The sequence below is a fragment of the Streptomyces sp. NPDC002446 genome (assembly GCF_053595675.1).
On record NZ_JBSFYC010000010.1, the window covers coordinates 55804 to 113474 of the forward strand.

Annotated in this window: 47 protein-coding genes and 1 tRNA gene (2 of these 48 only partly in view); 22 read left to right on the top strand and 26 right to left on the bottom strand. The window is 72.8% G+C overall.

Going from position 1 to position 57671, the window contains the following annotated elements:
- The 3 genes from lysA to ACWD6P_RS08470 all read right to left on the bottom strand — a co-directional run.
- Positions 1-899: the 5' portion of a diaminopimelate decarboxylase gene (gene lysA / locus ACWD6P_RS08460; RefSeq protein WP_451443263.1), read on the bottom strand. Its footprint begins 493 nt before the window's first position; the window shows 899 of its 1392 coding nt (coding positions 1-899); its start codon is at positions 897-899; its stop codon lies off the left edge, out of view.
- A 29-nt stretch (positions 900-928) separates the two neighbouring features.
- The gene (gene nrtL, locus ACWD6P_RS08465) at positions 929-1948 is read right to left on the bottom strand and encodes an ArgS-related anticodon-binding protein NrtL (RefSeq protein WP_451443264.1); all 1020 of its coding nucleotides are present in this window, start codon (positions 1946-1948) and stop codon (positions 929-931) included.
- Positions 1949-2087: 139 nt separating this feature from the next.
- The gene (locus tag ACWD6P_RS08470) at positions 2088-2603 is read right to left on the bottom strand and encodes a response regulator (protein ID WP_451443265.1); all 516 of its coding nucleotides are present in this window, start codon (positions 2601-2603) and stop codon (positions 2088-2090) included.
- A gap of 232 nt (positions 2604-2835) precedes the next feature.
- Here ACWD6P_RS08470 and ACWD6P_RS08475 point away from each other — a divergent pair.
- Positions 2836-2907, top strand: a tRNA-Arg gene (locus ACWD6P_RS08475).
- Positions 2908-3081: 174 nt separating this feature from the next.
- Here the strand turns inward: ACWD6P_RS08475 and ACWD6P_RS08480 are convergent.
- Complete coding sequence (locus ACWD6P_RS08480) at positions 3082-4368, bottom strand: cytochrome P450 (protein WP_451443266.1); 1287 nt, start codon at positions 4366-4368, stop codon at positions 3082-3084.
- A 592-nt stretch (positions 4369-4960) separates the two neighbouring features.
- Here ACWD6P_RS08480 and ACWD6P_RS08485 point away from each other — a divergent pair.
- The 4 genes from ACWD6P_RS08485 to ACWD6P_RS08500 all read left to right on the top strand — a co-directional run bounded on the left by ACWD6P_RS08485 (position 4961) and on the right by ACWD6P_RS08500 (position 8888).
- A complete protein-coding gene (locus ACWD6P_RS08485) occupies positions 4961-5341 on the top strand; it encodes an SH3 domain-containing protein (RefSeq protein WP_451443267.1) in 381 nt (126 codons plus the stop codon).
- Between the two features lie 83 nt (positions 5342-5424).
- Positions 5425-6828, top strand: coding sequence for an FtsW/RodA/SpoVE family cell cycle protein (locus ACWD6P_RS08490; RefSeq protein ID WP_451443268.1), 1404 nt, complete (start codon positions 5425-5427; stop codon positions 6826-6828).
- Positions 6825-8276 carry a penicillin-binding transpeptidase domain-containing protein gene (locus ACWD6P_RS08495; RefSeq protein ID WP_451443269.1) on the top strand — a complete coding sequence of 484 codons (1452 nt, stop codon included), beginning with the start codon at positions 6825-6827 and terminating at the stop codon, positions 8274-8276. The genes ACWD6P_RS08490 and ACWD6P_RS08495 overlap by 4 nt, the downstream gene beginning before the upstream one ends.
- 123 nt (positions 8277-8399) lie before the next feature.
- Positions 8400-8888 carry an HD domain-containing protein gene (locus ACWD6P_RS08500; protein ID WP_451443270.1) on the top strand — a complete coding sequence of 163 codons (489 nt, stop codon included), beginning with the start codon at positions 8400-8402 and terminating at the stop codon, positions 8886-8888.
- Between the two features lie 16 nt (positions 8889-8904).
- Here the strand turns inward: ACWD6P_RS08500 and ACWD6P_RS08505 are convergent, their stop codons facing one another.
- Both ACWD6P_RS08505 and ACWD6P_RS08510 read right to left on the bottom strand, forming a co-directional pair.
- Positions 8905-9789 carry an ADP-ribosylglycohydrolase family protein gene (locus tag ACWD6P_RS08505; protein WP_451443271.1) on the bottom strand — a complete coding sequence of 295 codons (885 nt, stop codon included), beginning with the start codon at positions 9787-9789 and terminating at the stop codon, positions 8905-8907.
- A 79-nt stretch (positions 9790-9868) separates the two neighbouring features.
- On the bottom strand, positions 9869-10978 hold the full coding sequence (locus ACWD6P_RS08510) for a ferritin-like domain-containing protein (protein WP_451443272.1): 1110 nt from the start codon (positions 10976-10978) through the stop codon (positions 9869-9871).
- Positions 10979-11182: 204 nt separating this feature from the next.
- On the opposite strand from ACWD6P_RS08510, the gene ACWD6P_RS08515 reads away from it, so the two are divergent.
- The 3 genes from ACWD6P_RS08515 (at position 11183) to ACWD6P_RS08525 (ending at position 13240) form a co-directional block, all read left to right on the top strand.
- Positions 11183-12130, top strand: a complete 948-nt coding sequence (locus tag ACWD6P_RS08515; protein ID WP_451443273.1) for an AurF N-oxygenase family protein — start codon at positions 11183-11185, stop codon at positions 12128-12130.
- Between the two features lie 72 nt (positions 12131-12202).
- Positions 12203-12943 (top strand): TetR/AcrR family transcriptional regulator, encoded by a 741-nt coding sequence (locus tag ACWD6P_RS08520; protein WP_451443274.1) that lies wholly within the window; start codon positions 12203-12205, stop codon positions 12941-12943.
- A 36-nt stretch (positions 12944-12979) separates the two neighbouring features.
- A complete protein-coding gene (locus ACWD6P_RS08525; RefSeq protein ID WP_451443275.1) occupies positions 12980-13240 on the top strand; it encodes a hypothetical protein in 261 nt (86 codons plus the stop codon).
- Positions 13241-13297: 57 nt separating this feature from the next.
- Here ACWD6P_RS08525 and ACWD6P_RS08530 read toward each other — a convergent pair whose 3' ends face one another.
- The 5 genes from ACWD6P_RS08530 to ACWD6P_RS08550 form a co-directional block, all read right to left on the bottom strand.
- Positions 13298-14548, bottom strand: a complete 1251-nt coding sequence (locus ACWD6P_RS08530) for a styrene monooxygenase/indole monooxygenase family protein (RefSeq protein WP_451443276.1) — start codon at positions 14546-14548, stop codon at positions 13298-13300.
- Between the two features lie 162 nt (positions 14549-14710).
- Positions 14711-15328 carry a GTP-binding protein gene (locus ACWD6P_RS08535; protein ID WP_451443277.1) on the bottom strand — a complete coding sequence of 206 codons (618 nt, stop codon included), beginning with the start codon at positions 15326-15328 and terminating at the stop codon, positions 14711-14713.
- Positions 15329-15365: 37 nt separating this feature from the next.
- Positions 15366-15773: a DUF742 domain-containing protein gene (locus ACWD6P_RS08540; RefSeq protein WP_451443278.1), complete on the bottom strand. Its 408-nt coding sequence runs from the start codon at positions 15771-15773 to the stop codon at positions 15366-15368.
- Positions 15770-16264 carry a roadblock/LC7 domain-containing protein gene (locus tag ACWD6P_RS08545; protein ID WP_451443279.1) on the bottom strand — a complete coding sequence of 165 codons (495 nt, stop codon included), beginning with the start codon at positions 16262-16264 and terminating at the stop codon, positions 15770-15772. Before ACWD6P_RS08545 ends, ACWD6P_RS08540 begins: the two co-directional genes overlap by 4 nt.
- The gene (locus ACWD6P_RS08550; protein WP_451443346.1) at positions 16261-19206 is read right to left on the bottom strand and encodes a sensor histidine kinase; all 2946 of its coding nucleotides are present in this window, start codon (positions 19204-19206) and stop codon (positions 16261-16263) included. Before ACWD6P_RS08550 ends, ACWD6P_RS08545 begins: the two co-directional genes overlap by 4 nt.
- 608 nt (positions 19207-19814) lie before the next feature.
- Here ACWD6P_RS08550 and ACWD6P_RS08555 point away from each other — a divergent pair.
- On the top strand, positions 19815-20660 hold the full coding sequence (locus ACWD6P_RS08555; protein WP_451443280.1) for a hypothetical protein: 846 nt from the start codon (positions 19815-19817) through the stop codon (positions 20658-20660).
- A gap of 377 nt (positions 20661-21037) precedes the next feature.
- Here the strand turns inward: ACWD6P_RS08555 and ACWD6P_RS08560 are convergent, their stop codons facing one another.
- On the bottom strand, positions 21038-21541 hold the full coding sequence (locus tag ACWD6P_RS08560; protein WP_451443281.1) for a MarR family winged helix-turn-helix transcriptional regulator: 504 nt from the start codon (positions 21539-21541) through the stop codon (positions 21038-21040).
- A gap of 277 nt (positions 21542-21818) precedes the next feature.
- Between ACWD6P_RS08560 and ACWD6P_RS08565 the strand changes: the two genes are divergently transcribed.
- Positions 21819-22679: a lysozyme gene (locus ACWD6P_RS08565; protein WP_451443282.1), complete on the top strand. Its 861-nt coding sequence runs from the start codon at positions 21819-21821 to the stop codon at positions 22677-22679.
- 158 nt (positions 22680-22837) lie between these two features.
- Here the strand turns inward: ACWD6P_RS08565 and lon are convergent, their stop codons facing one another.
- Both lon and ACWD6P_RS08575 read right to left on the bottom strand, forming a co-directional pair.
- On the bottom strand, positions 22838-25270 hold the full coding sequence (gene lon / locus ACWD6P_RS08570) for an endopeptidase La (RefSeq protein ID WP_451443283.1): 2433 nt from the start codon (positions 25268-25270) through the stop codon (positions 22838-22840).
- 120 nt (positions 25271-25390) lie between these two features.
- A complete protein-coding gene (locus ACWD6P_RS08575) occupies positions 25391-26236 on the bottom strand; it encodes a pentapeptide repeat-containing protein (protein WP_451443284.1) in 846 nt (281 codons plus the stop codon).
- Positions 26237-26551: 315 nt separating this feature from the next.
- Between ACWD6P_RS08575 and ACWD6P_RS08580 the strand changes: the two genes are divergently transcribed.
- Complete coding sequence (locus tag ACWD6P_RS08580; protein ID WP_451443285.1) at positions 26552-27055, top strand: YfbM family protein; 504 nt, start codon at positions 26552-26554, stop codon at positions 27053-27055.
- On the opposite strand, the gene ACWD6P_RS08585 is transcribed toward ACWD6P_RS08580, so the two are convergent.
- Entirely contained in the window at positions 27052-27861 is an 810-nt protein-coding gene (locus ACWD6P_RS08585) for a rhomboid-like protein (RefSeq protein WP_451443347.1), read from the bottom strand. The genes ACWD6P_RS08580 and ACWD6P_RS08585 overlap by 4 nt on opposite strands.
- Before the next feature lie 265 nt (positions 27862-28126).
- Here ACWD6P_RS08585 and ACWD6P_RS08590 point away from each other — a divergent pair, with 265 nt between their 5' ends.
- The 4 genes from ACWD6P_RS08590 to ACWD6P_RS08605 all read left to right on the top strand — a co-directional run bounded on the left by ACWD6P_RS08590 (position 28127) and on the right by ACWD6P_RS08605 (position 34847).
- Positions 28127-28879 (top strand): spermidine synthase, encoded by a 753-nt coding sequence (locus tag ACWD6P_RS08590; protein WP_451443348.1) that lies wholly within the window; start codon positions 28127-28129, stop codon positions 28877-28879.
- Positions 28880-28952: 73 nt separating this feature from the next.
- Complete coding sequence (locus tag ACWD6P_RS08595) at positions 28953-29693, top strand: response regulator transcription factor (protein WP_451443286.1); 741 nt, start codon at positions 28953-28955, stop codon at positions 29691-29693.
- Positions 29690-30805 (top strand): ATP-binding protein, encoded by a 1116-nt coding sequence (locus tag ACWD6P_RS08600; RefSeq protein WP_451443287.1) that lies wholly within the window; start codon positions 29690-29692, stop codon positions 30803-30805. Before ACWD6P_RS08595 ends, ACWD6P_RS08600 begins: the two co-directional genes overlap by 4 nt.
- Positions 30806-31055: 250 nt before the next feature.
- Positions 31056-34847, top strand: a complete 3792-nt coding sequence (locus ACWD6P_RS08605) for a multifunctional oxoglutarate decarboxylase/oxoglutarate dehydrogenase thiamine pyrophosphate-binding subunit/dihydrolipoyllysine-residue succinyltransferase subunit (protein ID WP_451443288.1) — start codon at positions 31056-31058, stop codon at positions 34845-34847.
- Between the two features lie 69 nt (positions 34848-34916).
- On the opposite strand, the gene fxsT is transcribed toward ACWD6P_RS08605, so the two are convergent.
- The 7 genes from fxsT to ACWD6P_RS08640 form a co-directional block, all read right to left on the bottom strand.
- Positions 34917-37976, bottom strand: a complete 3060-nt coding sequence (fxsT, locus tag ACWD6P_RS08610; protein ID WP_451443289.1) for an FxSxx-COOH system tetratricopeptide repeat protein — start codon at positions 37974-37976, stop codon at positions 34917-34919.
- Between the two features lie 133 nt (positions 37977-38109).
- Positions 38110-39279: an FxsB family cyclophane-forming radical SAM/SPASM peptide maturase gene (locus tag ACWD6P_RS08615; RefSeq protein ID WP_451443290.1), complete on the bottom strand. Its 1170-nt coding sequence runs from the start codon at positions 39277-39279 to the stop codon at positions 38110-38112.
- 199 nt (positions 39280-39478) lie between these two features.
- Complete coding sequence (locus tag ACWD6P_RS08620) at positions 39479-39697, bottom strand: YxD-tail cyclophane-containing RiPP peptide (protein ID WP_451443291.1); 219 nt, start codon at positions 39695-39697, stop codon at positions 39479-39481.
- A 114-nt stretch (positions 39698-39811) separates the two neighbouring features.
- Complete coding sequence (locus ACWD6P_RS08625; protein ID WP_451443292.1) at positions 39812-43183, bottom strand: SAV_2336 N-terminal domain-related protein; 3372 nt, start codon at positions 43181-43183, stop codon at positions 39812-39814.
- A 5-nt stretch (positions 43184-43188) separates the two neighbouring features.
- The gene (locus tag ACWD6P_RS08630; protein ID WP_451443293.1) at positions 43189-44244 is read right to left on the bottom strand and encodes an AAA family ATPase; all 1056 of its coding nucleotides are present in this window, start codon (positions 44242-44244) and stop codon (positions 43189-43191) included.
- A 384-nt stretch (positions 44245-44628) separates the two neighbouring features.
- Positions 44629-46788 carry a VMAP-C domain-containing protein gene (locus ACWD6P_RS08635; protein ID WP_451443294.1) on the bottom strand — a complete coding sequence of 720 codons (2160 nt, stop codon included), beginning with the start codon at positions 46786-46788 and terminating at the stop codon, positions 44629-44631.
- Positions 46788-47219, bottom strand: a complete 432-nt coding sequence (locus tag ACWD6P_RS08640; RefSeq protein ID WP_451443295.1) for a CU044_2847 family protein — start codon at positions 47217-47219, stop codon at positions 46788-46790. The genes ACWD6P_RS08635 and ACWD6P_RS08640 overlap by 1 nt, the downstream gene beginning before the upstream one ends.
- A 153-nt stretch (positions 47220-47372) precedes the next feature.
- Here ACWD6P_RS08640 and ACWD6P_RS08645 point away from each other — a divergent pair, with 153 nt between their 5' ends.
- The 4 genes from ACWD6P_RS08645 to ACWD6P_RS08660 all read left to right on the top strand — a co-directional run bounded on the left by ACWD6P_RS08645 (position 47373) and on the right by ACWD6P_RS08660 (position 50950).
- A complete protein-coding gene (locus tag ACWD6P_RS08645) occupies positions 47373-47552 on the top strand; it encodes a DUF6104 family protein (protein ID WP_451443296.1) in 180 nt (59 codons plus the stop codon).
- 187 nt (positions 47553-47739) lie between these two features.
- Positions 47740-48612: a DUF4097 family beta strand repeat-containing protein gene (locus tag ACWD6P_RS08650; protein WP_451443297.1), complete on the top strand. Its 873-nt coding sequence runs from the start codon at positions 47740-47742 to the stop codon at positions 48610-48612.
- A gap of 1 nt (position 48613) precedes the next feature.
- Positions 48614-49768, top strand: coding sequence for a helix-turn-helix transcriptional regulator (locus tag ACWD6P_RS08655; RefSeq protein ID WP_451443298.1), 1155 nt, complete (start codon positions 48614-48616; stop codon positions 49766-49768).
- Between the two features lie 300 nt (positions 49769-50068).
- Positions 50069-50950, top strand: a complete 882-nt coding sequence (locus ACWD6P_RS08660; protein ID WP_451443299.1) for an SCO6745 family protein — start codon at positions 50069-50071, stop codon at positions 50948-50950.
- A gap of 38 nt (positions 50951-50988) precedes the next feature.
- Here the strand turns inward: ACWD6P_RS08660 and ACWD6P_RS08665 are convergent, their stop codons facing one another.
- From ACWD6P_RS08665 to ACWD6P_RS08675, 3 genes are all read right to left on the bottom strand, one after another.
- Positions 50989-51576, bottom strand: a complete 588-nt coding sequence (locus tag ACWD6P_RS08665) for a HutD/Ves family protein (RefSeq protein WP_451443300.1) — start codon at positions 51574-51576, stop codon at positions 50989-50991.
- 64 nt (positions 51577-51640) lie between these two features.
- Positions 51641-52603 carry a zinc-binding dehydrogenase gene (locus tag ACWD6P_RS08670; RefSeq protein WP_451443301.1) on the bottom strand — a complete coding sequence of 321 codons (963 nt, stop codon included), beginning with the start codon at positions 52601-52603 and terminating at the stop codon, positions 51641-51643.
- 174 nt (positions 52604-52777) lie between these two features.
- Entirely contained in the window at positions 52778-54007 is a 1230-nt protein-coding gene (locus ACWD6P_RS08675) for an NAD(P)-dependent malic enzyme (RefSeq protein ID WP_451443302.1), read from the bottom strand.
- Positions 54008-54548: 541 nt separating this feature from the next.
- On the opposite strand from ACWD6P_RS08675, the gene ACWD6P_RS08680 reads away from it, so the two are divergent.
- From ACWD6P_RS08680 to ACWD6P_RS08690, 3 genes are read left to right on the top strand one after another with little or no spacing between them, the layout of a single operon-like run.
- A complete protein-coding gene (locus tag ACWD6P_RS08680; protein ID WP_451443303.1) occupies positions 54549-55523 on the top strand; it encodes an ABC transporter substrate-binding protein in 975 nt (324 codons plus the stop codon).
- Positions 55524-55583: 60 nt separating this feature from the next.
- On the top strand, positions 55584-56528 hold the full coding sequence (locus tag ACWD6P_RS08685) for an amino acid ABC transporter permease (protein ID WP_451443304.1): 945 nt from the start codon (positions 55584-55586) through the stop codon (positions 56526-56528).
- Between the two features lie 47 nt (positions 56529-56575).
- On the top strand, positions 56576-57328 hold the full coding sequence (locus ACWD6P_RS08690; protein ID WP_451443349.1) for an amino acid ABC transporter ATP-binding protein: 753 nt from the start codon (positions 56576-56578) through the stop codon (positions 57326-57328).
- Positions 57329-57404: 76 nt separating this feature from the next.
- On the opposite strand, the gene ACWD6P_RS08695 is transcribed toward ACWD6P_RS08690, so the two are convergent.
- Positions 57405-57671, bottom strand: partial view of a class I SAM-dependent methyltransferase gene (locus ACWD6P_RS08695; protein ID WP_451443305.1) — the 3' end only. The gene runs 495 nt beyond the window's last position; only the last 267 of its 762 coding nucleotides appear in the window; the start codon falls outside the window, past its right edge; it ends in the stop codon at positions 57405-57407.

Here is a 57671-nt window from a genome sequence, read left to right on the forward strand (position 1 = left end):
CGCAGCGCCCTGGCGATCTCCTGCGGCTCACGCGGATCGTCGTCCGAGGTGTAGGCGATGCCGAGGCCGCCGCCGAGGTCGATCTCGGGCAGTTCGACGCCGTGCTCGTCGCGTACGTCGGTCAGCAGCTGCACCACGCGACGGGCGGACACCTCGAAGCCCGCCATGTCGAAGATCTGCGACCCGATGTGGCTGTGGATGCCGATGAGTTCCAGGCCGTCCAGCTTGAGGGCGCGGCGCACGGCCTCGGCGGCCTGTCCGCCGGCCAGCGCGATGCCGAACTTCTGGTCCTCGTGGGCGGTCGCGATGAACTCGTGCGTGTGCGCCTCGACACCGACCGTGACCCGGATCTGCACGCGCTGGCGCTTGCCGAGCTTCTCGGCGATGTGCGCGACCCGCACGATCTCCTGGAAGGAGTCGAGCACGATCCGCCCGACGCCGGCCTCGACGGCCCGGGTGATCTCCTCGGTGCTCTTGTTGTTGCCGTGCAGCGCGATCCGCTCGGCGGGCATCCCCGCCGCCAGCGCCGTCGCCAGCTCGCCGCCGGAGCAGACGTCGAGGTTCAGCCCCTCCTCGTGCAGCCACCGCACGATGGCCCGGGAGAGGAACGCCTTGCCGGCGTAGAAGACGTCGGCGTCCGGCCCGAAGGCGTCCTTCCAGGCCCGGCAGCGCGCCCGGAAGTCGTCCTCGTCCAGGAAGTAGGCCGGCGTGCCGAACTCCTCGGCGAGCGCGGCGACGTCCAGTCCGCCGACGGTGACCACGCCGTCGGCGTTGCGGCGGACCGTACGGGACCAGACGCGCGGGTCAAGGGTGTTGAGATCGGCGGGCGGCCCGGCGTAGTGCCCCTCGGGCAGCACATCGGCGTGCCGGGGCCCTGCGGGATGCGCGGAACGACTCATGGCGTGGAGATCCCCTCAAAATTCGTTCATCAGAGGTGTTCGGGAGCGGAGATGCCGAGCAGGCGCAGGCCGTTGGCGAGCACCGTTCCGGCGGCCTCGGCGAGGGCCAGCCGGGCACGATGCACGGCCAAGGGTTTCTCGTCCCCGACGGGCAGCGGCGCGAAGGCGGCCTGCCATGGGGAGAACGCGTCCGCCGTCGCCTCCAGATGCCGCACCACCCGGTCCGGCGCCCGCAGCCGCGCGGCGGTGTCGACGACGAAGGGGTAGGTGGCCAGGAGCGTGTGCAGCGTCTGCAGTACGGCGGGCCCGTCCGCGGCGCAGGTCGCCGCCGGGGTGCCCACCTCCCCGGGCTCGCTCGTGAACCCCAGCTCGCGCGCGCCGCGCACCAGGGCCCGGCTGCGCGCATGTGCGTACTGCACCCGGAAGCGCGGATTGCTCTCCCGCTGCACGGGACGCTCGGGCACCCGTACCGGATCATGGGCGGCGGGCCGCAGCAGGACCCAGCGGGCCTCGTCGGGGCCCAGACGCCTGATGAGCGCGGCCAGCTCCTCCGGGACGGCGCTCGCCCCGTCGCGCCGGGCCGCCGGACCCGCCGCCGGGCCGCTCCCGGCAGCCGCCTCGATCCGCGCCAGCGCCTCGGCCACGACCACCTCGCGGGCGCCGCCCCCGGCCACGGGACCGGCGGCAGCCCCGCCGTCCCGCGCACTCCGGTCGCCGTACCCGTCGCCCTGGGCCAGCACGTCCCGTACGAGAGCGGCCTGTGCGCCCTCTCCCAGCGTGAAGTTCAAGAAGCCCGGTCCGGCGATCTCGACCCGGGCGATCCCGGCGCTCCCGGCCAGCCGCTTGCGCAGGATCTCGGCGACCTCCCGGGCCGGCCGTCCCGCCGGACCGGCGAGCTGGAGCGCGACATTGGAGGCGTAGTCCCCGCACCCGGGCCGCGGCGGCGGCTGCACGACGATCCGCGCCGGCACGGGCACGGAGAGCTCCTGCTCCTCCACGGCGCCGCGCACGGAGCGCAGGACGGTACGGGAGAGCTCAGCGGGGGTCACGGGACAAGCGTATGGGAGAACCGGGGCATCCATGCGACCCGGTTTCGCCTTGTGGACACTCCCGCGCGGGCCCGGCCGGTCCACCGGCCCCGCTCGGCCGCCACCGGGTCCTCACCCGCCGCCGACGGCGAACCCGGTCTCAGCCGCCGGGGCAGACCACCGGCCCCGCTTCCCCGCCGGCCGCCTCGACCAGGCCCGCCCGGCCCCGGTCGCTCTCCCCGTCCTCGCCCCCGCCGTCCTCCTTGCCCGCGGCGCCCTCGGGCCCGCGCTCCCGCTGCCGCCCCTCGCGCACCAGCTTCCCCACGGTCCGCACCAGCTCGGTCGGCTCGAACGGCTTCGCCAGGAACGCGTCGACCCCGACCGTCTCGCCGTTGTTCACCTCGCCCTGGGTGCACGCGCTGACGATCGCGATCGGGATGTCCCAGGTGCGGGGATCGGAGCGCAGCCGCGCCGCGGTGTGCAGACCGTTGAGCCGCGGCATCACCACGTCGAGGGTCACGACATCGGGTCTTACGTGGTGCACGACATCCAGACATTCGGCACCATCAGACGCGGTCACGACCTCGAAGCCCTCCAGCTCGAGATTGACCCTGATCAACTGCCGGATCACCTTGTTGTCGTCGACAACCAGGATCCGACCGGACAAGCCAGGCACACCATGAGACTAGGTGCCCACCTGCGGCGCCGTCCCGGTTTTGACCACTTCCGCCCCCATGCGGGGGACCTTTCCCGGACCCTCGCCGGCACACCCGCGCGATGCGCTAGACCCCCGCCCCGCCCTCCCGCGCGCTCCCCCCGCACCCTCTCCCGCCTCCCGCGAAACCTGTTCATGAACACCCCATCAGAGCTGGTAGGGTTCTACCCGTCGCCACACAAACGGCGGCAACGCCCCCGTAGCTCAGGGGATAGAGCAACGGCCTCCGGAGCCGTGTGCGCAGGTTCGAATCCTGCCGGGGGCACCTTGTACGAGGTGTCCGAAGACCCCGGCCACAGCGGAGACGCTGAGGCCGGGGTCTTCGCGTATGCGGGGTCACGGGGCGGAACGGTCGGGGCCGCGCAGGCCGGTGCCGGGCGGCGCCGGCCGGGCACCCGGCCCTGGGGCGGGTGCCGGCCGGGGCCGGGCGGGGGCGCGGTCAGCCGTCCAGGCGGACCGGCAGCGACTCGATGCCGTAGACGATCGACAGCTTGCGGAACTCCAGGTCCTCCGGCTTGGCGGCGAGGCGCATGTGCGGGAAGCGGCGGACCAGGGCGGGGTAGGCGGCGCGGAGTTCCATGCGGGCGAGTTCGGCGCCCACGCAGCGGTGGATTCCGTAGCCGAAGGCCAGATGGGAGGGGACGTTGCGCGAGGGGTCGAACTGTTCCATGTCCGGGCCCAGTTTGCCGTCCCGGTCGGAGCCGCTCAGGGAGCACAGCACGACGTCTCCGGATGCGATCTGCACACCGCCGATCTCCAGGTCCTCGCGGGCGAAGCGCGGGAAGGCGACCTGTACGACGGTCAGGTAGCGGAGCAGCTCCTCGACATAGCGGTCGACGACGTCATCGCCGTCGTGGAGGGCCGCGAAGTGCTTCGGGTCCTGGAGCAGGACGAGGGCGCCGAGCGCCAGCATGCTGGCGGTGGTCTCGAAGCCGCCGGTCAGTACGCCGTCGGCCAGGCCCGCCAGTTCCTCGTCGCTGACCGAGTCGCCGTGCTCCTTGACGATCATGCCGAGCAGGCCGTCGCCCGGATTCTCGCGCTGCTTCTTGACGATGTCCCGGAAATAGGAGAGCGACTCGGATATGGCGCCGAAGGATGCGTTCGCACCGCTGAAAAGGTCGAAGCGGGCCGCGCTGAGGCGCTCGAAGTCGGCGCGGTCCTCGTAAGGGACGCCGAGGAGTTCGCAAATGACGAGGGAGGGGATGGGCAGGGCGAAAGCGTGGACGATGTCGACGGGGTCGCCGTTTTTGCCCGCCTCTTCCATGGCGTCGAGGCGCTCCTCGACGATCTCGTGGATGCGCGGGGTGAGCCGGCCGAGGCGGCGCATCGTGAATTCGGGCGTCAGGAGCCGGCGGAGACGGGTGTGCACGGGCGGGTCGGCGAATCCGAGGCCGCCGGGGTTCTGTTCGGCGCCGGCACCGGCCTGGCCGACGAGGTTGGTGAAGTCCGAGCTGAAGGCATTGGCCTTGCCCAGCACGGCCTTGACCTCGTCGTATCCGGTGACCAGCCAGACGTTCGCGGCTATCGGCACCGGAAGCTTGCTGATCGGCTCCCGCTCCCGGACGGCCGCCAGATCGCCCACGGGGTCGAGTCCCTCGCGGCGCAAGGGCATCAGGACGGACTCGGGCAAGAAAGACATTCGAGACAGGTCGAATCCCTTCTTCCTCGTTCTCGCCAGATACATGCGGCCGGCCCAGGCGATGATCCGGGAACGGAGAGTCGTCATGACGCTAATACTGCCTTTCGTCGCGGGGGACGGTCACCCGCACTCGGCGTCCCGAGACGGCCGGGACAGCACGGGACCTCCACTCGGCGTGCACGGGTGTGTCGTACGCCATAGCCCCTCGCTTGCGGTGGTCATGGCGCAGGTCCATGCCATCGACCGGTGTCTTCGGTCGCCCGCATCAGCGTGACGAGCTCGGCCTTCTTCTTTTCGGTCTGGACGAGTTTACAAAGTGCCATTGGCCGCGTTGACGGAACAACCCGGGATACCCCTGGGAGCCCCCCGAGTCACCCCCGGCGCTCCCCCTGGGCATGCCCGGCGCCAGACTCCCGCAGCGGCGAACCAACGGGGCGTCAGCGAAAGCGGGTTGACCGCGGGCCCGGCGGCGCACCCCGCACGTCCGCCCGTCACGCACCGTGACAAGTTGCGGACCCTTCGGAGCCTCTTTAGCGTGAGATGAGTGCGAGGTAGGCGACAGGACGCGGCGCGCGACAGCGGTCCGCAGACACCGACCCGTCCGTCCCGTGACGCCCGGTAACCCCACTCGATTCCACTCCCCCTTTCGCAGGACTCTCCCTTTCGCAGGAGGACGTGCATGTTTCCGAAGCGCATGTTTCCGAGGTCGAAGTCCGGCATTTTCGCCCTGTGCGCCCTTTCCGGGATGCTGGCCGGCTTCCTCATGACAGGACCGGCCACGGCGGCCGGTGCCGACGGCCGCGACGGCGAGGGCAGCAGCACCCCCGTTTACGAGGGCCACGTGGTGGCCAAGGAGGGCCTCGTGGTGCGCACGGGCCCGAGCAAGCACTACCGCGTGGTCGGCTCGAAGCAGTACGGGACAGTCGTCGGGATCGTCTGCCGGGTCAACGGGCAGCGCGTCGAGGGCAACCCCGTCTGGTACAAGCTCAGCGACTCCTCGTACGCCTGGTCCTCGGAGCGCCACATCGTGCACGACGGGGAGGAACCCCGCTGGTGCTGAGGCGGGGCGGGCCCGCGCCGACGCCCCGAACGCCGTATCCGACATAACGGAAATAGCGGCCGCCGCTTGCTACGTTGCCAGACATGACGGCAACGGCAAGGGCGGCCGCCACCGCGCGCCCGGCGGACACTCCCCCACCCTTGCCGCTCCTGCCCAGGCGGCGCGGGGTCGAACTGGCCCTGCTCGTGGGCGCCGTGCTGATCAGCGTGTGCGGCTACGCCGTGGTGGGGCTGGCCAGAGGGCACGCCCTCCCGGGCGGTGCGCTGCGTTACGGCGCCGGTCTCGGCGGACTCGCGCTGCTCGCGCATCTCGCCGTACGCCTTCGCGCCCCCTACGCCGACCCGCTGCTGCTGCCCACCGCCGTGCTGCTCAACGGCCTCGGCCTGGTACTGATCTTCCGGCTCGACCTGGAGACCCCGGCCGACCACGCCGCGCCCACCCAGCTGATGTGGTCGACGGTCGGGGTCATGCTCTGCATCGCCGTGGTGGTGCTGCTGCGCGACCACCGCACGCTGCAGCGGTACGCCTACCGCTGCGCGGCGCTGGCGCTGCTCCTGATGGTCGCGCCGATCCTCTTCCCCGCCGTCAACGGGGCGAAGATCTGGATCCGTATCGCCGGATTTTCCATCCAGCCCGGGGAGTTCGCCAAGGTACTCATCACGGTGTTCTTCGCGGCCTATCTCGCCGCCAACCGCGGCGCGCTGGCACGGGTCGGCCACCGGGTGGCCCGCCTCCAGCTCCCGGCCGGCCGGGTGCTCGGGCCGATCGTCGCGATCTGGCTGGTCAGCGTGGCCGTACTCGTGCTGGAGCGCGATCTGGGCACCTCGCTGCTGTTCTTCGGGATCTTCGTCGTGCTGCTGTACGTGGCGACGGGACGGACCGGCTGGATCGCGGTCGGGCTGCTGCTGGCCGGGATCGGGGCGGCCGCCGTCGGCACGCTGGAGCCGCATGTGCACGGCCGGGTCGAGGACTGGCAGCACCCGTTCACCGGCATCGCGGAGGGCCGGGGGCCGGGCCAGCTCGCCCAGTCGCTCTTCGCGTTCGCCGCCGGCGGGATGCTCGGCACCGGCCTCGGCCAGGGCCACTCGTATCTGATCGGCTTCGCCATGAAGTCCGACTTCATCCTGGCGACGTTCGGCGAGGAGCTGGGGCTGGCCGGGCTGACCGCGCTGTTCCTGCTCTACGCGCTGCTGGTGGCGCGCGGCTACCGGGCGGCGCTGGGGCTGGGCGACCCGTTCGGCAGCCTGCTGGCCGTCGGGCTGGCGGCGCTCCCCGCCCTCCAGGTCTTCGTCATCGCGGGCGGGGTGATGGGGCTGATCCCGCTGACGGGTATGGCCATGCCGTTCCTCGCGCAGGGCGGGTCGTCCGTCGTCACGAACTGGATCATCATCGCGCTGCTGCTGAGGATCAGCGACCGGGCGCGCACGCCCCGGCCGGAGGGGAGCGAGGTGGCGGACGGTAGCGGGAGCTGGGAGGCCGTCCGTTGATCCGCTGCATCCGCCACACCGCCGCGTTCTGTCTGCTGCTCCTGGTCGCGCTGCTGGTCAACGCCGCGCGGGTGCAGGTCTTCGAGGCGGAGCGCTACGGCGCCAGTCCGGCCGACCGGCGGGTGGCGATCGCCCGTTACGCCAAGCCGCGCGGCGCGCTGCTCGTCGACGGCAGGCCCATCTCCGGGTCCCGGGACAGCAGGGGCCGGCTGCGCTACGAGCGCACCTACACCGAGGGGCCGCTGTACGCCCCGGTCACCGGCTACTCCTCGCAGACCTACGGGACCTCGCTGCTGGAGCGGGCCGAGGACGGCATCCTCTCCGGCGCCGACGAGCGGCTCAGCGTCTTCCCCTGGTGGGACCAGCTGACCCGCACCCGCCACCGGGGCGGCGACGTCCACACCACCATCAACCCCCGGATGCAGCGTGCCGCCTTCGCCGGGCTGGGCGGCAAACAGGGCGCGGTGGTCGCCATCGAGCCCCGGACGGGGCGGATCCTGGCGCTGGTGAGCACGCCGTCGTACGAGCCGGGCGAGCTGTCCGGCAACGGCACACCGGTCGGTGACGCCTGGCGCCGGCTGAACGGTGCCGCGCACCGGCCGATGCTCAACCGGGCGCTGCAGCAGACCTATCCGCCCGGCTCCACCTTCAAGGTCGTCACCGCGGCGGCCGCGCTGGAGAGCGGCGCGGTCACCGACATCGACGCCCCCACCGACTCGCCGGATCCCTATCCGCTGCCCGGCAGCTCCGTCCGGCTCGGCAACGCGGCCGAGGACTGCGCCAACGCCCCGCTCAGGTACGCCTTCCGGGCCTCGTGCAACTCCGTCTTCGCGCGGCTGGGCACCGCGGTGGGCCTGCGCGGCATGGCCGATACGGCCCGCCGGTTCGGCTTCAACGACCGGCGGCTGCGGATCCCCTCGCCGGTCGCGCCGAGCACCTTCGACACGCGGATGGACCCCGCGCAGGTCGCGCTCTCCGCCATCGGGCAGTACGACACCGCCGCCACCCCGCTCCAGATGGCGATGGTCTCGGCGGTGGTCGCCAACGGGGGGCAGCTGACGCCGCCGTACCTCGTCGACAAGGTGACCGACGCCGGCGGGGTCACGGTCGCGGCCGGTCCGACCCGGCCCACGCACCAGGTGGTCGGGCCGGCCACCGCGCAGCAGCTCCAGGAGCTGATGATCGACGTCGTCGAGCACGGCAGCGGCCGCCGCGCCGCCGTCAAGGGCCTGACGGTCGGCGGCAAGACGGGCACCGCCCAGCACGGCGAGCACAACGAGGGCACGCCATATGCCTGGTTCATCTCCTGGGCGAGGGAGCGGGACAGCCAGGAGCCGACGGTCGCGGTGGCCGTGGTCGTCGAGGACGCGGCCGCCGATCGCGCGGACATCAGCGGCGGGGGCAGTGCGGCGCCGATCGCCCGTGCGGTGATGGCGGCGGCACGCTGAGCACCCGCGCGGATCCGGCACGAGGGCCCACCGCGCCGCTCCCCGCGTCACGACGACCGCAGGGCTGAGCTCCCCGCGTCACGACAACCGCATGGCCGACGCTCTCCGCGTCACAATGGCCCTATGGCCGACGCTCCCCCGCCCCTCCCGTCCGTGCCGGCGGACCGGGCCCCGCTGCTGTCCCTGGCCGAGGTGGAGGCGCTGGCCCGGCGCGCGCACTCGGGGCAGACCGACAAGGCGGGCCGCCCGTACGCCGAGCATCTGGCGGCGGTCGCGGCGGGCGTGCGCGCACGCGGCGGCAGCGACGAGCAGATCGCCGCGGCCTGGCTGCACGACGCGGTGGAGGACGACGCGCTGAGCCACGAGTGGCTGGCCGGCGCGGCGCTGAGCGAGCCGACCAAGGCGATGATCCTGGCGGTCACCAAGCGGAGGGGCGAGCCGGTCGAGGAGTACACCGCGCGCATCCTGGCCACACCCGGCGCGCTGCTGGTCAAGGAGTCCGACCTCGCACACAACGCCGACCCGGCCCGGCTGGCCGTACTGGACGCACCGACACGGGAACGGCTGACGGCGAAGTACGCCCGGGTACGGGGGCTGTTGGGGCTGGAGTGAGGGCCTGCGTCGTGCCCTAGGGCAGCGGCTCCCGGCGCTCGCGCCATTCCTGCGGAAGCGCCGCCACGCCCGTACGGGCCGCCACCACCCCGCCGGTGATGGCGCAGGTCGTGTCGACATCGCCCAGGCCCGCGGCGGTGGTCCACAGGGCGGACGGGAGGTCGTCGGGGTGCCGGGCCGCGCACCACAGGGCGTACGGGACGGTGTCGTCGGCGCGGATGCGGCGGCCGCTGCCCAGGGCCTCGGCGGCCTCGGCGGGGTCGGTTGCGGGGGGCAGTTCGGCGGCGCGCAGCAGGCCCTGCCGTACCGCCCCGTCCGGGGTACGGGCGGCCACCGTCACGAGGTCCGGGGCCTCGCCCCGCGCGGAGAGGGCCGCCCCCACGGCCACCGCGACCGCGCCCGCGACGCCCTCGGGGTGGGCGTGGGTGACCCGGGCGGAACGTGCCGCCTGCTCGACGACGCGGTCCAGGTCGTCGTGGAACCACGCGCCCAGCGGCGCGACCCTCATCGCCGCGCCGTTGCCGAGGCTGCCCTCGCCGCCGAAGAGGGCGGTGGCCAGCGACTCCCACTCGTCGGGGGACGCACCGACGCGCGGCAGCAGGGCGTGCATACCGGAGCCGTAGCCCCGGCCGGGGTCGGCCTCGTAGGTGGCTGCGAACCGCTGTGCCAACGCCCGCTCCACCACCTCGCCGTGCTCCTCCAGCACCGCGAGCAGATCCAGCGCCATGGCGGTGTCGTCCGTCCAGCACCAGCGCGGATCCGGTGGCGTGCGGCGGTCCGCGATCAGCCGGCGGGATTCGGGTACGGGGCGGAAGAGCGGGAAGAAGCGCTCCCCGAAGGCATCGCCGTACGCCAGCCCTTCGATGCTGGCGCAGGCGGCGGCCCGGCGTCGGTCGTCCATGCCGGGATCCTGCCATGCGGCGCCCGGCCGCCGGGAACCGCCGGGGGCCCGACCCGTCGGGCAGGCCCCGACGCGCCGCTCAGTCCTCCGCCGCCCCCTGCGCGATCGCCTCCGCCACCTCCGCCGTGCGGGCCTGTTCCTCGGCCGCGAAGCGTTCGGCGTCGAGCTTCTCGGCGAGCTCCTCGTCCTGGGCCATCAGCAGGTCGAGGTTGGAGTCGCCCATCTCGAAGACGCCCAGGTCCACATAGGCGCGCTGGAGCCGTTCGCCCCACAGGCCGATGTCCTTCACACAGGGCACGATCCGGCTGAAGAGCAGTTTGCGGAAGAGGTGCAGGAATTCGGAGCGCTCGGTGAATTCCGCGGCCTCTGCGGGGGGAATGCCGAAGTTCTCCAGGACTTCCAGGCCGCGCAGCCGGTCGCGCATCAGGTAGCAGCCCTCGATGACGAATTCCTCGCGTTCGCGCAGTTCGGCGTCGGTGAGCTGCTTGTAGTGGTCGCGCAGGGCCATCCGCCCGAAGGCGACATGGCGCGCCTCGTCCTGCATGACGTAGGCGAGGATCTGCCGGGGCAGCGGCTTGTTGGTGGTGTCGCGGATCATGCCGAAGGCGGCCAGCGCGAGGCCCTCGATCAGCACCTGCATGCCGAGGTAGGGCATGTCCCAGCGGGAGTCCCGCAGGGTGTCGGAGAGCAGTGCCTGGAGGCTGTCGTTGACCGGGTAGAGCATCCCGATCTTTTCCTTCAGAAAGCGGCTGTAGATCTCGGCGTGCCGCGCCTCGTCCATGGTCTGGGTGGCGGAGTAGAACTTCGCGTCGAGGTCGGGAACGGATTCCACGATGCGCGCCGCGCACACCATCGCGCCCTGCTCGCCGTGCAGGAACTGGCTGAACTGCCAGGAGGTGTAGTGCTGGCGCAGGTCCCCGCGGTCCTTCTCGGTCATCTTGTCCCAGTACTTCGTGCCGTACAGGGACATGGACTCGTCCGGTGTGCCGAGCGGGTCCTTGGGGTCGACCTCCAGGTCCCAGTCGATCCGCAGACCGGCGTCCCACTGCTTGTCCTTGCCCTTCTGGTAGAGCGCGAGCAGCCGGTCGCGGCCGTCGTCGTACTCCCAGCTGAAGCGGGCCGCGCCGGAGGCGGGCACCTGCCACAGGGGGTCGCCGGGGTCCTGCACATAGAGATCTCGGGTCGACACGGACGCCTCCTCGGCTCGCCGAACGCCTTGTCCCGGGCGGTGGTTGGCAGGCTCACACGCTTCTTACTGGCGGGTCAATAAGTCGTGCGCGAGGGATTGACTCGCTTACTGACACGCAGTCTCATAAGACCTGGCCGCGAACCGGGCCCGCCAAGACCCCGGTTCGCCGGCCCGGCCCCGACCCCAAGCGAGGTAGCCACCGCCATGACGAGCGCGCCCACCGCAATGACCGTGACGGACACCGAAGTCCTGCGGGACGCCCTCGGCCTGCTCAAGGACCGGGAGCAGGTCGCCGAGCGGCTGCTCGACTCCTCCGCCAGACACTCCTTCGACCCCGATACCGAACTCGACTGGGACGCGCCCCTCGAAGAGGGCAAGTGGTTCTGGCCCCCGGAGCTGGTCTCGCTCTACGACACCCCGCTGTGGAGGCGGATGTCGAGGGAGCGGCAGCAGGACCTCTCCCGGCACGAGGCCGCCTCGCTCGCCTCCCTGGGCATCTGGTTCGAGATCATCCTGATGCAGCTGCTGGTACGGCACATCTACGACAAGCCGGTCACCAGCGCGCATGTCCGCTACGCCCTCACCGAGATAGCCGACGAGTGCCGGCACTCCAAGATGTTCGCCCGCATGATCCAGCACGGCGGGGCGCCCACGTACCCCGTCTCACGCCTCAACCACAACCTCGCCCGGATCCTCAAGACGGTCTCCACCACCCCGGGTTCGTTCGCCTGCACCCTGCTCGGCGAGGAGATCCTGGACTGGATGCAGCGGCTGACCTTCCCGGACGAGCGGGTGCAGACCCTCGTGCGCGGGGTGACCCGGATCCATGTCGTCGAGGAGGCCCGCCATGTCCGCTACGCGCGCGAGGAGCTGCGCCGCCAGATGGTCACCGCACCGCGCTGGGAGCGGGAACTGACCCGTATCAGCTGCGGCGAGGCGGCCCGGGTCTTCTCCGTCGCGTTCGTCAACCCGGACGTCTACGCCAACGTCGGGCTGGACAAACGGGAGGCCGTCGCCCAGGTGAAGGCCAGCGGCCACCGCCGCGAGGTGATGCAGTCCGGCGCCCGGCGGCTGACCGACTTCCTCGACGAGATCGGCGTTCTGCGCGGTGTGGGCCGCAGGTTGTGGCGCAGTTCGGGACTGCTGGCCTGAAGCGCCCGGATCCCTCCGGCGCGACCCGAGCAGGTGTACGAGCCGACCTCCGGGCCGGTTACGCTGCTGTTCATGAACGGCAGCGGCACCGCCCCAGCAGTACCCCGACCCGCCTATCGCAGGCTGAGCGTCGAGCAGCGCCGCAGCCAACTGCTCGCCGCCGCGCTCGGCCTGTTCGCCCAGCGCGCGCCCGAGGACGTCTCGCTGGACGATGTCGCCACCGCCGCCGAGGTCTCCCGGCCGCTCGTCTACCGCTACTTCCCCGGCGGCAAGCAGCAGTTGTACGAGGCCGCGCTGCGCAGTGCGGCCGACATCCTGGAGCGCTGCTTCGCCGAGCCGGAGACCGGGCCGCTCACCCGGCGGCTGTCGCGTGCGCTGGACCGCTATCTGGCGTTCGTCGACGAGCACGACGCCGGGTTCAGCGCGCTGCTCCAGGGCGGCAGCGTCGTGGAGACCTCCCGTACGTCCGCGATCGTGGACGAGGTACGGCGGGCCGCGGCCGACCAGATCCTGCGTCATCTGGGCGAGCCGGAGCCCGGTGTCCGGCTGCGGATGACCGTCCGCATGTGGATCACCGCCGTCGAGGGCGCCTCGCTGATCTGGCTCGACGAGGACAAGCAGCCCGCCCTGGACGAGCTGCGGGACTGGCTGGTGGACCACTTCATCGCGCTGCTGACGGCGAGCGCGTCCCGCGACCCGCAGACCGCGCGGGTGACCCGGGCGGCACTGCGGCTGGAGACCGCCGACGGTCCGGTCGGCGATCTGTCCCGGCGCGTCCTGCCCGTCGTCAGTGACGCCGCGCACCTGCTGTGACCAGCGCTTGTGCGCCGGTGATGGAAGACTGGGGGCGTGCGAAGCGAGAACACCCTCTTCGTCGGCGGGCCCCTGGACGGCAGGGTCCTTCCCGTACTGGTCGGTATGACCGGTCAGCCGCCGAAGACCTATGAGATCCCGGTCCCCAACGACGACGGCCGGCCGCCGACCCTGCACCTCTACCGCCGGGTCCCCGCACGCGTGAGCCGCCTGGGCCTGCCGAGCGGCTGGAAGTACGAGTACGACCCGGAGGGCACGTCGGGGGCACGGGGCCGCAAGTGGCCCTGGAGCCGCTGACGCCGACGCCGCGGCGCCGCGCCCGGGGCACGGCGCCGCGGGCGCGACGGCACGGGGTCAGCCGAGCGACGCGAGGTACGCGCTCGTCTTGTCCGGCTCGTAGAAGAAGTTCTCGAAGTCGGACGGGTCGTTGAAGCCGTTGGCGAAGCGGTCGGCGGCCGCCTGGAGCCCGCCGGCCGCGCCGATGAAGCCCAGGACGTGCTCCGGCGGCGGGGCCAGCATCGCGTTGGTCCACTTGGTGACGTGCTGGGCGGTGTCCCAGTAGCGGTCGAAGGCGGACTGCATCCACTCCTCGTCGAACGGCTCCTCGCCGCGCTCCACGATGGCGGCGAGGTAGGAAGCGGCGCACTTGGAGGCCGAGTTGGAGCCCTGGCCGGTGATCGGGTCGTTGGCGACGACCACGTCGGCGACGCCCAGGACCGCACCGCCGGAGGGGAGCCGCCCGATCGGGTTGCGCACGGTGGGGGCGTAGCGGCCGGCCAGCGTGCCGTTGGCGTCGGTCAGTTCGGCCTTGGTGGCGCGGGCGTACTCCCAGGGCAGGAACTTCTCCATCAGCTCCAGCGTCGTGGCCAGGTGCTCGCCGGGGTCCTTGATGGACTGGAAGACGTCCAGCGGGCCGCCGGGGATGCCCTCCCAGAAGAGGATGTCGGCGCGGCCGGAGGTGGTGAGGGTCGGCATGACGAAGAGCTCGCCGACGCCGGGGACGAGGTTGCAGCGCACCGCGTCGTACTCGGGGTGCTCCGGGCGCGGGCCCAGGCCGTGGACGTAGGAGACCGCGAGCGCGCGCTGCGGGGTGTCGTAGGGGGAGCGCTCCGCGTTCCGGCCGAACATGGACACCAGCTCGCCCTTGCCGGCCGAGACCAGCGTCAGGTCGTAGCGGCTCGCGAAGAAGTCCAGGTCGGAGACGGCCGCACCGTGGATGACGAGCTGGCCGCCGCGCTGCGCGAAGGTCTCCATCCAGCCGGCCATCTTGACCCGCTGGTCGACGGACTGGGCGTAGCCGTCGAGTCTGCCGACCCAGTCGATGGCGCGCTGCGACCCGTCGGGCCCGTCATGGCTGCCGGGCGCGGCGACCGAGACGCCGAGGCCCTCGATGCGCGGGGCCTGGCTATCCCAGAAGTTGATCGCCAGGTCGCGCTCGTGCTGGAGGGCGGTGTCGAACATGCACTGGGTCGACATGACCCGGCCGGAGCGGATCTCGTCGGCGGTGCGGTTGGACATGAGGGTGACCTCGTAGCCCTTGGCCTGGAGGCCGAGGGCGAGCTGGAGACCGGACTGGCCGGCTCCGACGATGAGGATTTTCCGCATGGCGGCACTCTTCTCTGTTACTGCGTGTCCGGGGGTGTGAGGGGTGGGGCTGGGGTGAGGGGTGGGATTGGAGTGGAGGCGTCCCTAGGCGGCCCCTCAGGAGGACGGGCCCCTGAGGAGGACGGGCCCTCAGGAGGACGGGGCCGCGGACGGCGGGCCCGGCTACTCCGGCGCGTCCTCCAGCGCATGGCCGACCAGCGCGAGCAGCGAGGAGACCACCGTGGCCCGCTCGCGCGCGTCCATGATCACGACGGGTACCCGTGCCGGGACGGTGAGCGCCTCGCGGACGTCCTCCACGGCGTACGACTCGGTCCCCTCGAAGTGGTTGACCGCGACGACGTACGGCAGCCCGCAGCTCTCGAAGTAGTCCAGCGCCGGGAAGCAGTCCTCCAGCCGCCGGGTGTCGGCCATCACGACCGCACCGATCGCGCCGCGCACCAGGTCGTCCCACATGAACCAGAACCGCTGCTGTCCGGGCGTGCCGAACAGATACAGCACCAGGTCCTGGTCGAGGGTGATCCGGCCGAAGTCCATGGCGACCGTGGTCGTGGTCTTCTCCGGGGTGGCGCTCAGATCGTCCGTGTCCTCGCTGGCCCGGGTCATCACCGCCTCGGTCTGCAGCGGAGTGATCTCCGAGACCGAGCCGACGAAGGTGGTCTTGCCGACACCGAAGCCGCCGGCCACCACGATCTTGGTGGCGATCGGCGCCCGCGAACGGTCGGTCTGCCAGCCGTGCAGCCCCGCGTCGGCGGCCGGGGCCGCAGGGTCGGCCTGATCCACACCACCGGCGGTCGTCGTCGGCCCGGCCGATATCGTGTCAGAGCCTGTGAAGTCCACCCAGCACCCTTTCGAGCAGCGCGCGGTTCGGCCGGCCGGTGCCGTGCCCGGTGCCGTAAACGCGTATCTTTCCCTGGTCGGCGAGGTCGCTGAGCAGCACGCGGACCACGCCGAGCGGCATCTTGAGGAGCGCGGAGATCTCCGCGACCGAGCGCATCCTGCGGCACAGTTCGACGATCGCGCGCATCTCGGGCATCACCCGCTCGACCCAGCGGCCTTCCGTCGACGCCAGTTCGCGGCGCTCTTCGGGGGCCTCCAGCGCGGCCACGAACGTCTCGACGAGCAGCACATGGCCGAAGCGGGTCCGCCCGCCGGTGAGCGAGTAGGGCCGTACCCGGGCGGGTTTGCGGTCCCCGCCGCGTATGGGAAGTTCGGGCGTCTTGCTCACTGGGCGCTCTCCATCGACTTGCGCAGTTCGCTGCGGAGTTCGGGGGTCAGGACATGGCCGGCCCGGCCGACGAACAGCGCCATGTGGTAGGCGACGACGCTCATGTCGCAGTCCGGGGCGGCGTGCACACCGAGCAGCGAGCCGTCGCTGATCGCCATGACGAACACGCTGCCCTCATCCATCGTGATCATGGTCTGCTTGACGGCCCCGCCGTCCATCAGCTTCGCGGCGCCCTGGGTGAGGCTGGCGAGCCCGGACACGATGGTGGCCAGGTCGGCGCTGGATCCCCTCGGCCCGGCGCCGTCACCCGGCTTCGCCGTCTCCTGCGCCCGGTCCGGGTCGGAGTTCAGCAACAGCAGGCCGTCGGAGGAGACCACCGCGACCGAGCGGATGCCCGGCACCTCGTCGACCAGATTGGTCAGCAGCCAGTGCAGGTTCTGTGCCTGGCTGCTCAGTCCTTTTCCGTGAGCAGTGGTCGCTTGGGCCTTCAATCGCGTGCCTCCTCGGCGATGTCGCTCTCTCCCGGGGCCCCCGCTCCGTCGGTGTCGGTCTGTGGAATGGTCTGTTCCGCCGTACGTTCCGCGATCTCGTCCTCGACCTCGCGGCGGCCGTCGCGCGCCCCCTGCTGGAATCCGCCGAGCCGGCGGCGCAGCGCCTCGGCGTTGGCCGAACCGCCCTTGCGCGGTGCGGCGGGCGCCTGCTGCTGCGCCACGATGTGCGGTGTGCGCTTGGGCAGGCCGGTGGCCGTCCGCCGCTTCTCCCGGGGCGGTTCGGCGGCGCTGGTGTGCTGGTCCGGGCCGATGGCGTACGGGTCGGACGCCGCGGGCCCGGCGCTGTCCGGCGCAGGCGCTGCCGCCGGGTCCGCGGCGGGGCCCGCCTCGTCCTCGGCACGGGTGTGCTCGTCGTCGCCGGTGGCGGCGGGCCCGGCCGCGTCGAGGGCGCGCTCGGCGGCGGTGACGAACGGGTCGGGGTCCGGGGCGGCACCGGGACCGGCGTCCGCGGCGGCCGGGGCGTCCGCGGCGTCCGCGGCGGCCTCCGGGGCGGCGTCCGGACCGGCATCCGGGGCGGCGTCGGCGTCCGGACCGGCATCCGGGGCGGGTGTTCCGGTGGCGGTCGCCGGATCCGCCGAACGCACCCGCGTCTGCAGCGTGTTGGAGTTCGCCTCGGCGGCGGAACCGGGCAGCGCGGGGGCGTACGCCACCTCGCGCGAGTCCGCCGGGGTGGACGACGGGGCAGGACGGGTGGGCAGGATCGAGCCGGGCAGCACGACGACGGCGGTGACACCGCCCTGCTTGGCGTCCCGCAGCTGCACCCGGACGCCGTGCCGGGCGGCCAGCCGCACCACGACGTACAGGCCGAGTCCCAGCGCCTCGTCGACGGTCTCGGAGGACGAGGCGGCCTCGGCGTCCGACAGCCGCTCGTTGAGCTCGGCCAGCCGTTCGGCGGTCATCCCTATGCCCTCGTCCTGGACCGAGAGCATCAGCTCGCCGCTCTCCATCAGCCAGCCGGACAGCTCGACATGGGCGTCCGGCGGCGAGAACGCGGTGGCGTTCTCCAGGAGTTCGGCGACCAGATGGCTGAGGTCGTCCGCGGCGAACCCGGCGACCTGGGCGTGCGGCGGCAGCGACTCGATGCGCACTCGCTCGTACCGCTCGATCTCACTGACCGCGGCGCGCAGCACGTCCAGCAGCGGTACCGGGCCCTGGTGGCCGCCACCGTGGTGCTCCGCACCCGCCAGGACCAGGAGGTTCTCGCTGTTGCGGCGCATCCGCGCGGCGAAGTGGTCCAGCTTGAAGAGGGTCGCCAGCCGCTCCGGGTCCTGCTCGCTCGCCTCCAGCGACTCGATGACGGCGAGCTGCCGCTCCACGAGGCCGAGGGTGCGCAGCGAAAGATTGACGAACCGGCCGTGCACGCCGGTCTGCGCGGTGGCCAGGCGCTCGGTGAGGTCGGCCACCTCGTCCTTGAGCGAGGCGCTCTGCTCCTGGAGGACCTCGCGCTCGGCGACCAGCCGCTGCCGGCCGCCGACCAGCCGCTTGCGCTCGCCCTCCAGTTCGGCGGTGCGCCGCGCCAGCTCGCCCACCTGGGCGTGCAGCGCGTTGACGGACCGTACGACGGCGGCGAATTCGTCGTTGCGGCCCTTGTAGGCGATGGGCTCCTCCTGCGCGGGGTCGCCGGCCACCCGCTTGGCGCCGATCCGCAGCGCCGCCAGGGGCTGGGTGAGCGTACGGGCGGCCCAGATGCCGGCGCCGACGGCCAGCAGCAGGCAGAGCCCGGCCAGGCCGATGCGGATCTCCAGCTCCGTCACGTCGTCGTCGCGCAGCACACCGAGCCGCTCGATGTCGGCGGTGGCCATGGCGGACTCCACACCCCGCATCAGCCCGATGCGGGTGGTGAGGGTGTCGGCCACCTTCTGGCGGTTGAGCCGCAGGTCCGTGGCGTCCAGGCGGGGCTGGTCGGTCAGCCGGGCCAGATAGCGCTCGGCGGCATCGACGTCGGCGCCGTTGACGGTGCGTTGGTAGCGGTCCTTGGCGCCCTGGCCGGCGAACTGCCGGAAGTCGCCCAGCGCGCCCTGTTCGCGGAGGTGCGCGACCTGGGCGAGGGCGGTCAGCCGGGGCTGGCTGCCGCCCGCGCCCAGTCCGGCGAGCAGCAGGGCGCGGGTGCCGCCGGCCTGGTCGGTGACCCGGCCGAGGGCGGGCAGCGCGCGGGTGTCGGCGTCGGCGGAGTCCGCGCGGGCGGGCAGTCCGCGGGCGATGGTGTCGCCGATCGCGCCGAGCGCCTGGATGACCTCGGTGTAGGCGGTATAGACCCGTTCGGCCGAATCGGTACCGGCCAGCGCCTTTTGACGGGTCTGCGGGAGTGCGGCCAGAAGCTTGGCGGCGGCCTTGTAGACCGGGGTGTCGCCCGAGGCGTCCTGGGCCTCGGAGCGCAGCTCCCCTATCTGCCGGTCGACGCGGGCGCGTTGGGGCCCGGAGGCGGTGGCGGCCTTGGATCCGGCGGCGCGGGCCGCGGCGCTGCGGGCCCCGGTGCCGTTGGTCCCGGTGCCGTTGGTCCCGGTGCTGTGGGTCCCGGTGCCGTTGACCCCCGCGCCGTCGGACCCCGTGCCGTTGGCCCCCGCGCCATTGGCTCCGGTACGTCCGGTTCCCGCTCCGTTGGCGGCACCGGCCGCGCCGCCGGCCGCACCTCCGGCCGCACCGGATGCGCCGGGCCCGGAACCCGTACGGGCGGCCCGTCCGGCGGCGGCGTGGGCGGTCATCGCGTCGCGCTCGTCCGCGAGGGAGTGCGCGAGCGCGATGGCGCGGGCGTTCAACTCGGCGAGGTCGACCAGCCGCTGGCTGTCGTGGGCGTTGTCGGCCGTGGTGACCAGGCCGGGGGCGCCGGAGCCGAGGACCGCGGCGGCGACCACGGCCACCGCTCCGACGAGCCGGTTGCGCACCCGCACGGGACGCCGTCCCGCGAGGTCCTCGCCGCCCGCCGCCGTGCCAGGGCCCGAGCCCGTACCCGGTCCCGAGACCGAACCGGCCGGTGAACCCGGCTTCCCTGCGCCGCCCCGAAGCCGCATCTTCCGCACCGCTGCTCGCATTCCTGTCTCGCCTGCCCACGCCGTGTGGCGTCGCGGACCCGGCTCGCTCGCCGCTCGCGGGGCGGACCTGCGCGCACACCGCAGCAGCACACACTTCCGCGAGGGTAAACAGTCCGGCTCTGCGCGTCGCAACGACGTCCTGGCCCCCGCCCCTTGACCGGGCAACGACCATTCCACCGGCGCCACGCAGCGGCCCGGCAACACATGCCTGGCCACCCGAAGGAGTGAACATCAATCGGAGTTTGACCATCAACTTCCGCGCGGCAACGATTTCGGCGGCGCCCCCCGCCCGACCCCGGACGGGTTTGGAGATGCGTCCCGCTCCTGGAAGGATGCCCGCCCGCACGCCGCAGGAACGCCGGCTCCCGCCTTCCGTACGCCGCTGACCTGGCGGTACGCCGACGCCGCCGCACGCGCCCGGTCAGCGGGGCGAAACTGCGGCCTCCGGCAGACTTGCGGCCATGCGCATCGAACTCGCCACCGAGCCGGGCGATCCCCAACGCCCAAACGAGGACTACGCATCGGTCGCCCTGCCGGCCTCCGGCCAGGGCGGAGTCCTGGTCCTGCTCGACGGGGTGACGCCGCCCGCGGAGGACTACGGGTGCCTCCACACGGTGCCGTGGTTCACCGCGCGGCTCGGCGGCGCGCTGCTCGAACTGTCGGTTTCACACCGGGATATGACGCTCCCTGAGGCGCTCGCCGCGGCCATCTCCCGGACGGCCGATCTCCACCGGGACACCTGTGACCTTTCTCACGTGCGCACTCCGCAGGCAACCGTGGTGGCCGCACGGTGGTCCGCGGACACCGTCGAGCACCTCGTCCTGTCGGATTCGGTGCTCCTGCTGGAGCGGGCGGACGGTGCGGTGCAGCCGGTGCTGGATCCGCGGCTGGACGAGCTGCCGCCCGCGGTCCGCGCGCAGCGCGCCGCCGTACGGGCGCTGCCACGCGGCTCGGCGGAACGGGCCGCCGCGGGCCGCGCGTACGGCCGCGCGGTCGAGGCGCTGCGCAACGCCGAGGGCGGCTTCTTCACCGCGGCCGCCGACCCGTCCGTGGCCGCCCGCGCGGTGACCGGCCGCACCCCGCGCGCCGAGGTCCGCTCACTGACGGCGCTCACCGACGGCGCGAGCCGCTGGGTCGAGGTCTTCGGAGAGGGCTCCTGGTCTGACTGCGTGGGCCTGCTGACCGAGCACGGCCCGCAGTCCCTCATCGACCGCGTCCGGGCGGCGGAGGCGGCGGACCCGGAGAGCCACACCCATCCCCGCGGCAAGGCACGGGACGACGCGGCGGTGATCTTCGTGGTGCCGTAGGGGCGGTGGCGTAGGAGGTGTGGTGGCGCCGTTGGAGCGGTGGCGCTGTAGGAGCCGGTGGCGCTGTAGGAGCGGTGGCGCTGTAGGCGGCGGTGGGGCCGTAGGAGCGGTGGCGCCGTAGGACGTGGGGCCGTCGGGGGCGGTGGCGTAGGAGGTTTGGTGGCGCCGTAGGGGCGGTGACGCTGCAGGGGTGGTGGCGCCGTTGGAGCGGTGCCTCCGTTGGAACGGTGACGCCGTTGGAGCGGTGGCGCCGCAGGGGGCGTGCGTGTTCCGGAATGCCACGCTTCGGGCCGCACGTCGGAATACCTCCCGGACCCACCACGTTGTGGCCCCGCAGGGGGACCTCGCACCCCCTACGGGATGCGTTCGACCGTCCCCTACCCCTCCTCCCCCTCCTGCTCCGTGTTCAAGCGGTGCAGCAGCCGCGCCAGTTCGGCCACCTCCGCGCGGTCCCAGGCGGCCAGGCGGCGCGCGTACTGGGCGCGGCGGCCGTTGCGGACGCGGGTGAAGCGGGCGCGGCCTTCGTCGGTGATGCGGACGAGGACGGCGCGGCCGTCGGCCGGGTCCGGTGCGCGGGCGACCAGTCCCAGCTTCTCCAGGGCGTGCAGCTGACGGCTCATCGTGGCCTTGCCGACGCCGAAGAAGCCGGCGAGGTCGGTGGCGCGCTGCGCACCGGCGTCGGCCAGCCGGACGAGGAGCCCGTACGCGGCGGGCTCCAGATCGGGGTGCACCTCACGGGCCAGTTCGCCGGAAGAGGCGCGGGCGCGGCGGAGAAATACCGCCAATTCCCGTTCCAGGGCCAGGAATTCGTGGTCGACACCGGTCGGCTCGCTGTCCGGCGCCGTACCGTCGCCTCCGGTGTTGTGCACGTCAGCGCCCATTCCCGCTTTCCCTCATCTGAAAGTTTCCGGCCTCGGCGGCCGAAGCCGCAGCTCGGCCAGTATTTCGCAGGATTAGACCAACGGCAGCCCGGCAACCCCCTTTTACCCCGCCGGTCTACGCGCGTATCGTGATATCTGGCATGGCCACACCAAAGGGCGGGCCGCATCAAAGGTTCCGCCGCGCGTCATGCACAGCGCACCTCCGTGTCATCGCCTCTGCGTCATGCCGTCAGATCATCCCCCCTCAGGTCACCCACCGAGATCTCCGGAGACACGTATGACCGTGCTCAGATCCGGCTTCCCCCACCGCCCCGCCCGTTCCCTCGCGTTCCTGGCCGGGGCCCTTCTCGCGGTCCTCGCCCTGCTCGTCGGCCTGCCGGGCACCGCCGGTGCCGCGGCCCCGCGGCGCGCACCGGAACCCGCCCACCCCGAACAGGACTGGGCGGGCTCGCAGATCGCCAAGCACGAAGGCACCGCGGCCGGCACCGACGCTCCGGCATCCTCGCTCGCGGCGTCCGTGGAGGGCGTGGACGTCAGCAGCCACAACGGCAACGTCGCCTGGTCGACGCTCTGGAACAGCGGCGCCCGCTTCGCCTACGTCAAGGCGACGGAGTCCACCAGCTACACCAACCCGTACTTCGCGCAGCAGTACAACGGCTCCTACAACGCGGGCATGATCCGCGGCGCGTACCACTTCGCCACGCCCAACACCTCCAGCGGCGCGGCCCAGGCCAACTACTTCGTCGACCACGGCGGCGGCTGGTCCAGGGACGGCAAGACGCTGCCCGGCGCGCTCGACATGGAGTACAACCCCTACGGCGCGACCTGTTACGGGCTGAGCGCGGCCGGTCTGGTCAACTGGATGAAGGACTGGTTCGCCACCTACAAGGCGCGTACCGGCCGGGACGCGGTCATCTACACCTCCACCGGCTGGTGGAAGCAGTGCACCGGCAATTCGTCCGCCTTCGGCGCGATCAACCCGCTGTGGGTGCCGCGCTACGGCTCCTCGGTCGGCGAGCTCCCGGCCGGCTGGGGCTTCCACACCATCTGGCAGTACACCTCGACCGGCCCGACGGTCGGTGACCACAACCGCTTCAACGGCGCCTACGACCGGCTCAAGGCGCTGGCGAACGGCTAGCCGCTAGCGGCGAACGACTGACGGCTGACGGCTGACGGCTGACGGCTGACGGCTGACGGCGGGTGAACGGCCCCGTCCGCGGGCGTGTCCGTACGCGGGTGGGGCCGCTGCCGCACGAGCCGTGCGGCAGGGGCCCCTTCCGTCTCCCCGTGCGTCCCTCACGCCGCGACGGGGATCTCCGGCACGGCACCGTTCGACGCCGGTGTCAGCGCCAGCTCCAGGACCTGGCGGACGTCCGCGACGGGGTGGACCGCCAGGGCGTCGAGGATCTCGGCGGGGACGTCGTCCAGGTCGGGCTCGTTCCGCTTGGGGATGATCACCGTCGTGATCCCGGCCCGGTGCGCCGCGAGCAACTTCTGCTTGACGCCGCCGACCGGCAGCACCCGCCCGGTCAGCGAGACCTCACCGGTCATCGCCACATCCGGCCGGACCTGCCGACCCGACAGCAGCGAGGCCAGCGCCGTCGTCATCGTCACGCCCGCGCTCGGCCCGTCCTTGGGGACGGCGCCCGCCGGTACGTGCAGATGGACGCCGCGCTCCTTCAGGTCGGCGACCGGAAGCTCCAGCTCCGCGCCGTGGGAGCGCAGGAACGACAGCGCGATGTGCGCGGACTCCTTCATCACGTCGCCGAGCTGGCCGGTCAGCTGGAGCCCGGACGCACCGGTCTCCGGATCGGCGAGCGACGCCTCCACGTAGAGCACATCGCCGCCGGCGCCGGTGACCGCGAGGCCGGTGACCACACCGGGCACCGCCGTCCGCCGCCCGGCCGGGTCCTGGGCGGACTCGGGGGTGTGGTGCGGCCGCCCGATCAGCGGGCGCAGCTGGTCCGCGCCGACCGTGAACGGCAGCTCGCGCTCGCCGGTTTCGTGCTGGGCGGCGATCTTGCGCAGCAGCCGGGCGATCGCCCGCTCCAGGTTCCGTACGCCCGCCTCGCGGGTGTACTCGCCCGCCAGCTTGCGCAGCGCGGCGTCCTCCAGGACCACCTCGCCGGAATCCAGGCCCGCCCGCTCCAGCTGACGGGGCAGCAGGTGGTCGCGGGCGATGACGACCTTCTCGTCCTCGGTGTAGCCGTCCAGCCGGACCAGCTCCATCCGGTCGAGGAGCGGTTCGGGGATGGCTTCGAGGACGTTCGCCGTGGCCAGGAAGACCACGTCGCTGAGGTCGAGTTCGACCTCCAGGTAGTGGTCGCGGAAGGTGTGGTTCTGCGCCGGGTCGAGGACCTCCAGGAGCGCGGCGGCCGGGTCGCCCCGGAAGTCGGAGCCGAGCTTGTCGATCTCGTCGAGGAGGACGACGGGGTTCATCGAGCCGGCTTCCTTGATCGCCCGGACGATGCGCCCCGGCAGCGCGCCGACGTAGGTCCGCCGGTGGCCGCGGATCTCCGCCTCGTCGCGGACGCCGCCGAGCGCGACCCGGACGAACGTGCGGCCCATGGCGCGCGCGACGGACTCGCCGAGCGAGGTCTTGCCGACGCCGGGCGGGCCGACCAGTGCGAGCACCGCGCCTCCCCGGCGGCCGCCGACCAGCCCCAGGCCGCGCTCGGCGCGCCGCTTCCTGACGGCCAGGTATTCGGTGATCCGCTCCTTGACGTCCTCCAGGCCGGCGTGGTCCGCGTCCAGGATCTCCCTGGCTCCGGCGATGTCGTGGGCGGAAGCGCTGTCATCGGTTCGTTCGTTCCACGGCAGTTCGAGGACGGTGTCCAGCCAGGTGCGGATCCACGAGCCCTCGGGGCTCTGGTCGCTGGCCCGCTCCAGCTTGTCGACCTCCTTGAGGGCGGCCTTGCGGACGTCCTCGGGCAGGTCGGCGGCCTCGACCCGGGCGCGGTAGTCGTCGCCCTCGTCCTCCGGATCGCCGTTCAGCCCGGCGAGTTCCTTGCGGACGGCCTCCAGCTGCCGCCGCAGCAGGAACTCCCGCTGCTGCTTGTCGACGCCCTCCTGGACGTCCTTGGCGATGGACTCGGCGACGTCCTGCTCGGCGAGGTGGTCGCGCAGCGCCTCCGTGGCGAACTTCAGCCGGGCGACCGGGTCGGTGGTCTCCAGCAGCCGGAGCTTCTGTTCGGTGGTCAGGAAGGGCGAGTAGCCCGAGTTGTCGGCCAGCGCCGCCACGTCCTCGATCTGCTGGACGCGGTCGACGACCTGCCAGGCGCCGCGTTTGCGCAGCCAGCTCGTGGCCAGCGCCTTGTACTCCGTGACGAGTTCGGCGACGGTGCCCGGGAGCCCCTGTCCATCGGGCCCAGCGGGGACCTGCTCCTCGACGGTCGTGCCCGCCACCCACAGCGCGGCGCCGGGCCCGGTCGTGCCGGAGCCGATCCGTACCCGGCCCAGGCCCCGGATCAGCGCGCCGGGGTCGCCGTCGGACAGCCGCCCGACCTGCTCGACGCGCCCGAGCGTGCCGATGCCCGCGTACGTGCCGTCGATGCGGGGCACGAGCAGCACCCGCGGTTTGCTGCCCGGGGCGGCGGCGGCCTGCGCGGCCTCCACCGCCGCGCGGACGTCCGCGTCGGACAGGTCCAGCGGCACCACCATGCCGGGGAGCACGACCTCGTCATCGAGGGGCAGCACGGGCAGAGTGAGCGATGTGGACGTCGAAGCCATGATCTCCCCTTCGGCAATCAAGTTGAGCTTTACCCACTCAATGCCGGGGACCGGGGAGTTGTTCCCCCGCGCGCGTTCGCTGTGAGCGATCGGGCGGGGCGGGCGCCGGGGAGCGCCCCGCTACCAGTGCGCGGGGCGGGTCAGCGCCGCGGGCAGCTTGGTGGCGGCGTCGCCCCTGGCCGCGTTCAGCTGGGACTGGGTCAGGAAGATGGCGCCGGTGAGGTCGGCCCCGCTCAGGTCGGCGTCGCGCAGATCGGCCCCGATCAGGTCCGCCCGGCGCAGATCGGCGCCCTTGAGGTCGGCGGCGATCAGGTACGCGCCGCGGAGGTTGGCGCCCTGGAGGTCGGCGCCCTTGAGGCGGGCCCCCATGAGGTCGGCGCCCCGCCGCTCCTTCTTGCGGCCGGGGACCTGGGCCCGTACGAGTTCGCTGGTGCGCAGCAGCAGGGCGTTGACCTCGCCGCGGTGGGCCGGCACGTCCAGCGCCGCGAGGTCTTCCGCGCTGCCGCGGGTGAGGTGTTCGGTCCGCTCCAGGGCGGCCCGCAGGTCGGCGTGGACCGGGCGGGCCGCGCGCAGGGTGAGCGCCTCGGCGAGGTACCACAGCAGCTCGTGCAGCTGCCGCATCACGGGGAACACGTCGAACATCTGCCGGGCGGTGCCCGGTGCCTTGCGCCAGTCCTGTCCGCCGAAGGTGACCTGGGAGACCTTCTGCCCGGCGCCGAAGCAGTCGAAGACCGTGCAGCCGGAGAAGCCGCGCGTGCGCAGATCGGCGTGGATGCCGCAGCGGAAGTCGGTCTGCAGGTTGGGGCAGGGGCGGCCGGCGTCCTTGTTGATCGCGAAGTCCGCCGAGGCCGCGAACGGCAGCGCGACGCAGCACAGCCCGAAGCAGCTGCCGCAGTCGGACTTAAGGCCGAGCTCAGCGGTGTCCGGGATGGTCTGCTTGCGCTGCTGCGCGCGGTCTGAGGACAAGGTGCGGATTCTCCTGCGGCCGGTGTGCGCCGCACGCGGCGGCGCCTGGAAGAACGTCCATTCTCCCAGGCCGCAGCGGAACGGCGTGCCCGGCCGGTTCCGGCCGCAAGGGAACCGCCGGGGAACCGGCCGGGGAGCCGCCGGGAACCGGCCGGGGAGCCGCCGGGAACCGGCCGGGGAGCCGCCGGGAACCGGCCGGGGAGCCACCGTGGAACCGCTGAGGAACCGTCGTGGAGCCGTCGTGGAACCGCCGTGGGCGCCCAACGCACCGCGGGGCACCCGGCGTTGTCAGTGGTCGCCCTTAGCCTCGGATCCATGAGCATGATCGGAGAGTACGCACGTGTCACACCCGCCGAGCTCGACCGGGCCCTCGGCGATCCCGAGTGGGCGCTGAAGCTCGTCGTCGGGCGGATGGAAGCGGAGGCCGGGCAGCCTCCGCGGCCCGCCCCGGCGCGCTGCCTGGACGTCGACAAGGCCTGGGACGCGCTGGGTTTCCTGCTGCACCGGGCGGCCTTCCCGGTGGACGTCGTCCATGGCGAGGAGCCCGTCCCGGGCGCCGACGACTGGGGCTACGGCCCGCCCCGCTACCTCACCCCCGAGCAGGTGCGGACGGCCGCCGGGGCGCTCGCGGAGATATCCGGAGCGGCCCTGACGGCCGGCGTCGGCCCGGAGGACCTCGCCAAGGCGGAGGTGTACCCGACGATCGTGTGGGAGCGCGGTGAGCCGCTGGACTATGTGAGCGAGCACTACGAAGCGCTGCGGGGGTTCTTCCGCGCGGCGGCGGACGAGGGGGAAGCGGTGCTGGTCTGGCTCGGTTAGGGCCTGTGGTGAGGCCCCGTCATGCCGGCGGGTCCCCGCGCGCTCAGTACGTTGCGCACGCCCCGCAGCGCCGGATGCCCCAGGTCGCCGAGGAGCGGCGAGGGGCCGGTGCGGTGGGCGCGCCAGCGGCGCAGCAGGGGCCAGCCGGCCACGCCCAGGGCGAGGGAGAGCAGATGCCCCCAGTCGCTCATCGGGTCGGCGTAGGCGAGCAGATCGGTCAGGGCCAGGTAGCCGACGCCGGCGAGCAGGGGCCAGCGCGCCCAGGCCGGCAGCAGGCCGGCGAGGGCTCCGGTGCAGGTCATCACGCCGAAGCTGATGCCGTAGTCGAGGCGGTGCAGGGAGCTCTCGGGCAGCTGTCCGGCGGCGACCGAGAAGGCGACCGGCAGTTCGGTGGCGAGGGTGGCCAGCGCATGGCCGCCGAAGAAGACGGCGGCGCTGCGCAGCCCGCCGATCCGCCGCTCCAGGGCGGTCAGGACGAGGAGGAAGGCGAGGGCGTAGGCGGAGGTCACCCCGCCGGCTATCCACAGCGCGCTGGCGAACAGCACCAGCAGCGGGGCCTTGGTGAGGTGGACGACGTCCGTGCTGGAGCCCCGCAGCAGCTCGGAGACCAGGTCCGGGTCGGCGTTCTGGGCGAAGAGCGAGGTGGCGGCGAGGAGAAGGGCGTAGGCGAAGGTGAAGGGGGTGCCGGCGGGGGTGGGGAACAGCCGCCACAGCCGCCGGGCCGCGGGCGGTGCGGCCGCTTCGGCGACCGCGTCCGACGTGTCGACCGACGCACGGTCAGTCCGCGTTCCTCCGGCGGTTTCCAGCAAGCTCACTGTCCAAGGCCCCTTCCGTCCATGGCACATCCGGTGAGCCACACCGGTGTCCCCCGGCGGTGCGTGCTCGCTCTGCCCTGCACAACGTCGCGGACCACCCTGCCTGCTCAACCCATGAAGAAGCTGTGGGAGTGAGATGCCTCACACGGGGCAACTGCCGCCGCGGCCGTCACGTCCACCCCGGGCGGCTCACCCGCCCCCCGTATCGCGTTGCTCAGCGCAGCCCGTTTTGGCCACCATGGACGCCATGGACGCCATGGCTCCCGTCACTCCGTCACCGGCAACGACCGATCCCGCCTCCTCCCCCCGCACGATCGACCGCCGCGAGGGCCCCTACGGCGAGGTGGTGCTGCGGCAACGGGGCAGGGTCCCCGCCGGGCCGGGAGCCCCCGCGGGCCCGGTGGTCTACGAGATCATCGCCAACGGCTGCTTCCTGATGGACACCTCCGACGGCCGCTCGGAGCGGCTGCTGATCGACGCCGCGCTGGACGGGCTGCCCGCCGGCCGCGAGCGGCCCTCGGTGCTGATCGGCGGCCTGGGCGTCGGCTTCTCCCTGGCCCGGGCGGCCGAGCAGCCGCGATGGGGCCGGATCACCGTCGTCGAGCGCGAGGAAGCGGTCATCGACTGGCACCGCACGGGTCCGCTGTCGGCCGTCTCGGCGGCCGCGCTGGCCGATCCGCGCTGCGCCGTGCTGCACACCGACCTCGTCGCCCATCTGCGCACCGAGGCCGGGCCGCAGGTCACCTATGACGCGCTGTGCCTGGACATCGACAACGGCCCCGACTGGACCGTCACCGAGGACAACGACGGCCTCTACTCCCCCGCCGGACTGGCCGCCTGCCGGGACCGGCTGTCGCCCGGCGGAGTGCTCGCCGTCTGGTCCGCGCAGCCCTCGCCGGCCTTCGAGGACGCCCTGCGGAATGCCGGTTTCAACAACGTACGTACGGAAGAGATCCCGGTTGTCCGAGGCGTCCCCGACGTGGTCCACCTCGCGTGGAAGGGCGCGTAGCCGACAGTCACACCATGCCCTTACGCTGCTGCCCAGCAATACGCGACCACGCAGGGACTTGCAGGGGCGGGCGATGGACCAGACTCAGACAACGCAGGGCGGCGCCGCCGCTGCCACGCCGGGCGCCCAGCGCCGGGTGCTGGTCGTGGAGGACGACCCCACGATCGTCGATGCCATCGCGGCCCGGCTGCGCGCCGAGGGCTTCCAGGTGCAGACGGCCACCGACGGTCCGGCCGCGGTGGACATCGCCGAGGCCTGGCAGCCCGATCTGCTGGTCCTCGACGTGATGCTGCCGGGCTTCGACGGCCTGGAGGTGTGCCGCCGGGTCCAGGCGCAGCGCCCGGTGCCGGTGATGATGCTCACCGCCCGGGACGACGAGACCGACATGCTGGTCGGCCTCGGCGTGGGCGCCGACGACTACATGACCAAGCCGTTCTCGATGCGTGAGCTGGCCGCCCGGGTGCACGTCCTGCTGCGCCGGGTCGAGCGCGCCGCACTGGCCGCGCACACGCCCCGCAGCGGCATCCTGCGGCTGGGCGAGCTGGAGATCGACCACGCCCAGCGCCGGGTCCGGGTGCGCGGCGCCGACGTCCATCTGACCCCCACCGAGTTCGATCTGCTGGTCTGCCTGGCGAACACCCCGCGCGCGGTGCTCTCCCGCGAGCAGCTGCTGGCCGAGGTGTGGGACTGGGCGGACGCCTCGGGGACCCGTACGGTCGACAGCCACATCAAGGCCCTGCGCCGCAAGATCGGCGCCGAGCGGATCCGTACGGTCCACGGCGTCGGCTACGCGCTGGAGACGCCGCCCGCATGACGACCCGGTGGCGGGAAGCGGTGCGTGAGCTGGGGCAGCGGGTCTGGGACGCGCTGCGCCCGCTGGACCCGTACCGCTCCGTCAAGGCCGCGCTCGGCGCGCTGGTCAGCGTTTCGGTGATCATCACCACACTGCTGGTCTTCGTCGCGATGCACTCGGCGACCGAGCTGCGGGTGATCACGATCTTCTCGATCATCGCCTCGCTGCTGATCACCCAGTTCGTGGCGAACAGCCTGACCGCCCCGCTCGGGGAGATGACGGACGTCACCCGTTCGATGGCACACGGTGACTACAGCCGCCGGGTGCGCTCCGAGCGCCGCGACGAGTTCGGCGACCTGGCGGACGCCTTCAACAGGATGGCGGCCGACCTGGAGGCGGTGGACACCCACCGCAAGGAGCTGGTGGCCAATGTCTCGCACGAGCTGCGCACCCCCATCGCCGCGCTGCGCGCCGTCCTGGAGAACGTCGTCGACGGGGTCTGCGAACCGGATCCGGAGACGATGCGTACGGCGCTGAAGCAGACCGAGCGGCTGGGCCGGCTGGTCGAGCACCTGCTGGACCTGTCCCGGCTGGACAACGGCGTGGTGCCGCTGCACGCCCGGCGCTTCGAGGTCTGGCCGTATCTGTCCGGGGTGCTCAAGGAGGCCAACATGAGCCGTGGCGCCTCCACGCTGGCCGGCTCCGGCACCCACACCCGTACGGACGTCCATCTCCACCTCGACGTCTCGCCGCCGGAGCTGACCGCACACGCCGACGCCGAGCGGCTCCACCAGGTCGTCGCCAATCTCATCGACAACGCGATCAAGCACAGTCCGCGCCACGGCCGGGTCACGGTGCACGCCCGGCGCGGGGAGGGCCCGGAGAGCCTGGAGCTGGAGGTGCAGGACGAGGGGCCGGGCATCCCCGAGTCGGAGCGCTACCGGGTCTTCGAGCGGTTCAACCGCGGCGGTCCGGCCCCCTCGGGTCCGGGCACCGACGGCGGTACCGGCCTGGGCCTGGCGATCGCCCGGTGGGCGGTGGATCTGCACGGCGGACGCATCGGGGTGGCCGAATCCCCCCGGGGTTGCCGGATCCGGGTCACTCTTCCGGGGCTGGAGTCAGCCCGGAGCTGACGCCCGTATTGACGTCAGCTGACGTAGGGTCGGTGGTAGGAGCACTCATCCCATGGGTGCGACAGCGGTGAGCCCTACCCGCACGCGGGCAAACTTCGTGTGTTTCCCGCCAAGTCATGCCCCGAAACCCTGCGGGGAATGTGACGTACACGACGAGTGGCCCTCCCGGACTGCACCAAAGGTCACAACAGGCGTAGCCTTTATTCCCGCTGTCCACCACCTTAGGAAGCGGAAGAGGGCGGTTGCCGCCGTGTCGCTACAGTCCCCCAACAGCTCGAGCATCTCGACCGAGGCCGATCAAGAGGGGCAGGGCAAGAGCCCTGCTGCCGCCTTCGGTCCCAATGAGTGGCTCGTCGACGAGATCTACCAGCAGTACCTCCAGGACCCGAACTCGGTAGACCGAGCCTGGTGGGACTTCTTCGCCGACTACAAGCCGGGCGCCTCCACCGCCTCCGGCAAGCCGGCGGAGGCTGCTGCCGCCGCTCCGGCCGCTCCGGCCGCCCCGGCTGTGTCGTCCCCCGCCGCGCCGGCCGCTCCCGCGGCCCCCGCCGCGGCCGAGCCGAAGCCCGCGCCGGCGAAGCCCGCCGCGAGCGCTCCGGCCCCGGCCAAGGCCGCGCCCGCCAAGCCCGCCGCGAAGCCGGCCGCCAAGCGGTCCGCCGACGGCGAGGCCCCGGCCGGTCCCGACTACGTCGTGCTGCGCGGCCCGTCGGCCGCGGTCGCGAAGAACATGAACGCCTCCCTGGAGCTGCCGACGGCCACGTCCGTCCGCGCCGTCCCGGTGAAGCTGCTCTTCGACAACCGCATCGTCATCAACAACCACCTCAAGCGCGCCCGTGGCGGGAAGGTCTCCTTCACCCACCTCATCGGGTACGCGATGGTGCAGGCCCTCAAGGCCATGCCGTCGATGAACTACTCCTTCGCGGAGAAGGACGGCAAGCCGACGCTGGTCAAGCCGCCGCACATCAACCTCGGCCTGGCCATCGACCTGGTGAAGCCCAGCGGTGAGCGCCAGCTCGTCGTCGCCGCCATCAAGAAGGCCGAGACGCTGACCTTCTTCGAGTTCTGGCAGGCCTACGAGGACATCGTCCGCCGGGCCCGGGACAACAAGCTGACGATGGACGACTTCACCGGAGTCACCGCGTCGCTGACGAACCCCGGCGGCATCGGCACGGTCCACTCCGTGCCCCGTCTGATGCCCGGCCAGTCCATGATCATGGGCGTCGGCGCGATGGACTACCCCGCGGAGTTCCAGGGCACCTCCCAGGACGCCCTGAACAAGCTGGGCATCTCCAAGGTCATGACGCTGACCAGCACGTACGACCACCGGGTGATCCAGGGCGCCGCCTCCGGCGAGTTCCTGCGGGTCATGAGCCAGCTGCTGCTCGGCGAGAACGAGTTCTTCGACGACATCTTCAAGTCGCTGCGGATCCCCTACGAGCCGGTCCGCTGGCTGCGGGACATCGACGCCTCGCACGACGACGACGTCACCAAGGCCGCCCGGGTCTTCGAGCTGATCCACTCCTACCGGGTCCGCGGCCACGTCATGGCCGACACCGACCCGCTGGAGTACCACCAGCGCAAGCACCCCGACCTGGACATCACCGAGCACGGCCTCACCCTGTGGGACCTGGAGCGCGAGTTCGCGGTCGGCGGCTTCTCCGGCAAGTCCATGATGAAGCTGCGCGACATCCTGGGCGTGCTGCGCGACTCGTACTGCCGCACCACCGGCATCGAGTTCATGCACATCCAGGACCCCAAGCAGCGCCAGTGGATCCAGGACCGCGTCGAGCGTTCCCACAAGTCGCCCGAGCGCGACGAGCAGCTGCGCATCCTGCGCCGGCTGAACTCCGCCGAGGCCTTCGAGACGTTCCTGCAGACCAAGTACGTCGGCCAGAAGCGCTTCTCGCTGGAGGGCGGCGAGTCCGTCATCCCGCTGCTGGACGCGGTCATCGACTCCGCGGCCGAGTCGCGCCTGGACGAGGTCGTCATCGGCATGGCCCACCGCGGCCGTCTGAACGTCCTCGCCAACATCGTCGGCAAGTCCTACGCGCAGATCTTCCGCGAGTTCGAGGGCAACCTCGACCCGAAGTCGATGCACGGCTCCGGCGACGTGAAGTACCACCTGGGCGCCGAGGGAACCTTCACCGGCCTGGACGGCGAGCAGATCAAGGTCTCGCTCACCGCCAACCCCTCGCACCTGGAGGCCGTGGACCCGGTCGTCGAGGGTGTCGCGCGCGCCAAGCAGGACATCATCAACAAGGGCGGCACGGACTTCACCGTCCTGCCGATCCAGCTGCACGGTGACGCGGCGTTCGCCGGCCAGGGCGTGGTCGCCGAGACGCTGAACATGTCCCAGCTGCGCGGCTACCGCACCGGCGGCACGGTGCACGTCGTCATCAACAACCAGGTCGGCTTCACCGCCGCCCCGGAGTCGTCGCGCTCCTCCATGTACGCCACCGACGTGGCCCGCATGATCGAGGCGCCGATCTTCCACGTGAACGGTGACGACCCCGAGGCCGTCGTCCGCGTCGCCCGTCTGGCCTTCGAGTTCCGCCAGGCGTTCAACAAGGACGTGGTCATCGACCTGATCTGCTACCGCCGCCGCGGGCACAACGAGTCGGACAACCCGGCCTTCACCCAGCCGCTGATGTACGACCTGATCGACAAGAAGCGCTCGGTGCGCAAGCTCTACACCGAGTCCCTGATCGGCCGTGGCGACATCACCCTCGAAGAGGCGGAGCAGGCGCTCCAGGACTTCCAGGGCCAGCTGGAGAAGGTCTTCACCGAGGTCCGCGACGCCACGACGGCCCCGGCCGTCCCCGAGGTGCCGCAGCCCAAGGCCGAGTTCCCGGTCTACGTCGACACCGCGATCTCCCAGGAGATCGTCAAGCGGATCGCCGAGTCCCAGGTCAACATCCCCGACCACATCACCGTGCACCCGCGTCTGCTGCCCCAGCTGCAGCGCCGTGCGGCCCAGATCGAGGACGGCACCATCGACTGGGGCATGGGCGAGACCCTTGCCATCGGCTCGCTGCTGATGGAGGGCACCCCGGTCCGGCTCGCCGGCCAGGACTCCCGCCGCGGCACGTTCGGCCAGCGCCACGCGGTCCTCATCGACCGCGAGACGGCCGAGGACTACACCCCGCTGCTCTACCTCTCCGAGGACCAGGCCCGCTTCAACGTCTACGACTCGCTGCTGAGCGAGTACGCGGCGATGGGCTTCGAGTACGGCTACTCGCTGGCCCGCCCGGAGGCGCTGGTCATGTGGGAGGCGCAGTTCGGTGACTTCGTCAACGGCGCCCAGACGGTCGTCGACGAGTTCATCTCCTCGGCGGAGCAGAAGTGGGGCCAGACCTCCGGCGTCACCCTGCTCCTCCCGCACGGCTACGAGGGCCAGGGCCCGGACCACTCCTCGGCCCGGATCGAGCGCTTCCTCCAGCTGTGCGCCCAGAACAACATGACCGTCGCCATGCCGACGCTCCCCTCCAACTACTTCCACCTGCTGCGCTGGCAGGTGCACAACCCGCACCACAAGCCGCTGGTCGTCTTCACCCCGAAGTCGATGCTGCGTCTGAAGGCCGCGGCGTCGAAGACGGAGGAGTTCACCACGGGCGGCTTCCGCCCGGTCATCGGCGACAGCACGGTCGACGCCCAGGCCGTCCGCAAGGTCGTCTTCTGCTCCGGCAAGGTCTACTACGACCTGGAGGCGGAGCGGGAGAAGCGCGGTGCGCACGACACGGCGCTGGTCCGTATCGAGCGGCTCTACCCGCTGCCCGGCAAGGAGCTCCAGGCGGAGATCGCCAAGTTCCCGAACGCCGAGAAGTACCTGTGGGCCCAGGAAGAGCCGGCGAACCAGGGTGCCTGGCCGTTCCTCGGCCTCAACCTGATCGACCACCTCGACCTGGCGGTCGGCGCCGATGTCCCGCACGGCGAGCGTCTGCGCCGCATCTCGCGGCCGCACTCCTCGTCGCCGGCCGTCGGCTCCGCCAAGCGCCACCAGGCCGAGCAGGCCCAGCTGGTCGCGGAGGTCTTCGACGCATAAGCGTCACGGACCGCGGTACACAAAGGGCCCGTCCCCGCTGTTGCGGGGGCGGGCCCTGCCGCATGTCCGCTACACGGGCTGCGGTTCGAAGTCCCAGTAGGGGCGCCGGCGCCGCCGGGCGGACAGGGTGTGCGGATGCTCGGCGCCCAGCGTCTCGGAGAGCTGCTGGATCGCCTCCTGTTCGAGCTTGGCCGCCTCCTGGCCGCGGCGGCGCAGCGCCCGCAGGTCCTCGGCCAGCGCCGTCTTCGCGGAGAGGGCCAGCGGGTGGGTGTCGCCCAGCGTCGTCTTGGCCCGCTCCAGGGTGTCGCGGCCCAGTTCCACCGCGCCGTCCTCGTCGTCGGCCCGGCTGCGGGCGGCGGCGGCGTTCAGCGCGCAGCCCAGCGTCCAGGGGTGGCCGGGGCCCATCGCCCCGGTCATGCCGTGCAGCGCCCGTTCGGCGATGTCCAGGGCCTCGGCCGTCTCCCCGAACTCCCCGCGGACCAGCCCGACGTTCCCGAGCGTGCCGACGGTGTACGGGTGCCGCTCGCCGGCCAGGGCCCGATAGCGCTCGGCGACCTCCTCGGCGAGGTCCCGGGCCTGGCCGAGGTCGCCGTGCTCGCGCAGGAAGGTGGCGAGGTCGGCGCGGACCATCAGCGTCTCGGGGTGGCGCGGGCCCTGCACCCGGCGGGAGCGTTCGACGAGGTCGGCCATCAGGGCGCCGGCCTTGGCGACCTCGCCGGAGCGGCGCCAGCACAGCGCGAGGTTGTGCTCGGCGCGCAGCGTCTGCGGGGTGTGCGCGCCCATCACCTGCTGGTGCAGCCGGGCGTTGAGTTCCTGGGTGGAGGCGGCGTCGCGGTAGCGGCCCATCAGGCGCAGCATCCGGGCGTAGGCGGTGCCCGCGTTGAGGGTCAGGTGGTGCCGGGCGCGCAGCTCGCGCTCGCGGAAGGCCAGCACCTCGCGGTGCGTGACCAGCGCTTCCTCGTAGCGGCCGAGCAGTGCGAAGACATTGCCGAGGTTGTGCCGTGAGGAGAGGGTGCGCGGTGCCTCGGGGCCGAGCAGGGCGGTGTAGGCCCGCCAGACGGCGTCGAAGAGCTCGTGGGCCTGCTCGTAGGAGCCCAGTGCGATCAGCGTGCCCGCCAGGCCGTCCTGCGCGCGCAGCAGGTCGGCGTCGGAGGGGTCCCGCTCGGCGGTGAGCTGGTCGACGACGGCGCTGCCGACCGCCTCGGCCTCGCGGTAGCGGCCGAGCCTGCGCAGCATGTTGGCGTGCTGGTGGGTGAGCACGAGCATGGTGCGCTGGGTGGGTTCGAGGCGGGTGCGCCAGCGGGACATGAACTGTTCGCACAGCCGCAGCCCGATCCGGTACTCGCCGCGGACCCGCAGGTATTCGATGCAGTTGAGCAGCAGCTGCTGGACGGCCGGGTCGGGGCTGTCGAGGACGCCGGCCGGCTCCAGGTGCGGGATGAGTTCGGCGTAGCGCTCCCAGTACCGGGTGTCGGAGGGGTTCTGCGGGTCGGCGGTGACCAGCACCCGGCAGGCGGTCGCCGACATCAGGTCGCGCTCGTCCTCGGTCAGGTCGCTGCGCAGGAACCGGTGGTAGAGCCGGTGCATCTGCGCGGTCTCCACGGCCGGGTCGGAGTCCTGGGAGACCTGGTAGTCCAGGCGTACGGCGGTGGACTCGGTCAGCCGGCGCAGCGCGGTGTTCCAGCTGATCGGCTCGGCGGCCAGGTCCGCGAGGTGTTCGGGCAGGTCGCCGCGGCGGGCCCGGGCGAGCATCGGGACGGGGATGGCGTCGGGGGCGAAGAACGCGAACAGCTTGAGGAGTTCGACCGCCGCGGGGCTGCGCTCGCGCAGCGTGTTGAGAGTTATGGCCCAGCTGGTCTGGAAGGCCATCGGGTAGTCGGAGGAGATCCGGATGCCGACGAGGCTGGGCTCGCCGCGGCGGATCAGCTCGATGTACTCCTTGGGGGACATCGGGTTGGCGTCGAGCCAGGCGGCGGTCTGGGCGAGCAGCAGCGGCAGGTCCTGGACGGCCTCGGAGAGCATGTCGGCTTCGACCGGCGTGAGCCGGGGCGCGCGCCGCCGGGCGTAGGCGACGGACTCGATACGGGTGAAGGGCAGCACCTCGATCTCCTGGGCGCTGCCGGACCCCGACCAGTCGCGGGTGAGGGTGGTGATCAGGACGTGGCCGCGGCCGTCGGGGATGAGGTCCTCGATCTGCTCCATGTCGTCGGCGCTGTCGAAGATCAGCAGCCAGCGGCGGTAGGGGCGGCCGACGCGCAGCGCCTCGTGCACGGCGCGGATGCGGTCGCCGAGTTCCCGGCCGACGGGCAGGCCGAGCCGGGTGGCGAGTTCGGCGAGCTGTTCGCGGGCGGCGCCGCGGTTGGTGGCGCTGATCCACCACACCACGTCGTAGTCGTTGCCGAAGCGGTGGGCGTACTCGGCGGCGATCTGGCTCTTGCCGACGCCGGAGGTGCCGTAGAGGGCGATACGGGTCTCCAGCGGCGGGGCGGAGCCCACTCCGGGGCCGGCCAGCTTGCCGTGCAGCGCTTCCAGGACGTGGTCGCGGCCGGTGAAGCGGTTGTTGCGGCGCGGGATGTTCCAGACCTCGGGCGGGTTGTTGGGGAAGCGGGGCTCGCCGGGGGCGTCCTCGTCCGCGGTGCGGGGCGGCGCGGTGATGCCCAGCCGGTGCAGGACCCTGCGGTTGGCCTCGCGCGCGTCCAGGTCGCGCAGGTCGGCGGGCCGCAGCAGGGACGCGGTGGCCGGCAGGCTCTGCGTGGCCACGCTCACCGCGGCGAACCGGTCGGCGTGCGGGGGCACCACCTCCCGCAGCGCGGCCGTCCACTCCTCCTGCGTCTTGGGGCCCAGCCGGAAGTACCAGTCGTCGAGCACCATCAGCAGCCGGCCCTCGGCCTCCAGCAGCCCCGAGAGGTCCTCGGCCAGCGCCGTGTCCACCTTCGGGTCCCAGCGGAGCAGGGTCGTGCCGTGCCCCTGCTGCTCCAGCTGATGGGAGATCCACGCGGCCCACGGCCGGGCGAAGCCCGCATAGCTGATGGTGATGTGCTCGGCGGCGCCGGCAGGACCGGACCGCCCGGGGGAGCCAGCAGAAGCAGCGGAACCAGAAGAACCAGAAGAAATGGACTGATCGACCATGCGACCGTCTCCCTGAGATGCGATGGTGCGCGCGTGCGGAGGCTGATTCGTCGGGCACGCCCTGGCTCTTTCGCACGATAGCCCAAGTACCGCTCCAGATGACGACAGTGCGTCAGGTCATGTCCGTGGCTGGTCAGTTGAGTGAAACGGCGGCAGCCAGGCGGGCGGCGATATGCCGTATCAGGCGTTCCAGGTCGGCGCAGTACACGGACGGGTTGGCGAATCCGCCGGCTGCGGGTCCGCCGTTGGGCGCGCGGTAGCGGTGGGCGTAGTTGCCGCCGCCGCACACCTCCACCAGGGCGCAGCGCCGGCACTGGGCGGCGAGCCCGTCCCGGCCGCGCTGGCGGGCGGCCAGGCCGGGGTGCGCCAGGGCCTGGTCGAAGGTGTGCCGGAAGACGTCGAGGCCGGTGGCGGCGGCGCCCTCGTAGGCGGATTTGAGCGAGTCGACCTGTTCGATGGCGCCGTCGGTGTCGACGACCAGGGCGACGACCGGGGAGAGGCCGACCGCCTCGCTGGTGCTGGGGCGGCCCAGCAGGAGGCCGAGGATCTCGGTGAACACCCGCACCCGGGGCCCGGGGCCGCCGTCCCACCACAGGTCGAAGACCGTGCACAGCCAGTCGCCGTACGGCGAGCGGGGGCTCCTCCCAGAGACCGCCGGGGGAAGTCTGGACCAGTTGGCGTGCGGCAGCAGGAAGTCGAGCATCGGGGGGTCCAGTGCGCGCAGCGAGCCGTAGACCTCCGCGGGATCGGCGGTGACGTCGATGGTGCACAGGATGCCGGCGAACACGTCGGGCCGGCCGTGGAGCAGGGCTGCGGCGCGGGAGACCGCGGGCCAGGAGGGCCGTCCGGCGTGGTCGAGGCGGCGGCGGTTGAGGCCGGGGGTGCCGCCGTCGAGGCTGAGGCCGATCCGGAATCCGGCCGCGCCGAGCGTGTCGATCATGTCCCGGGTGAGCAGCGTCCCGTTGGTCTGCACGCCGAATTCGGCGGTGCAGCCGGCGGGCAGCGCGGCGCGGACGGCGGCGGCCTGGGCGAGCAGCGGGCCGGGGCCGGTGAGCAGCGGCTCCCCGCCGTGCAGATCGACGCGGATCTCGCGCAGCCGGTGGGTGCGGGCGTGCTCGGCGATGCGCAGGGCGGTCTGGCGGACGGTGGCGTCGGCGACGGTCCGCGGGCGCTCGCGCCAGCTGTGGTCGGGTCCGGCGTAGAGGTAGCAATAGGTGCAGGCGAGGTTGCAGCGGCTGTGGACCTTCAGGACGAACTGCCGGAAGGGCACGCCGGTGGTGCGGCCGGTCCTCTCCCCCGCCACGGCGTCGCCCCCTGCACCCGTCCGTCGTCATCGGGGCATGGAGCGGCCACCGCTGGCCGTCCGCTCCCGCCCGCTGTCTGGTACATGGCTCCGCCACCGATCGAAGAACCGATTCTCCTCGACAACTGGCCGATTTCCTTGCGCGTTTGCCCAAAAAACACCTGCCACGCCCTGGGCCCCGGGGTGCGCCCTCCGGTCGTCAGCGCAGGAGCTTTCCCGGGCCGTCCTCGTAGTAGGCCACGGCGTCCTGCCCCGTGGGCCAGTTGCGCAGCAGCAGCGCCGCCACCTCTCCCAGCACCGCATGGTCCGTCCGCACCGCCAGGGCACCCACGTCGACCCCGGCGAAGTCCGGCAGCGGCTCGGCCGACGGCCCGGACGGGGCGGCCGCAGCCGGTTCGGTGCGGGGGGTAGTCGCCACGCTGCTTCTCCTCTGGCCGGCTGGACGGTGGTGTTCCCGAACTGCTGTCCACAGAAACACGCCGGGCGGCGGACGGCCAGGCGGCCGGCCGGGCGCGGCAGGGGCTCCGGGTGCTCAGGCCGTGGACTCCAGGGCGCGCATACGGGCGCGGGTCCGCCGGGCCTCGGGGCCGGGGGACCCGTCGGCGCGCTGCCACTGCTCCCAGCTCTCGCGGTAGGCGTGCAGTGCGGAGCGGGGGCCCGCGGTGACCTCCAGGACCTCCCCGCGGCGGTGGTGGGCGCGGGCGGCCAGCAGGGGGCTGCCGGCCCGGCCGGCGGCCGCGGCGGCGCGGCGGTAGCAGGCGGCGGCCCGGTCGTGCCGTTCCCGGGAGTCGAAGCGGCGGTCCAGCAGGAGCTGGACATCGCCCACTTCGAGCCAGGCCTCGGCGCAGACCGCGTCCGGTACGTCGGCGCCGCGGGCGGCCAGCTCCAGGATCCAGTCGGCCTCGTGCAGATCGGCGAGCGAGGGCTGGCGTTCGTAGCGCAGCCGCAGGGCACGGCCGAACAGCAGCCGGTGGTTGCCGAGGTCGGGGTCCTGGGGCGCGACCCTGGCCAGGGCCTCGCGCAGGACGTGGACCGCCTCGTTGGCCAGCCGCTTGCCCATTTCGCCAGGGGGCTCCGACCGGGCGCGCAGCAGCAGCGCCGCGCCGCGTTCGGCGAGCAGCGAGCTGTGCTCGGGCGAGTCGGGGGCGGTCAGGCGGAGCGCGGCGGCCAGCGCGGCGATCGCGGCGTCCAGGGCGGCCGGCGCTCCGGTACGGGTGTGGACGGCGCGCTGGGCGTCGGCGATCCGGCGCAGGCTGTCGGCCTCCAGGGCCGCGTCGCCCAGGGCGTGGGCCATCTCGCGGGCGCGTTCGAGGGTGGGCAGCACGGACGGCAGTCCCCCGCCGGCGTTCATCCGGCGGGCCGCGGCCAGGTCGAGCAGGGTCTCGCAGACCAGCCGGTCGGCGGCGCTGCCGCGGCGGCGGAGCAGGACGGCGGCGGTGTCGAGGTCGTCGGCGGCGCGTACGGCGAGCGCCTCGGCGGGGTGCGTCCCGTCCGGGTGGCCGGCGGCCCGGCGGGCCTGGTCGAGCAGCACCCCGCCCCGGGCGGCGTAGACCTCGCCGGGGACCTGCTCGCCGGAGGGCCACTGGTCCAGGAGGGTGGTCAGGGAGCGTTCCGCCTCGTCGAGGGGGTCGCCGGAAGGCCGTCCCGTTCCGTCCGCGGGGGTGGCGGGGGGCTCGGGCAGCGCGGCCAGGCGGCGCAGGACTTCGGTGCGCAGCACCATGCTCTCCAGGACACGGGGGTCGAGCAGGCTCATCAGCCCGCAGGCGGCGTGCAGATGACGGGCGGCGTCGGTGAGCGCGGCGCGCTCCTCGTCCGGTGTGCCCTCGGCGCGGCGTTCCCGGGCGCGGGCGTGCGCGACCCGGCCGAGCACGATCAGCGCCCGGGTGCGCTCGGCCGCCCCGGTGGCGTCGACCGCCTCGCCGGCGCCCGCCGCGGCGGCCCCGAGCGCCGTCCGGGCCGCCCGCTCGGCCTCCTCCAGGGCGTCCGGCTGACGCCACTTGGCCCAGGCGTGCAGCAGGGCACGGGCGAGGTCGGTGCCGGCCGGCGGCAGGCGTTCGGCTGCGGCGCGCAGCAGGCGGACGGCCTCGATCAGATCGCGGACCGCGCGGTCGTGTTCGTAGCGCTCCAGCAGGGCCGCGCCCTCGGCGGCCGGGCCGTCGGAGCCGTAGGGGCGCCGGTCGGGCGGGCGCAGCGCGGGTTCGAAGCGGCGCAGTACGCGTTCGGAGACCCGGGCGAACGGTTCGGGGACGGCGCGCGGGCCGGTCTCCGGTTCGCGGGCGCTGCCGGAGAGCATGGCGACGGCGACGGCCGGGAAGTTGCGGGCGCTGCGGCCGAAGGTGCGCTCGATGTACAGCGAGCAGTGCTTGAGGACCAGGGCGGCCTCGCCCGCGCTGAGCCGGCCGAGGAGCTCATCGCGTACGCCGGGCACGAACTCGTACCACGGGCCGCTGTCCCCGGACGGCCTCCGGTCCGGCGGGAGTTGCGCCACCAGCCCGCTGAGCAGCACCTCGGCCAGCTCCGCCGGGCCGGTCTGCGGCAGCATCGCGCGCTGGACGAGCTGGATGACGGGCAGCGCGAGCGGCACGGCCGAGAGGTGGACGGCGAGCAGCCGGGCGGCGGGCGAGGCCTGCTGGTCGAACTCGCGGACCATACGGGCGGGTGCGCCGCGCTCGGGTGCCGGCGGCGGGCCGGCCGCGGGCTCGGCGCCGTGGTCGGCGCGTACGACGCAGGCGGCGCCGCGCAGCGAGAGGCCGGCGTCGGCGGCGGCCAGCCGGGCCCAGGAGCCGAGGGCGGAGGGGGTGGCGGACAGGACCGGGACGGCGCGTTCGCGGGGCGCGGCGGGCGGCGTGCCCGGTGCGGACGGACGGCGGCGGCGCCGGGCGGGCCGGAAGTCGAGGGCCTGGTAGGGGCCCTGGCGGCGGACGAGGGTGCCGGCGACGGCGGGCAGCAGCGTGCGTGCCCACATCCGCTGCGGCAGCGGCTGGACGACGGCGAGCGGGGCGTCGGCCGCCCAGCGGTAGAGCAGCCGCTGCATCCGGCCGTCGCGCCACAGGGGGCCGGCGCAGTCGCTGATGACGAGGGTGAGGTGGTGGCCGGTGGGGTCGTGCAACTGGTCGGCGGGGCGCAGCGGCCGGCCGGGGCCCGGCAGCGCGGCGACGCCGACGTCCGGGCCGTGCGGGTGGAGGTAGTGCACCGTGACGTCCCGGAACGCGCCGACCCGCTCACAGACCTGGCGCAGGTCGTGCAGCATCTGCTCCCAGACGGCCATCGAGGACGAGCCGTCCATCAGGAGCCGCAGGGCGGCCGCGCGGCGGTGCACCCCGCGCAGCACCGGGATGATCGTTTCGGCGTGGGCGGAGAGCTCGGCGGTGGCCGGCTCGTCCAGCGTGCGGCGGACGGGGGCGGCCGGCGGGCGGTAGCGCTGGACGGGCCGCAGCGCGCGCTGGAGCGGCAGCAGTCCGGGGAACGCGGAGGCGATCGGGACGGCGACCTCGCCGAGGCGCTGACGGTCCGGGTCCGGGACGCTCGCCCACTGCCCCACGAGCGCGGGGGCCTCCCCCGTGTCCTGAGGGGGCAGCAGCTCCGCGACGCGCCGGACGCCGTCCCGGGGCGCGGGCGCGTCCCCGGCCGGGGACGCGGAGCCGTCCGCGGGCGCCGGTGTGCCGTCCGGGGAGTGGTCCGCGGATGCGGCCGGTCCCACCCGGAAAGTGGCCGGATCTGTAGGGTCGGGGCGGTCCGGGCGGCCGGTCTCGGCCCGGTCGCCGGCCGGCGGCTCTTCGGGGGTGATCCACTGGGCGAGCCACAGGGTGTCGGCCATCGAGCGGGCATCGGCCGGCAGCCCCGCCGCGGTCAGCCGGGCGACGAGCTCGTCGAGGGGGCCTGGGCCGGGCTCCCCGGGGGGCACCGCACTCACCTCGTCCGATCGAGAGGCCGCATCAGCTCCGCCGTCAGGCGCCGTCGGGTCTCCTCCTCGTCCTGGTCCGTCCAGCCGGCCTTCTGCGTGAGGTGGATGGCGTTGAAGAGCTGGTCGACGGCGCGGACATCGCCGGGCTCGCGGTCCAGGAAGCGGTCGATCACCGCTTCGTAGCGCTCGGCGGCGCCCTCGCCGAAGTGGGCCCGCACCATGGCGGCGAGCCGCTCCTTGTCGGGGACCGGGATGTGGAGGTGGATGCAGCGGCGCAACAGGGGCGCCGGGAAGTCCCGTTCGCCGTTGCTGGTGAGGACGATGAAGGGGAAGGCACGGCAGCGCACCCGCCCGTCGCGCACCGTCACCCGGGCACCGTCGTCGCTGAGCACCTGCACCTCGGGGGCGGATCCGGCCAGCCGCTCCAGCTCCGGGATCCTGAACTCCCCTTCCTCCAGGACGTTGAGGAGGTCGTTGGGAAGGTCGATGTCGCTCTTGTCGAGCTCGTCGACGAGCAGGACGCGGGGCCGGGCGGCGGGCAGCAGGGCCGTGCCCAGCGGGCCGAGGCGGATGTAGCGGCCGATGCCGCCGCCGGGTTCGTCGGCGGGGTCGGGGCCGGCCGCGGCACCGCCGTCCACGGCGGACGGGGCGGCACGGGCGATCTGGAGGTCCTGCAGGCGGCCGATGGCGTCGTAGTCGTACAGGCCGTCGCGGAGCGTGCTGCGGCTGACGACCGGCCAGCCGAGCACCCGGCCGAGGCCGAGTTCGTAGGCGACCGAGTGCGCCAGGGTGCTCTTTCCGCTGCCCGGCGCGCCCGTCACCAGCAGCGGTCTGCGCAGGTAGAGCGCGGCGTTGACCAGCTCCCGCTCGGTCTCGCCGGGGCGGTGGTGACTGGCTTCCCGGTGCTGTACGCCGAGCCTGCGCTCGGAGGCGGGGTCGAGGGCCGCGGGCGGCGCCACGAGGGGGCCGCCGTCGAAATCGCGCCATGGGGGCGGCGGCGGAAGCTGCTCGATTCCGTCGTGCGGTGCCCCCGCGCCACGGTAGATGAGCCAGTCGCTCACGTCGGAACTCCTCGTCGCCGGCCGGCATCGGTCAGGAGCGATGGATCAGGGAGGACCGCCGGAGACGTCGGCATCCGCCCCGGCCTTCCCCCGCGTCCGCCACGCACACTCACGCCATCACGTCATCACGTCATCACGAACAAGTCTTCCACGACGCTATGACAGTACCCATCCGTACGGAAGCGCACGGGGCGGTTTCCGGTCTCACGCTGGGGCATCGGGGGGCGCCAAGTGCCGTGTACGGGGCGGGACTTGCCGGTGCCGCCGGATGCGGCCCTACGTGCGGCGACGCGAGCGGAGGGGCCGGGGGCGGGCGCCGGGCGCATGCGGGGCGTGCGGGGCGCACAGGGAGTCCGCGGCGGCGCGGGGCGGCGCGGGGCGGGCTCATCGCGGCGACACCTGGGGCCGGTCGGTGAACAGCGGCGGTATCGGGTCCAGCGGATCGTCGTAGAGGAGCACCAGGTCGCGGGCCCAGTGCGCGCCCTCCCCGGCGGCCTCGGCGGCCTTTGCGCGCAGCTGTCTGACCAGCTCGGGGAGGCGGGTCACCCCGCCCGGCCCCTGGAGCAACTCCCGTACTCCGCGGTGGAATTCCTCGCAGGAGGCATCGCACTCCCGCTCCTCCCCGTGGCCGCGGGCCGACCACAGCCCGGCCGGGAAGCCGGTGTCCAGGGCGACGCCGACCGCGTCCCGGCCGAACCCGTCGGCGACCGTGTGGCACAGGGCGGGCAGCGCACCGTCGTCCGCGGTCTCCAGCAGCCGCCAGACCGCTTCGGCGGAGCCGCCAGCGGGGCGCGCGCCGGCGCCCGTGCGCGGCGGCAGGCGCAGCGCCCGCAGTTCGGGGGCGGTGGTGATGCCCTGCCAGCGGCGCAGCCAGGCCGGATCGACCTGGTCGCGCCGCCCCTGGTCGCGCAGGACGACCGCGCGCCCGGGGCCGACCGGCCGCAGCCGGGCGGTGCGCCGCATCGAGGCGGCGACCTCCCACTGGCCGGCGGCCGTGTGCCAGCGCCCTTCGGGGACGGCGACCTCCAGGCGCACCCGGGCGCCCGGCCCGGCGTCGCCGTCGGCCCGCAGCAGCCGCCCGCCGAGCCGCCGCAGCACCTGCTCCCGCGCCTGCTCGAAGGGCACTCCGCCGGCCGACTCCTGTACGTCGACGCGCAGCCACCGGCCCTGGCCGTAGCCCTCGCTGACCGACCAGTTGTACAACTCATGGCCGTTCTCGTCGTAGAACAGCGGCTCGAACTCGACCAGTACGGAGCGCGGCCGGCGGCGCACCGGGCCGATCCGCCGGCGGTCCTGCGGCTGCAGCACCACGGCCTTGGCCTGGACGAACTCCGCGAGCCTGGCGGCGTCTTCGCGTACCGCGTCGGCCTGCTCGCCCGGCACCTCGCGCAGGTCGTCGGCGGTCGTCTGGGCCACGATCCGCAGATAGTGCACGAAGGCGCGCAGCTCCGTGTACGGGTCGCTGCCCTGGTAGAGCGCGCCGTGGCCGTCCCGCCAGGTGCGCAGCGACCAGGCGCCGGGCCGGTCGCCGCGCTCCAGTACTTCGCCGACGGCGGCCTCCACGACCAGCGGGTCGCGTGGTGCGGGCAGCCGGGCGAGCAGGTCCAGCGCCTGCAGCCGCTCCTGTACGCCCCACAGCCGGCCGCGGCCCGCCATGATCGCGTGCTGGGCGTCGAACCAGGTGGGCCCGCCGGCCCGGCCGAGCTCCTGGCCCGCCCAGTGCCAGCGGTCGTGCAGGGCCATCAGCGCGTGGTAGGGGTCGGGGCCCAGGCCCTCGGCGCCCGCGACCAGATGCTCGGGGCCCAGCCCGCGCAGGGCGGTCACCGGCACCGCGAGTCCGACGTGGTCGTGCTGGTGACGGCCCTTGACGATGCCGACCACCTCGCCGCGGTCGCAGTCGATCAGCGGCCCGCCGGAGGCTCCGTGGGTGACCCGCACATCGCTGCCGAACTGCAGACCGCGGGCGTCGCGCGCACCGAAGCGGACGGCGATGAAGGGGTCCACGGGGGCGCCCGGGGCACCGGGAGCGCCGGGCGCCGCCCCGTTGGCGGCGTGCCCCAGGCCCGACTCGCGTACTACGCGTTCGCCGGACCGGCCCGGCTCCGGCTGCTCGTGCCCGCGGAAGATGTACGCGTCCTCCAGGAGCGTGGCCGGCTGGTCGCTCAGCCAGGCGCAGGGGTGCTCGGTCTCCGCCTCCAGCAGCCGGACCAGGGCGAGGTCGGCGCGGGGCGCGGCGGGGCCGGCCGCCGGGTCGGGCCGGTTCAGGTCGTACGCCAGCCGCGCCGCGGCCACCCGGCCGCCGAACGCGATCCCGAAGACGCCGTCGGGGCCCGTCTCCCGGCGCCGGCCGTCGTCGGTCGCGAGCACATGGGCGCAGGTCAGCACCCATCCCGGCGCGATCAGCACACCGCTGCCCCACAGCCGGGCATCGCGCGCTCCGGGCGCGGCGCGCAGTCCGACGGTGGCGCGTCCGGCGTGGTCGAGGAGCTGGGCGTAGCGGGCGCGGTCACCGCGGGCGGCGACGGGTGGCTCGGGGGGCGCCATCAGCGGCCCGAATCGTCCGGCCCCCGGCCCTCGGCCGCCCGCGGCCGGTGCCGCTCCTGCGGTGGCGGCGCGCCGCCGTCGTGCCGCCAGGTGAGGGTGACGGAGAGGTTGGCCTTGGCCTCGCCGTCCGCGAGCAGGGCGACGGCCTTGCCCGGCTTGGCCGACAGCTCCACCCCGAAGGTCACGCTGGTCTCGTCGGGCGCGACCCGCTCGGCGGCCTGGCGGACGCTGCTCGCGACCCCGCCGATCACCTCGCGGAGCCCCTCGACCCGGGCGCCGAGCGCGTCCCAGGCGCCGACGTCCTCGAAGTCCTCGTCCGCCGTCCCGTCGGCGCCGTCCGCCCCGTCGAGCCCGGGGGCGTCCAGCCGGGAGACCCGGGCCCAGACCTCCGTGCCATCGGGCAGTTCGATGCGCTGTGCGCGATCGTGCATCACGGCCTCCTGCTCCCCCTGGACGGCAATTCCCCGATTGCCGCAGGACCGTTGACAGGTGATCAGGCTAGCCCTCGGGCGCCTGTGGCGCGAGAGGTCGGTGGGCCTGCCTATCCTGGCCGGGAATGTCCCATGACCCCTGGTGGAGAGCGCGTGTATTTCACTGACCGTGGCATCGAGGAGCTGGAGAACCGGCGCGGCGAGGAGGAGGTCACCCTCGGGTGGGTGGCCGATCAGCTGCGTACGTTCGTCGATCTGAACCCCGACTTCGAGGTACCGGTGGAGCGGCTGGCCACCTGGCTGGCGCGGCTGGACGACGAAGAGGACGAGTAGGAGCGAAAGGGGCGGGGTGCGGGCGCCGCCGGCGGGCGGCGGGCGGCGGGCGCCACCTAAGGGTCGCGGCGCGTCATCTCCGGGCTGTCTCAGGGTCGGTGCCGCTTGACTTCCGCAAGCCGCGATATATCGTGTTCAACGAGGACGCGATATGTTGCGTTGCACGGCTATCCAGGGGAGGCCAGGAATGTCAGCCCGGACCGAGTGGTCGCAGAATCCGATGCAGGTGGCCGAACCACGCACACTGGAGATCGCGGATCCCTTCGACGCACTCAACGTGCGCGTGGTCGGCGGCGCGGTCAACGTCGTCGGCACCTCGGACGACGGCCCCGCCCGCCTGGAGGTCAGCGAGCTGCACGGCCGCCCGCTGACCGTCTCGCTCAGCGACGGCACGCTGTCCATCGCGTATGACGACCTCCCCTGGAAGGGCTTCTTGAAGTTCCTCGACCGCAAGGGGTGGAACCGCAGCGCGGTGATCTCGGTGACGGTGCCGACCGCCACCCGCGTCGAGGTCGGCGTGATCGGCGCGACCGCGGTGATCTCCGGCATCGCCGGGCGTACGGACGTGCGCGGCGTCTCCGGCGGCACCACGCTCGTCGGACTGACCGGCGCGGTGCGGGCCGACACCGTCTCGGGCGACGTCGAGGCGCAGTCGCTCGCCGGCGATCTGCGGTTCAACTCCGTCTCGGGCGATCTGACGGTCATCGACGGCGCGGGCGGCGGGGTGCACGCCGACTCCGTCAGCGGCGACATGGTCCTCGACCTGGCCCCCGCCAGGGGCGCCGACATCAGCCTGACGACCGTCTCCGGCGAGGTCGCCATCCGGCTGCCCGACCCGGCCGACGCCACGGTGGACGCGAACACCACGTCGGGCACGGTCTCCAACGCCTTCGACGATCTGCGGGTCAGCGGCCAGTGGGGCGCGAAGAGGATCACCGGCTCGCTGGGCGCGGGCACCAGCACGCTCAAGGTCACCACCGTCTCCGGCGGTCTGGCCCTGCTGCGCCGCCCCGCCTTCGAGGACTCCCCCACCCCGCCCGCCGAGAAGAAGGTGCGCTGACATGTCTCCCGTCTTCGCCCATGGCCGCCTCCGGCTCTACCTCCTCAAGCTGCTCGACGAGGCCCCGCGGCACGGCTACGAGGTCATCCGCCTGCTGGAGGAGCGCTTCCAGGGCCTCTACGCCCCCTCGGCCGGCACGGTCTACCCCCGGCTCGCCAAGCTGGAGGCCGAGGGCCTGGTGACGCACGCGACCGAGGGCGGCCGCAAGGTCTACTCGATCACCGACGCCGGCCGGGCCGAACTCGCCGACCGCGGGGGCGAGTTGGCCGATCTGGAGCTGGAGATCAGGGAGTCGGTCGCGGCACTCGCCTCGGACATCCGGGAGGACGTGAGCGGTTCGGCGCGGGATCTGCGCCGCGAGGTCCGGGCGGCCGCCCAGCAGGCGCGCGCACAGGCCGGCGCGGCCGGGGCCCGGAAGGCCGGGAGAAGCGGGCAGCAGGGCTCCCGGGGCGACGACTCCCCCGGCCCCTACCCGGACTACTCCGACTACTTCGACGCCGCGTTCGGCGACAAGGAGTCCTGGCGGCAGGCGAAGGAGGAGTTCCGGCGCGCCAAGGACGAGTGGAAAGAGCAGGCGCGGCGGGCGAAGGAGGAGAGCAAGCGGGCCAGGCAGGACGCCCAGCGGGCCCGTAAGCAGGCCAGGGACGCGCAGGCGTTCGCCCGCGAGGAGGTCCAGCGGGTCGTCAAGCGCCTGCAGGAGCAGACGCAGGGGGCGGTGCGGTCCGGCGACTGGTCGGGGGCGGTGCGCGAGGCGCTGGCCGAGGTGTCCCGCGAGGTGGGCCGCTTCACCGGCGAGTGGTCGGGCGAGGGCCGGTCCGGCGAGCGGAACGGCTCCGGGTCCGGCGGCGGGGACGAGGCGGCCCGGGTGACGGTCGAGCGCGTCGACCTGGCCAAGGACGACGCCCGGCAGGACGCGCAGGAGGCGCCGCCGGCCCCGGAGTGGGCGAAGGAGCCGGCCAGCGGCGATCCGGCCCGCGACTTCGACCGGCTACTGGACCGCTTCCGCGACGATCTGCGGGACGCGGCGCGCGACCACGGCGTCACGGCCGACCAGCTCACGGAGTCCCGCCGGCGGCTGTCCGCGGCCGCCGCGCACATCGGCGCGCTGCTGCGCCATCCGGAGCGGCACGGGTCCCGTACGGACCCGGACGCGTAACCCAGCGGAAGCAGGGGCGGGCGCGCAGGGACCGCGCCCGCCCCGACGGGCGGCCGAAACCGACCCCACCTCCAGCAGACCCCTTACGGGCCCCAACAGGCCGCCAGCTACACAGAGTTGCCATCTGCGTGCTGGATTCACGCGGCGTAATCGGGGAAGGCAGTATTTCGCACGGCTTTTCGTCCGGCACCGGGTTCCAGGGAGCCCCAGCTGCCCGACTCCGCGGACCGACGGCCGTGTTCCGGACTACCACCCCTCTCCCTGTCTGCGCACGCATCGTGAAGGCCATGAGGTGAAGCGATGTCCGAATACCATTCGGTCGCCCGCCGGATGTGGCACCTGCTGGAGCCCCTGCACGCCACGCTGTACTTCGCCCCCGAGGCCCGCCAGGTCGCCGCCGACCTCGGCTACGACATCGGCTCCCGCTGGCCCAGCTACTTCGCCTGGCGCACCGCCCCGCTGGGCGCTGCCGGGCCCGATCTGGTGGCCGCGACGTACTACACCTTCAGCCCGCGGATGATCGCGCAGCACGTCCCGCGGATCTGGACCGTCGCGGAGCCGGCCAAGGTGCTGGACGCGCGGCTGCTAGCCATGGACCGCGCGCTGACCGCCCTCATCGGCCGCCGGCTGAGCCGCGCACAGCTCATGGAGGCGGCCCGCCTGGCGCGCCAGGCCGCCGAGAACGCCGGCCCGGCCGCCCGGCCGCTGGCTGCCGCCAACCGCGATCTGCCCTGGCCGGACGCACCCCATCTGGTGCTCTGGCAGGCCGCGACGGTCCTGCGCGAACACCGCGGCGACGGCCATCTGGCGGCCCTGCTGACCTGCGGTCTCGATCCGTGCGAGGCCCTGGTGTCGTTCGCCGCGATCGGTGCCGCGCCGGCCGCGGACTTCGCGGGACGCGGCTGGAGCGGCCAGGAGTGGAGCGAGGCCCGCCGCCGCCTCGCCGCCCGCGGCTGGATCGCCCCGGACGGCACCGCGACCGAGCGCGCCCGCACGGAACGCGACGCGATCGAGCGGATGACGGACCGGCTGGCGGCCGGCCCCTGGCGGGCCCTGGGCCACCCCCGCGCCGAACGGCTGGCACAGCTGCTCCACCCCGTCCTCGGCGCGGTCTTCGAGGCCGGCTACCTGCCGCGCCACAACACCCTGGGCATCGGCACGCTCAAGGTGGGCTACCCCTAGGGTCTGTCCGACCCTGACCCATAGGACGGTCCCCAGGGTCATTCCCCGGACAGCGAGATCAGCGCCGCCACCCCGTCCGTCCGCAGTTCGGCCGGCTCCTGAGCGTCCGTCAGCAGTGCGGCGTCGAAGCGCTCCAGGCGCACCCCGGGGTCCGTGCGGAGCCGGGTGTGCCCCTCCAGCGCGACCACGACAGCGGCCTCGTGCCCGTCGGCTCCTGGCGCCGGCCGCCGGCCCGGTGCCACCACCCGCGTCCCCCGCACCAGCTCCACGGTCGCCGCCGCCCGCCCCTCCCGGAGCATCACATTGAGGTTGACGACCGGGCCGGCCAGGAGCCGGCAGTCGGTGACGGCGGCGCCGGGGAAGGGGAACGGGCGGTGGCGGCCCGGCAGGAGGTGCGCGGTGCCGTCCACCGTGAGCTCCAGCCCGGCGCCGTCGACGACGGTGAGGATCCGCCGGACGCCGGGCAGCGGCGAGTACGGGCCGTCCCGGGTGACATCGGCCAGGCTGACGCGCCAGGCGAAGGCGTCCCAGCCCGCGCCCGGAGGGTGGGCGGCCACCTCGCGGGTCACCCCGCCGCCGTTGCTCCACGGCGCGGCGGCCCGCCCCGCCGCCCGTAGGATCCGCATGTTCCTCAGCTCCCCGTGGAGTGACGGCACCGAGCGGTGACGGCGGCCGTCAGACCGTCAGACCTCAGACCGTCAGCACGATCTTGCCGAACAGGTCGCCCTGCGCCATCTTGGCGAAGCCCTCGCGCGCCCGGTCCAGCGGCAGCGTCGAGTCGATGACCGGGCGGATGCCCTTGGCGGCGCAGAAGCTCAGCAGCGCGGCCAGCTCCTCCTTCGTGCCCATGGTGGAGCCGACGATCTTCAGCTCCAGGAAGAAGATGCGGTTGAGCTCCCCGCGCTCGGGGGTGTAGCCGCTGGTGGCGCCGGAGATGACCAGGGTGCCGCCGGGCCGGAGCGACTTGACGGAGTGGGACCAGGTGGCCGCGCCGACGGTCTCGATGACCGCGTCCACCCGGTGCGGCAGCCGCTCCCCGGTGGCGAACACCGCCTCCGCGCCCAGCTCCAGGGCCCGCTTGCGCTTGGCCTCGTCCCGGCTGGTGGCGAAGACCCGCAGACCCGCCGCGGCGCCCAGCACGATGGCCGCGGTCGCGACGCCGCCGCCCGCGCCCTGGACCAGGACGCTGTCCCCGGGCCGCACGCCCCCGTTGGTGAACAGCATCCGGTACGCGGTCAACCAGGCGGTCGGCAGGCAGGCGGCCTCCTCGAAGGAGAGCTCCTTCGGCTTGGGCAGGACGTTCCAGGCGGGGACGGTGACCTGCTCGGCGAAGGTGCCCTGGTAGCGCTCGGTGAGGATGGAGGGCTTCTCCCTGGGGCCGACGCCGTGGCCTGTCTGGCCGATGACGGAGTGCAGGACGACCTCGTTGCCGTCCGCGTCGACACCGGCGGCGTCGCAGCCGAGGATCATCGGCAGGGACTCCTCGGTGATGCCGACCCCGCGCAGCGACCACAGGTCGTGGTGGTTGAGGGAGGCGGCCTTGACGTTGACGGTCGTCCAGCCGGGGCGTACGTCGGGGGCCGGGCGCTCCCCCAATTCGAGGCCGTTCAGCGGCTGGTCACGGTCGATGCGGGCGGCATAGGCAGCAAACATGAGCCCAACGTAGGCCGCGGCCGCGCGCTGCGGTACCGCGTACGGGTGTGACACGCACCGCGATACGGCAGCCGCGCACCGCCACCACGGACCGCGGCCCGCACCGCGACGGGCCGGGCCGGGCCCGCACCCTCGCAGGTGCGGGCCCGGCCCGTTCGCGTACGGCGGGAGCGCTCAGCGGCGGGCCACGCCCTCGGCGCGGGCGGCGGCCGCGACGGCGGCGGTGACCGCCGGGGCGACCCGCTCGTCGAACGGCGAGGGGATGACCCGGTCGGCGCTGAGTTCGTCGGCGACGACGGCGGCCAGCGCCTCGGCGGCGGCGAGCTTCATGCCCTCCGTGATCCGCGAGGCCCGCACCTGCATGGCACCGGCGAAGATGCCCGGGAAGGCCAGCACGTTGTTGATCTGGTTGGGGAAGTCGCTGCGCCCGGTGGCGACCACGGCCGCGTACTTGTGCGCGACATCGGGGTGGATCTCCGGGGTGGGGTTGGCCATCGCGAAGATCAGCGAGTTCTTCGCCATCTTCGCCACCGCCTCCTCGGGCACCGTGCCGCCGGAGACCCCGATGAAGACATCGGCGCCGTCCAGGGCGTCCTCCAGCGAGCCGGTCAGCCGGGCCTTGTTGGTGAAGCCGGCCACCTCGCGCTTGACGTCCGTGAGGTCGGCGCGGTCGGCGGAGACCACACCCTTGCGGTCGCAGACCGCGACATCGCCGATCCCCGCCTCGATGAGGATCTTGGCGATGGCGACACCGGCCGCACCGGCACCGGAGATGACCGCCCGCAGCTGGCCGAGCGAGCGGTCGGTGAGCTTGGCGGCGTTGCGCAGCGCGGCCAGCGTGACGACGGCCGTGCCGTGCTGGTCGTCGTGGAAGACCGGGATGTCCAGCGCTTCCTGGAGGCGGCGCTCGATCTCGAAGCACCGGGGCGCCGAGATGTCCTCCAGGTTGACGCCGCCGAAGGACGGGGCGAGCCGGACGACGGTCTCGACGATCTCGTCGGTGTCGGTGGTGGCGAGCGCGATCGGCACCGCGTCCACCCCGCCGAACTGCTTGAAGAGGATGGCCTTGCCCTCCATCACGGGGAGGGAGGCCTCCGGGCCGATGTCGCCCAGGCCCAGCACCGCGGTGCCGTCCGTGACGACCGCGACGACCTGGGACTTCCATGTGTAGTCGTGCACGAGCTCGGGCTGCTCGGCGATGGCGCTGCACACCTTGGCCACGCCGGGTGTGTACGCGAGGGACAGGTCGTCCTTGTCGCGCACCGGAACGGTGGCCTGGATGGCCATTTTGCCGCCGCGATGCAGCGCGAAGGCCGGATCGAAGGTGCCGTCGGGCGCCGTGCCCGTGCCTTCGTCCGCGCCCGTATTGCCGTCGCTGCGAGGATTGACGATCTCCGCTGCCACTTGTCTTACCCCTTTATTCGTAAATCTGCTGAGGGTGGCCACTCCCTGGTTGAGGAGTGGGCGGGCACCGCGTCCGCGCCCCGTGTGGCGGATGGCCGCCGCGCGGGGGGAGGTACGGACGCCGGGCGCGCCGCACACGCGCCCTGAGCCCCGGATGAGGGGTGTAACGCACCTTTCTACCGGACGGGCGCGGGACCCGACGAGTCAGATTCATTACCCTCGGGTTCAAGGTTTCGACAAAAACGGCGCAACGGCGGAAAAGGGCGGAAGACCCCTCGCCCCGCTGTCCGGATTCCGAGACATCCGGAGTGCGCCGAGCGCCCCTTGCAGCCCGTTGACGACCGGTTCCCCTTGCCGCACAAGGCCGCCACCTCGTCGTCCCCGTCCGTTATCCGATTTTGACCTGAACGGCAGTCCGAATACCGGAGTCCGGATGGCAGGATTCCGTCACCAACCGAGGTCGCGACGCTCGAAGGTGTGTGCCCCGGCCCTTTTGTCACGTCTCCGCCACGTCGGCTTCTCCATCCGCAGGAGGAACAGCATGACCGCAAGCACCACCCGTCGCAGGGCCGCCGGCAGGTCGCGTACAGCCGTGGCCACAGCGGCCGCGGTCGCCGCTTCGCTGATGCTCCTCAGTGCCTGCGGCGACCAGACGGACGCGGCCGTCGCCAAGCGAGAGGCGAAGAAGAACCGCAACGTCAACGCGCCGCTGTTCAAGCTGCTGCCCAAGGACGTCCAGGAGATCGGCCTGATCCAGGTCGGCTCGGACATCACCTACAAGCCGGTGGAGTTCCGTACGAACGGCAAGGTCACCGGCATCGACCCGGACCTCGCGGCGGCGATGGAGAAGGCCCTGGGCATCAAGCTCAACTTCAACAACGCCACCTTCGACACCCTCATGGGCGGCCTGAAGTCCCAGCGCTACGACATCGCGATGTCGGCGATGACGGACACCAAGGAGCGCCAGGAGGGCATCGACAGCAACACCGGCAAGAAGATCGGCCAGGGCGTCGACTTCATCGACTACCTCAACGTCGGCGTCTCGCTCTACACCCAGAAGGGCAAGGCCAACGGCATCGACGGCTGGGAAACGCTGTGCGGCAAGAAGCTCGCGGTACAGCGCGGCACCGTCTCGCACGACCTGGCCAAGGACAAGTCGAAGGCCTGCGAGAAGAACGACGAGGAGCCGATCGGCATCGAGGCGTTCGACAACGACTCCGAGGCCCAGACCCGGCTGCGCACCGGCGGTGTGGACGCCGTCTCCAGCGACTACCCGGTCGCGGCGTACGCGGTGAAGGTCTCCGGAGGCGGCAAGGACTTCCAGATGGTCGGCGGCGAACCGCTCAAGGCGGCCCCGTACGGCATCGCGGTCCCCAAGGGCCAGGAGAAGCTGCGCGACGCCCTCAAGGCAGCCGTGGAACTCACGATCAAGAACGGCTCGTACGCCAAGGTCCTGGACAAGTGGGACGTCAAGGACGCGGCGGTCAAGGAAGTGAAGCTCAACGGCGGCAGCTGAGCCGCCGGCAGCCGTCCCGTCCCCTCCGGCCACCCCGCCGAACGCTGAAAGGCAACATCCGTGTCAGTTGACGTCGACAAGTCGGCCCAGCCGCCGGCGGACGCTCCGCCGCCCCAGCCCGAGCCCATCAAAGCCATCCCGGTCCGCCACTACGGCCGCTGGATCGCGGCGATCGTCGTCATCGGGGTGCTCGCCCTGCTCGTACGGGCCTTCGCCTCCGGGAACGTCAACTGGGGCGCGATCCCGGAGTACATGTTCAACGCGGACATCCTCAAGGGCCTGCGCAACACCCTGCTGATCACCGTGCTCTCGATGGTCATCGGCATCGTGCTCGGCGTGATCCTGGCCGTGATGCGCCAGTCCAAGAACCCGGTGACCTCGACCGTCTCGTGGTTCTACATCTGGTTCTTCCGCGGTACGCCGGTCTACGTCCAGCTGTTCCTGTGGTTCAACCTGGGCCTCGTCTTCCAGTACATCGACATCATGCCGATCTACAAGGACGAGTGGTCGGACTTCATGACCCCGTTCCTGTGCGCGCTGCTGGGCCTCGGCCTGAACGAGGCGGCGTACATGGCGGAGATCTGCCGGGCCGGTCTGAACGCCGTCGACGAGGGCCAGACCGAGGCGGCGCATGCGCTGGGCATGAGCCACGGCAAGACGCTGCGCCGGATCATCGTGCCGCAGGCGATGCGGGTGATCGTGCCGCCGACCGGCAACGAGGTCATCAACATGCTGAAGACCTCGTCGCTGGTGATCGCGGTCCAGTACTACGACCTGCTCCAGGCCGCCCAGAACGTCGGCCGGGACTCCGGAGTGGTGGTCGAGATGCTGATCCTCGCCGCCACCTGGTACCTGATCGCCACTACGGTGCTGAGCATCGGGCAGTACTACCTTGAGCGCTACTACGCCCGCGGCTCCAGCCGCCAGCTCCCGCCCACTCCGCTCCAGCGCGCCAAGGCGAAGCTGGCCGGCGGCTTCAACCGCTCCGCCGGAGGTGTCGGATGACCAGCAAGATCACCACGAACAAGACCGGCGGCACCAGCGGCGGCCCCATGGTCCTGGCCGAGGGCGTCCACAAGTCCTACGGCGCTGCCCACATCCTCAAGGGCATCGACCTGGAGGTCGCGCCCCGGGAGGTCTTCTGCCTGATCGGCCCGTCCGGCTCCGGCAAGTCGACGTTCCTGCGCTGCATCAACCACCTGGAGAAGGTCAACGCCGGCCGGCTGTCCGTCGACGGCGAACTGGTCGGCTACCGCGAGCACCACGGCAAGCTCTACGAGCTGCGCGACCGCGAGGTCGCCGCCCGCCGCCGCGACATCGGCATGGTCTTCCAGCGCTTCAACCTCTTCCCGCACATGACCGCGGTGGAGAACATCATGGAGGCGCCGATCCAGGTCAAGGGCGAGTCCAAGGCGACCGCCCGGGAGCGCGCGACCAAGCTGCTGGACCGCGTCGGCCTCGCCGACAAGGCGGGGAACTACCCCTCGCAGCTCTCCGGCGGCCAGCAGCAGCGCGTCGCCATCGCCCGTGCGCTGGCGATGGAGCCCAAGCTGATGCTCTTCGACGAGCCGACCTCGGCCCTCGACCCGGAGCTGGTCGGTGACGTCCTGGACGTCATGAAGGACCTGGCCGCGGACGGTATGACGATGGTCGTCGTGACCCATGAGATGGGCTTCGCCCGCGAGGTCGGCGACTCGCTGGTCTTCATGGACAACGGCGTGGTCGTCGAGTCCGGCCATCCGCGCGAGGTGCTCGGCAATCCGCAGCACGAGCGGACGAAGTCGTTCCTGTCGAAGGTGCTGTAGGGGCGCCGCACGGCAGCGGTCCTTCGCGGCGGGCGTTCTCCTGCAGGAGAGCGCCCGCCGCACTCCTTGGCGCCCCTTACTTCAGGCCCAGCACCAGGGCGTCCGTGGGCGAGGCCCAGACCGTGCGCGCCTCCGAGAAGCCCGACTCGCGCAGCACCTGGGTGTGCCAGGCCGCCGACGGCGTGTCCCCGTCGGCGTGCTCGCCGTAGATCTCGAAGCGCTCGGCGGTCGGCGCGGCCAGCCGCGGGTCGGCGGCGGCCAGCCGCCACCACTCGGCCCAGTCGACCGCCCCGGCCGCCTTGGCCGCGTCCATCCGCGCGTGCCGGAAGGCCCGCTCGGCGGC

Bases quoted from the DNA above. Each gene is read 5' to 3' on its own strand.
- ACWD6P_RS08530 (WP_451443276.1), bottom strand. From the start codon at position 14,548: ATGCGGAAAATCCTCATCGTCGGAGCCGGCCAGTCCGGTCTCCAGCTC.
- ACWD6P_RS08480 (WP_451443266.1), bottom strand. From the start codon at position 4,368: ATGACGACTCTCCGTTCCCGGATCATCGCCTGGGCCGGCCGCATGTAT.
- ACWD6P_RS08590 (WP_451443348.1), top strand. From the start codon at position 28,127: ATGGCTCCCGTCACTCCGTCACCGGCAACGACCGATCCCGCCTCCTCC.
- lon (WP_451443283.1), bottom strand. From the start codon at position 25,270: ATGGCTTCGACGTCCACATCGCTCACTCTGCCCGTGCTGCCCCTCGAT.
- ACWD6P_RS08635 (WP_451443294.1), bottom strand. From the start codon at position 46,788: ATGGCGCCCCCCGAGCCACCCGTCGCCGCCCGCGGTGACCGCGCCCGC.
- ACWD6P_RS08560 (WP_451443281.1), bottom strand. From the start codon at position 21,541: ATGGGCGCTGACGTGCACAACACCGGAGGCGACGGTACGGCGCCGGAC.
- ACWD6P_RS08670 (WP_451443301.1), bottom strand. From the start codon at position 52,603: ATGTTTGCTGCCTATGCCGCCCGCATCGACCGTGACCAGCCGCTGAAC.
- ACWD6P_RS08595 (WP_451443286.1), top strand. From the start codon at position 28,953: ATGGACCAGACTCAGACAACGCAGGGCGGCGCCGCCGCTGCCACGCCG.
- ACWD6P_RS08680 (WP_451443303.1), top strand. From the start codon at position 54,549: ATGACCGCAAGCACCACCCGTCGCAGGGCCGCCGGCAGGTCGCGTACA.
- ACWD6P_RS08490 (WP_451443268.1), top strand. From the start codon at position 5,425: ATGACGGCAACGGCAAGGGCGGCCGCCACCGCGCGCCCGGCGGACACT.
- ACWD6P_RS08520 (WP_451443274.1), top strand. From the start codon at position 12,203: ATGAACGGCAGCGGCACCGCCCCAGCAGTACCCCGACCCGCCTATCGC.
- ACWD6P_RS08515 (WP_451443273.1), top strand. From the start codon at position 11,183: ATGACGAGCGCGCCCACCGCAATGACCGTGACGGACACCGAAGTCCTG.
- ACWD6P_RS08655 (WP_451443298.1), top strand. From the start codon at position 48,614: ATGTCTCCCGTCTTCGCCCATGGCCGCCTCCGGCTCTACCTCCTCAAG.
- fxsT (WP_451443289.1), bottom strand. From the start codon at position 37,976: ATGGTCGATCAGTCCATTTCTTCTGGTTCTTCTGGTTCCGCTGCTTCT.
- ACWD6P_RS08565 (WP_451443282.1), top strand. From the start codon at position 21,819: ATGACCGTGCTCAGATCCGGCTTCCCCCACCGCCCCGCCCGTTCCCTC.
- ACWD6P_RS08580 (WP_451443285.1), top strand. From the start codon at position 26,552: ATGAGCATGATCGGAGAGTACGCACGTGTCACACCCGCCGAGCTCGAC.
- ACWD6P_RS08650 (WP_451443297.1), top strand. From the start codon at position 47,740: ATGTCAGCCCGGACCGAGTGGTCGCAGAATCCGATGCAGGTGGCCGAA.
- ACWD6P_RS08640 (WP_451443295.1), bottom strand. From the start codon at position 47,219: ATGCACGATCGCGCACAGCGCATCGAACTGCCCGATGGCACGGAGGTC.
- ACWD6P_RS08505 (WP_451443271.1), bottom strand. From the start codon at position 9,789: ATGGACGACCGACGCCGGGCCGCCGCCTGCGCCAGCATCGAAGGGCTG.
- ACWD6P_RS08690 (WP_451443349.1), top strand. From the start codon at position 56,576: ATGGTCCTGGCCGAGGGCGTCCACAAGTCCTACGGCGCTGCCCACATC.
- ACWD6P_RS08500 (WP_451443270.1), top strand. From the start codon at position 8,400: ATGGCCGACGCTCCCCCGCCCCTCCCGTCCGTGCCGGCGGACCGGGCC.
- ACWD6P_RS08600 (WP_451443287.1), top strand. From the start codon at position 29,690: ATGACGACCCGGTGGCGGGAAGCGGTGCGTGAGCTGGGGCAGCGGGTC.
- ACWD6P_RS08555 (WP_451443280.1), top strand. From the start codon at position 19,815: ATGCGCATCGAACTCGCCACCGAGCCGGGCGATCCCCAACGCCCAAAC.
- ACWD6P_RS08665 (WP_451443300.1), bottom strand. From the start codon at position 51,576: ATGCGGATCCTACGGGCGGCGGGGCGGGCCGCCGCGCCGTGGAGCAAC.
- ACWD6P_RS08660 (WP_451443299.1), top strand. From the start codon at position 50,069: ATGTCCGAATACCATTCGGTCGCCCGCCGGATGTGGCACCTGCTGGAG.
- ACWD6P_RS08485 (WP_451443267.1), top strand. From the start codon at position 4,961: ATGTTTCCGAAGCGCATGTTTCCGAGGTCGAAGTCCGGCATTTTCGCC.